Source organism: Thermodesulfovibrio thiophilus DSM 17215 (genome assembly GCF_000423865.1).
Taxonomy (GTDB): domain Bacteria; phylum Nitrospirota; class Thermodesulfovibrionia; order Thermodesulfovibrionales; family Thermodesulfovibrionaceae; genus Thermodesulfovibrio; species Thermodesulfovibrio thiophilus.
Genome location: NZ_AUIU01000011.1, coordinates 230,687 through 288,357, shown reverse-complemented (window position 1 = coordinate 288,357; position 57,671 = coordinate 230,687). Strand labels below are relative to the sequence as shown.

At 34.3% G+C, this 57,671-nt stretch carries 57 protein-coding genes (2 of these 57 running past the window's edge); 15 read left to right on the top strand and 42 right to left on the bottom strand.

Annotated features, from left to right (window positions below; all coding sequences use genetic code 11):
- The 15 genes from G581_RS0102635 to lptC form a co-directional block, all read right to left on the bottom strand.
- Positions 1 to 363, bottom strand: the 5' portion of a protein-coding gene (locus G581_RS0102635) for a KaiC domain-containing protein (RefSeq protein WP_038064830.1). It extends 501 nt beyond the left edge of the window; the window shows 363 of its 864 coding nt (coding positions 1-363); it begins with the start codon at positions 361 to 363; the stop codon falls past the left edge of the window.
- Between the two features lie 53 nt (positions 364 to 416).
- Entirely contained in the window at positions 417 to 794 is a 378-nt protein-coding gene (locus G581_RS10365; protein ID WP_038064828.1) for a bacterio-opsin activator, read from the bottom strand.
- A gap of 316 nt (positions 795 to 1,110) precedes the next feature.
- Positions 1,111 to 1,533, bottom strand: coding sequence for a F0F1 ATP synthase subunit epsilon (locus G581_RS0102625; protein WP_028844484.1), 423 nt, complete (start codon positions 1,531 to 1,533; stop codon positions 1,111 to 1,113).
- Between the two features lie 18 nt (positions 1,534 to 1,551).
- On the bottom strand, positions 1,552 to 2,973 hold the full coding sequence (gene atpD / locus G581_RS0102620) for a F0F1 ATP synthase subunit beta (protein ID WP_028844483.1): 1,422 nt from the start codon (positions 2,971 to 2,973) through the stop codon (positions 1,552 to 1,554).
- 30 nt (positions 2,974 to 3,003) lie between these two features.
- Positions 3,004 to 3,888: an ATP synthase F1 subunit gamma gene (gene atpG / locus G581_RS0102615; RefSeq protein ID WP_028844482.1), complete on the bottom strand. Its 885-nt coding sequence runs from the start codon at positions 3,886 to 3,888 to the stop codon at positions 3,004 to 3,006.
- A 28-nt stretch (positions 3,889 to 3,916) separates the two neighbouring features.
- Positions 3,917 to 5,425: a F0F1 ATP synthase subunit alpha gene (gene atpA / locus G581_RS0102610; RefSeq protein ID WP_028844481.1), complete on the bottom strand. Its 1,509-nt coding sequence runs from the start codon at positions 5,423 to 5,425 to the stop codon at positions 3,917 to 3,919.
- Between the two features lie 6 nt (positions 5,426 to 5,431).
- The gene (gene atpH / locus G581_RS11520; RefSeq protein WP_051178740.1) at positions 5,432 to 5,977 is read right to left on the bottom strand and encodes an ATP synthase F1 subunit delta; all 546 of its coding nucleotides are present in this window, start codon (positions 5,975 to 5,977) and stop codon (positions 5,432 to 5,434) included.
- Complete coding sequence (atpF, locus tag G581_RS0102600; RefSeq protein WP_028844480.1) at positions 5,974 to 6,540, bottom strand: F0F1 ATP synthase subunit B; 567 nt, start codon at positions 6,538 to 6,540, stop codon at positions 5,974 to 5,976. The genes atpH and atpF (G581_RS0102600) overlap by 4 nt, the downstream gene beginning before the upstream one ends.
- 11 nt (positions 6,541 to 6,551) lie before the next feature.
- A complete protein-coding gene (gene atpF / locus G581_RS0102595; protein ID WP_038064688.1) occupies positions 6,552 to 6,971 on the bottom strand; it encodes a F0F1 ATP synthase subunit B in 420 nt (139 codons plus the stop codon).
- A gap of 126 nt (positions 6,972 to 7,097) precedes the next feature.
- Complete coding sequence (rapZ, locus tag G581_RS0102590; protein ID WP_051178738.1) at positions 7,098 to 7,949, bottom strand: RNase adapter RapZ; 852 nt, start codon at positions 7,947 to 7,949, stop codon at positions 7,098 to 7,100.
- 14 nt (positions 7,950 to 7,963) lie between these two features.
- Positions 7,964 to 8,485, bottom strand: a complete 522-nt coding sequence (gene hpf / locus G581_RS0102585) for a ribosome hibernation-promoting factor, HPF/YfiA family (RefSeq protein WP_028844477.1) — start codon at positions 8,483 to 8,485, stop codon at positions 7,964 to 7,966.
- Positions 8,486 to 8,496: 11 nt separating this feature from the next.
- Complete coding sequence (gene rpoN, locus G581_RS0102580; RefSeq protein WP_028844476.1) at positions 8,497 to 9,912, bottom strand: RNA polymerase factor sigma-54; 1,416 nt, start codon at positions 9,910 to 9,912, stop codon at positions 8,497 to 8,499.
- Positions 9,912 to 10,649 carry an LPS export ABC transporter ATP-binding protein gene (gene lptB / locus G581_RS0102575; RefSeq protein ID WP_028844475.1) on the bottom strand — a complete coding sequence of 246 codons (738 nt, stop codon included), beginning with the start codon at positions 10,647 to 10,649 and terminating at the stop codon, positions 9,912 to 9,914. The genes rpoN and lptB overlap by 1 nt, the downstream gene beginning before the upstream one ends.
- On the bottom strand, positions 10,646 to 11,131 hold the full coding sequence (locus G581_RS0102570; RefSeq protein WP_028844474.1) for an LptA/OstA family protein: 486 nt from the start codon (positions 11,129 to 11,131) through the stop codon (positions 10,646 to 10,648). The genes lptB and G581_RS0102570 overlap by 4 nt, the downstream gene beginning before the upstream one ends.
- The gene (gene lptC / locus G581_RS0102565) at positions 11,109 to 11,630 is read right to left on the bottom strand and encodes an LPS export ABC transporter periplasmic protein LptC (RefSeq protein ID WP_028844473.1); all 522 of its coding nucleotides are present in this window, start codon (positions 11,628 to 11,630) and stop codon (positions 11,109 to 11,111) included. The genes G581_RS0102570 and lptC overlap by 23 nt, the downstream gene beginning before the upstream one ends.
- A gap of 172 nt (positions 11,631 to 11,802) precedes the next feature.
- Here lptC and hisA point away from each other — a divergent pair, with 172 nt between their 5' ends.
- The 10 genes from hisA (at position 11,803) to G581_RS11515 (ending at position 26,538) form a co-directional block, all read left to right on the top strand.
- On the top strand, positions 11,803 to 12,531 hold the full coding sequence (gene hisA / locus G581_RS0102560) for a 1-(5-phosphoribosyl)-5-[(5-phosphoribosylamino)methylideneamino]imidazole-4-carboxamide isomerase (RefSeq protein WP_028844472.1): 729 nt from the start codon (positions 11,803 to 11,805) through the stop codon (positions 12,529 to 12,531).
- A gap of 110 nt (positions 12,532 to 12,641) precedes the next feature.
- Complete coding sequence (locus G581_RS0102555) at positions 12,642 to 13,424, top strand: dihydropteroate synthase (RefSeq protein WP_028844471.1); 783 nt, start codon at positions 12,642 to 12,644, stop codon at positions 13,422 to 13,424.
- A gap of 8 nt (positions 13,425 to 13,432) precedes the next feature.
- Complete coding sequence (locus G581_RS0102550; RefSeq protein WP_028844470.1) at positions 13,433 to 14,383, top strand: acetyl-CoA decarbonylase/synthase complex subunit delta; 951 nt, start codon at positions 13,433 to 13,435, stop codon at positions 14,381 to 14,383.
- Positions 14,384 to 15,745, top strand: a complete 1,362-nt coding sequence (gene acsC, locus G581_RS0102545; RefSeq protein ID WP_028844469.1) for an acetyl-CoA decarbonylase/synthase complex subunit gamma — start codon at positions 14,384 to 14,386, stop codon at positions 15,743 to 15,745.
- Complete coding sequence (gene acsB / locus G581_RS0102540) at positions 15,742 to 17,865, top strand: acetyl-CoA decarbonylase/synthase complex subunit alpha/beta (protein WP_038064683.1); 2,124 nt, start codon at positions 15,742 to 15,744, stop codon at positions 17,863 to 17,865. Before acsC ends, acsB begins: the two co-directional genes overlap by 4 nt.
- 69 nt (positions 17,866 to 17,934) lie before the next feature.
- A complete protein-coding gene (locus G581_RS0102535) occupies positions 17,935 to 19,005 on the top strand; it encodes a hypothetical protein (RefSeq protein ID WP_028844467.1) in 1,071 nt (356 codons plus the stop codon).
- Complete coding sequence (locus tag G581_RS0102530; RefSeq protein ID WP_028844466.1) at positions 19,002 to 21,662, top strand: c-type cytochrome; 2,661 nt, start codon at positions 19,002 to 19,004, stop codon at positions 21,660 to 21,662. Before G581_RS0102535 ends, G581_RS0102530 begins: the two co-directional genes overlap by 4 nt.
- Before the next feature lie 72 nt (positions 21,663 to 21,734).
- The gene (locus G581_RS0102525; RefSeq protein ID WP_051178736.1) at positions 21,735 to 22,523 is read left to right on the top strand and encodes an oxygen-binding di-iron domain-containing protein; all 789 of its coding nucleotides are present in this window, start codon (positions 21,735 to 21,737) and stop codon (positions 22,521 to 22,523) included.
- 10 nt (positions 22,524 to 22,533) lie between these two features.
- Entirely contained in the window at positions 22,534 to 23,409 is an 876-nt protein-coding gene (locus tag G581_RS0102520) for a methyl-accepting chemotaxis protein (RefSeq protein WP_028844464.1), read from the top strand.
- Positions 23,410 to 23,412: 3 nt separating this feature from the next.
- A complete protein-coding gene (locus tag G581_RS11515) occupies positions 23,413 to 26,538 on the top strand; it encodes an EAL domain-containing protein (RefSeq protein ID WP_051178733.1) in 3,126 nt (1,041 codons plus the stop codon).
- Between the two features lie 21 nt (positions 26,539 to 26,559).
- Here the strand turns inward: G581_RS11515 and hisF are convergent, their stop codons facing one another.
- From hisF to G581_RS0102490, 5 genes are all read right to left on the bottom strand, one after another.
- A complete protein-coding gene (gene hisF, locus G581_RS0102510; RefSeq protein ID WP_028844463.1) occupies positions 26,560 to 27,396 on the bottom strand; it encodes an imidazole glycerol phosphate synthase subunit HisF in 837 nt (278 codons plus the stop codon).
- Between the two features lie 196 nt (positions 27,397 to 27,592).
- The gene (locus G581_RS10350) at positions 27,593 to 28,765 is read right to left on the bottom strand and encodes a sensor histidine kinase (RefSeq protein ID WP_051178732.1); all 1,173 of its coding nucleotides are present in this window, start codon (positions 28,763 to 28,765) and stop codon (positions 27,593 to 27,595) included.
- The gene (locus G581_RS0102500) at positions 28,766 to 29,461 is read right to left on the bottom strand and encodes a response regulator (protein ID WP_028844462.1); all 696 of its coding nucleotides are present in this window, start codon (positions 29,459 to 29,461) and stop codon (positions 28,766 to 28,768) included.
- Positions 29,454 to 30,533 (bottom strand): 3-dehydroquinate synthase, encoded by a 1,080-nt coding sequence (gene aroB / locus G581_RS0102495; RefSeq protein ID WP_028844461.1) that lies wholly within the window; start codon positions 30,531 to 30,533, stop codon positions 29,454 to 29,456. The genes G581_RS0102500 and aroB overlap by 8 nt, the downstream gene beginning before the upstream one ends.
- A complete protein-coding gene (locus tag G581_RS0102490; RefSeq protein WP_239639015.1) occupies positions 30,505 to 31,050 on the bottom strand; it encodes a shikimate kinase in 546 nt (181 codons plus the stop codon). Before G581_RS0102490 ends, aroB begins: the two co-directional genes overlap by 29 nt.
- Positions 31,051 to 31,128: 78 nt before the next feature.
- Here G581_RS0102490 and G581_RS10345 point away from each other — a divergent pair, with 78 nt between their 5' ends.
- Positions 31,129 to 31,629, top strand: coding sequence for a thermonuclease family protein (locus G581_RS10345; RefSeq protein WP_051178730.1), 501 nt, complete (start codon positions 31,129 to 31,131; stop codon positions 31,627 to 31,629).
- 56 nt (positions 31,630 to 31,685) lie between these two features.
- On the opposite strand, the gene glpX is transcribed toward G581_RS10345, so the two are convergent.
- The 22 genes from glpX to G581_RS0102375 form a co-directional block, all read right to left on the bottom strand.
- Positions 31,686 to 32,651 (bottom strand): class II fructose-bisphosphatase, encoded by a 966-nt coding sequence (glpX, locus tag G581_RS0102480; protein WP_156875167.1) that lies wholly within the window; start codon positions 32,649 to 32,651, stop codon positions 31,686 to 31,688.
- A 101-nt stretch (positions 32,652 to 32,752) separates the two neighbouring features.
- Positions 32,753 to 33,427 carry a RadC family protein gene (radC, locus tag G581_RS0102475; protein WP_028844458.1) on the bottom strand — a complete coding sequence of 225 codons (675 nt, stop codon included), beginning with the start codon at positions 33,425 to 33,427 and terminating at the stop codon, positions 32,753 to 32,755.
- Positions 33,424 to 35,349: a methionine--tRNA ligase gene (gene metG, locus G581_RS0102470; protein ID WP_083962557.1), complete on the bottom strand. Its 1,926-nt coding sequence runs from the start codon at positions 35,347 to 35,349 to the stop codon at positions 33,424 to 33,426. Before metG ends, radC begins: the two co-directional genes overlap by 4 nt.
- A complete protein-coding gene (locus G581_RS0102465; protein WP_028844456.1) occupies positions 35,306 to 36,079 on the bottom strand; it encodes a PSP1 domain-containing protein in 774 nt (257 codons plus the stop codon). The genes metG and G581_RS0102465 overlap by 44 nt, the downstream gene beginning before the upstream one ends.
- 29 nt (positions 36,080 to 36,108) lie before the next feature.
- The gene (locus G581_RS0102460) at positions 36,109 to 37,092 is read right to left on the bottom strand and encodes a DNA polymerase III subunit (protein ID WP_028844455.1); all 984 of its coding nucleotides are present in this window, start codon (positions 37,090 to 37,092) and stop codon (positions 36,109 to 36,111) included.
- 1 nt (position 37,093) lies between these two features.
- On the bottom strand, positions 37,094 to 37,717 hold the full coding sequence (tmk, locus tag G581_RS0102455; protein ID WP_028844454.1) for a dTMP kinase: 624 nt from the start codon (positions 37,715 to 37,717) through the stop codon (positions 37,094 to 37,096).
- Positions 37,710 to 38,708 (bottom strand): uroporphyrinogen decarboxylase/cobalamine-independent methonine synthase family protein, encoded by a 999-nt coding sequence (locus tag G581_RS0102450; protein WP_028844453.1) that lies wholly within the window; start codon positions 38,706 to 38,708, stop codon positions 37,710 to 37,712. The genes tmk and G581_RS0102450 overlap by 8 nt, the downstream gene beginning before the upstream one ends.
- 2 nt (positions 38,709 to 38,710) lie before the next feature.
- On the bottom strand, positions 38,711 to 38,926 hold the full coding sequence (locus tag G581_RS0102445; protein ID WP_028844452.1) for a hypothetical protein: 216 nt from the start codon (positions 38,924 to 38,926) through the stop codon (positions 38,711 to 38,713).
- 12 nt (positions 38,927 to 38,938) lie between these two features.
- Entirely contained in the window at positions 38,939 to 39,034 is a 96-nt protein-coding gene (locus G581_RS12415; protein WP_156875166.1) for an AURKAIP1/COX24 domain-containing protein, read from the bottom strand.
- Positions 39,035 to 39,039: 5 nt separating this feature from the next.
- Positions 39,040 to 43,212 carry an acyl-CoA dehydratase activase gene (locus G581_RS0102435; protein ID WP_028844451.1) on the bottom strand — a complete coding sequence of 1,391 codons (4,173 nt, stop codon included), beginning with the start codon at positions 43,210 to 43,212 and terminating at the stop codon, positions 39,040 to 39,042.
- The gene (locus tag G581_RS0102430) at positions 43,202 to 44,647 is read right to left on the bottom strand and encodes a menaquinone biosynthesis decarboxylase (protein ID WP_028844450.1); all 1,446 of its coding nucleotides are present in this window, start codon (positions 44,645 to 44,647) and stop codon (positions 43,202 to 43,204) included. Before G581_RS0102430 ends, G581_RS0102435 begins: the two co-directional genes overlap by 11 nt.
- 132 nt (positions 44,648 to 44,779) lie before the next feature.
- Positions 44,780 to 46,066 (bottom strand): DUF512 domain-containing protein, encoded by a 1,287-nt coding sequence (locus tag G581_RS10340; protein ID WP_038064677.1) that lies wholly within the window; start codon positions 46,064 to 46,066, stop codon positions 44,780 to 44,782.
- The gene (locus G581_RS10335; protein ID WP_051178726.1) at positions 46,047 to 46,589 is read right to left on the bottom strand and encodes a CDP-alcohol phosphatidyltransferase family protein; all 543 of its coding nucleotides are present in this window, start codon (positions 46,587 to 46,589) and stop codon (positions 46,047 to 46,049) included. The genes G581_RS10340 and G581_RS10335 overlap by 20 nt, the downstream gene beginning before the upstream one ends.
- A 17-nt stretch (positions 46,590 to 46,606) precedes the next feature.
- A complete protein-coding gene (locus G581_RS0102415) occupies positions 46,607 to 47,629 on the bottom strand; it encodes a tetratricopeptide repeat protein (protein WP_028844449.1) in 1,023 nt (340 codons plus the stop codon).
- Positions 47,619 to 48,278 carry a ribulose-phosphate 3-epimerase gene (rpe, locus tag G581_RS0102410; RefSeq protein ID WP_028844448.1) on the bottom strand — a complete coding sequence of 220 codons (660 nt, stop codon included), beginning with the start codon at positions 48,276 to 48,278 and terminating at the stop codon, positions 47,619 to 47,621. The genes G581_RS0102415 and rpe overlap by 11 nt, the downstream gene beginning before the upstream one ends.
- A gap of 1 nt (position 48,279) precedes the next feature.
- On the bottom strand, positions 48,280 to 48,771 hold the full coding sequence (locus G581_RS0102405; protein WP_028844447.1) for a PASTA domain-containing protein: 492 nt from the start codon (positions 48,769 to 48,771) through the stop codon (positions 48,280 to 48,282).
- Positions 48,772 to 48,842: 71 nt separating this feature from the next.
- Positions 48,843 to 50,171, bottom strand: coding sequence for a 16S rRNA (cytosine(967)-C(5))-methyltransferase RsmB (rsmB, locus tag G581_RS0102400; protein WP_028844446.1), 1,329 nt, complete (start codon positions 50,169 to 50,171; stop codon positions 48,843 to 48,845).
- Positions 50,138 to 50,683, bottom strand: coding sequence for a DUF116 domain-containing protein (locus G581_RS10330; protein WP_051178724.1), 546 nt, complete (start codon positions 50,681 to 50,683; stop codon positions 50,138 to 50,140). Before G581_RS10330 ends, rsmB begins: the two co-directional genes overlap by 34 nt.
- Entirely contained in the window at positions 50,658 to 51,593 is a 936-nt protein-coding gene (gene fmt, locus G581_RS0102390; protein ID WP_028844445.1) for a methionyl-tRNA formyltransferase, read from the bottom strand. Before fmt ends, G581_RS10330 begins: the two co-directional genes overlap by 26 nt.
- A gap of 10 nt (positions 51,594 to 51,603) precedes the next feature.
- Positions 51,604 to 52,104, bottom strand: coding sequence for a peptide deformylase (def, locus tag G581_RS0102385; protein ID WP_028844444.1), 501 nt, complete (start codon positions 52,102 to 52,104; stop codon positions 51,604 to 51,606).
- Between the two features lie 13 nt (positions 52,105 to 52,117).
- Positions 52,118 to 53,068: an MlaD family protein gene (locus tag G581_RS0102380; RefSeq protein WP_028844443.1), complete on the bottom strand. Its 951-nt coding sequence runs from the start codon at positions 53,066 to 53,068 to the stop codon at positions 52,118 to 52,120.
- Position 53,069: 1 nt separating this feature from the next.
- Positions 53,070 to 53,540, bottom strand: a complete 471-nt coding sequence (locus G581_RS0102375) for a flavodoxin family protein (RefSeq protein WP_028844442.1) — start codon at positions 53,538 to 53,540, stop codon at positions 53,070 to 53,072.
- A gap of 83 nt (positions 53,541 to 53,623) precedes the next feature.
- Here G581_RS0102375 and G581_RS0102370 point away from each other — a divergent pair, with 83 nt between their 5' ends.
- From G581_RS0102370 to dnaB, 4 genes are all read left to right on the top strand, one after another.
- Positions 53,624 to 55,144, top strand: a complete 1,521-nt coding sequence (locus G581_RS0102370; RefSeq protein WP_028844441.1) for a bifunctional ADP-dependent NAD(P)H-hydrate dehydratase/NAD(P)H-hydrate epimerase — start codon at positions 53,624 to 53,626, stop codon at positions 55,142 to 55,144.
- Entirely contained in the window at positions 55,141 to 55,932 is a 792-nt protein-coding gene (locus tag G581_RS0102365) for a TrmH family RNA methyltransferase (RefSeq protein WP_028844440.1), read from the top strand. The genes G581_RS0102370 and G581_RS0102365 overlap by 4 nt, the downstream gene beginning before the upstream one ends.
- 118 nt (positions 55,933 to 56,050) lie before the next feature.
- Positions 56,051 to 56,494 (top strand): 50S ribosomal protein L9, encoded by a 444-nt coding sequence (gene rplI / locus G581_RS0102360; protein WP_028844439.1) that lies wholly within the window; start codon positions 56,051 to 56,053, stop codon positions 56,492 to 56,494.
- Positions 56,494 to 57,671: the 5' portion of a replicative DNA helicase gene (gene dnaB / locus G581_RS0102355; RefSeq protein WP_028844438.1), read on the top strand. 205 nt of this gene lie beyond the right edge of the window; only the first 1,178 of its 1,383 coding nucleotides appear in the window; it begins with the start codon at positions 56,494 to 56,496; its stop codon lies off the right edge, out of view. Before rplI ends, dnaB begins: the two co-directional genes overlap by 1 nt.

The following is a 57,671-nucleotide window of genomic DNA, read 5'->3' as shown; positions in this document are numbered from 1 at the left end:
ATCTGAAAATTTAATTCCCATTGCACTTGCTCTCTCATTAAGAGATGTTGCAACAAAAGCTGATGGTGTTTCTACAGTTATAAATGCTATATTGCTACCAAGTTCTGCCTGTTTGATTGTAAATTGTTCAACTAACAGAGTCTTACCTGTATCAGAAGATCCTGTAATGTTTATCACACTTAAAGAGGGTATTCCACCAAGTGGTTTTTTGATAATTTTTTTATCTTTTATTTCCGTAATAAAGAAAAGGTCATCAAGTCCTTCAACTCCAGTTGGAAGTCCTTTTAATTCAGGAGATTTTTTTAATGCTTCTCTGCTTTTTATTATGCTCTCTTCAATGACCTGTGGTTTCTCAAAGTCCATTCTTTCCACTGTCCACCTCCGAAGCCAGCTCTCGATCATTCTCAATTAAACTATTAACTGTCTTCTTTGCTTAGATTATAAGCAAGTTTAACGATAGCTCCTGCGATATGTCCTCTCAACTCTTTTCCTTCTTCTTCCATAAAATCTTTTATTTTTTTTATCTTTTCTTTTACTAATTCAGGATTGGATTGCAGTATATTTCTGACAGACTGTTTTGAAAGTCCAACTTCTTGAGCTATTTCATCATCTGTTTTATTATATTCTTCTTTCAATACCACTGCATAAGCTGCCCTTGCAAGTGCAGGTAACCATGTCAGAGATCTGTAGTCACATAATTGCTTTAGACCACCCAGCAATTCAATTGCATTTAAAAATAATTTCTGGACTCTTGCTTCAATATTGACCTCAATTACTTCACTTTCTTTTACCATGATAACACCTCCGCATCTTTTTTAGATTATATTTTGATATGATTTTCTTGAAGCTAGGTTAGATTTGTATCTCTATAATAGTAAATTAACAAAACATTTCGGTTAATATCAAGAATCTTTTTATTTTAAATTTTTAAATAAAAACGGGATTACTACTAATTGTGATTATTTCAATTATACTTTGACTTAAAAAGTCAAAAAATTTTAAGACTATGACTAAATATAGCCATAAAATAAACAAACTGGAAAAATAAAAAGGAATATAATTCTTATCATTGTAAAAAAGTGGGGAGCAATAAATCTCCCCACTTTTTTATTATTTTGGAATCAGCTTAGTTGCCAATTGAACCCTTATTGTTGCTCTTTCAAGTGCTGCCTGAGCTCTTGCAAGGTCAATATCTGCTTCGCCAGCTTGAGCCTTACGAATTTTTTCCTCGGCACGTGCCAGTGCTGCTTTTGCTCTTTCCACATCAATTTCTTCTACTCTCTCCGCACTGCCGACCAGTACAAGAACCCTGTCATTTAGTACTTCACAATATCCTCGATTAACAAAAAGATAATAAGTCTGTCCTTCCTTTTTGTATGAAAGTGAACCAATTCTTATGGCAGTTAAGAAAGGACAATGTCCAGGCAAAACTCCAAAGTCACCTTCGGCTCCTGTGGTATAGACTTCATCAACATCTTCGTTTATTAATTCCCCATAAGGAGTTATAACTTCCAACTTCAATTTGTTTTCCATTCCATACACTCCTTTTAATTAAACCTGTCTTGTATATCCCATCTTCTTCGCTTTCTCTTCAACTTCTTCAATTGGACCAACCATATAAAATGCCTGTTCAGGCAAATCATCATAATGTCCATCAAGAATGGCCTTGAAGCCTTTTATTGTTTCATCAAGTTTTACATATTTCCCTGGTGTTCCAGTGAATGTTTCTGCAACAGCAAATGGTTGACTGAGAAATCTTTGTAGCTTCCTCGCTCTTGCAACTGTTAATTTATCATCTTCTGACAGTTCTTCAATTCCAAGAATTGCTATAATATCCTGCAATTCTTTATATCTCTGTAGCACTGCTTGAACACCTCTTGCAACCTGATAATGCTCCTCTCCAATAATTCTCGGGTCAAGAATTCGGCTTGTAGAATCAAGAGGGTCAACAGCAGGATAAATTCCAAGCTCTGCAATCTGTCTTGACAAAACAACTGTGCCATCAAGATGCGCAAAAACTGCGGCAACTGCAGGGTCTGTCAGGTCATCAGCAGGAACATATATTGCCTGCATTGATGTAATAGAACCTTTTGCTGTAGTTGTAATTCTTTCCTGTAATGCACCCATCTCAGTAGAAAGAGTTGGCTGATAACCAACTGCAGATGGCATTCTTCCAAGAAGAGCTGAAACTTCAGAACCTGCAAGAGTGTATCTAAAAATATTATCTATAAATATCAGAACATCCTGACCCTGATCCCTGAAATATTCGGCCACTGTTAGGGCTGTTAAAGCAATTCTAGCTCTAACACCAGGAGGTTCATTCATCTGCCCATAAACAAGGGCAACCTGCGGTAAAACTCCAGAATGTTTCATTTCAAGATAGAGATCGTTTCCTTCACGAGTTCTCTCTCCAACACCTGCAAAAACTGAAACACCACCATGTTTCATTGCTATGTTATGAATCATTTCCATAATAATAACTGTCTTACCAACTCCGGCACCACCAAACATTCCCATTTTACCACCTCTAACAAAAGGAACGAGAAGATCAAAAACTTTAACGCCGGTTTCAAACTGCTGTGTGGTTGGTGACTGTTCAGTGAATTCAGGAGCTGAAATATGAATTGGATAATTATCTTCTGCCTGAATTGGACCCATTTCATCAACAGCCTCACCAATAACATTCATAATTCTTCCAAGAACAGGCTTGCCAACTGGAACAGTAATTGGTGCACCGGTATCAACAACTTTCATCCCTCTAACAAGTCCATCTGTTGAACCCATGGCGATTGTTCTAATTCTGTTATCACCAAGATGCATTGCAACTTCAAGAGTAAGATGAATATCTGGCATACCTTTAGATGGATCACCAGGTTCATCTATCTTTAGAGCATTTAGAACTTCTGGGACCTGACCTTCAAACTCGCAATCAACAACAGTTCCTATAACTTGTACTACTTTACCTACATTCATACTTTTAAACCTCCTTTTATTCTCTTAATTTTATTCACCTTGTTTTAAAGCTTCAACACCACCTACTATGTCCATAAGTTCTGTTGTAATAGATGCCTGTCTTACTTTGTTAGCAAGAAGAGTTGTCTTTCTTATCAACTCATCACAGTTCTTCGTTGCGTTATCCATTGCTGTCATTCTTGCAGCTTCTTCTGCTGCCTGAGATTCCAAAAGAGCACGATAAATCTGAATTTCTATATAAATGGGTAGAAGCATTGCAAATAATTCTGGCGCAGCAGGCTCATATGTAAATGGGAAAAACCCCTGCTGTTCAGATGATTCAGAAGAGATTTTACCAACAGGTAAAATTCTATTAATTACAACTCGTTGAGAGATTACAGATTTAAACTCATTATATATAACCAAAACCTCATCAATCATCTCATCAATATATGAATTAATCATCTCCTGAGCTATCATCTGTGCGTGAGTATATTGAAGTTTTCCCGAAATCCCCGTCCATATATTTTTAAGAGGAACTTCTCTTCTTTTAAAATAATCCCTCGCTTTTCTACCAACAACTGAAATTGTAACATTAAATCCTTCTTTTTTCAGTCGATCTATTTCTTTTGTTGTATATCTCAATATATTTGTATTAAAAGCTCCGCAGAGTCCTTTATCAGACGTAATAACCATAACTTCCACATTTTTTATAGGCCTTCTTAAAAGCAATGGCGGAAGATCACCTCTTGTCTCAACTGCTCCAGAAAGATCTGCTAAAATCTGCTGCATCTTCGTAGAATATGGTCTGTATCTGAGCATGCTATCCTGTACTTTACGAAGCTTGGCTGCTGCCACCATCTTCATGGCAGAGGTAATCTTTTTTGTTCCCTGTATTGCTTTTATTTGTTTTCTGATATCTCTTAATGTTGGCATTTAACAGCTCCCTAACTTCAGATTTTATTTAAGCCTGAAAAGTCTTTTTAAACTCTAAGATAGTATCGGTAATTCTCTGTCTAAGAGTATCATCGAGCTCTTTCTTTTCTCTAATTTCCTTCCTGAGGTCTTCCTTCTGGCTTCTTATAAAACTTAAGAATCCCTGCTCAAAAGATTTAATTGCTGAAACAGGTAAATCATCAAGATGACCCTGTGTTCCTGCAAAAATCAACATAATCTGATCTTCAACAGGCATTGGTACGTATTGATCCTGTTTGAGAAGCTCCACCATTCTCTGACCTCTTTCAAGAAGTCCCCTTGTTGTTTTATCAAGGTCTGCTGCAAACTGAGCAAATGAGGCAAGTTCTCTATACTGAGCAAGATCTAAACGTAACATTCCAGCAACCTGCTTCATCGCTTTAATCTGAGCAGCACCGCCAACACGTGAAACAGAAAGACCTACGTTAATTGCAGGACGAACACCAGCATAAAAAAGTTCTGGCTCAAGATATATCTGACCGTCAGTGATGGAAATAACATTTGTTGGAACATATCCAGAAACGTCACCTGCCTGGGTCTCAATTACAGGGAGCGCTGTAAGTGAACCACCACCTTCTGCATCCGAAAGCTTGGCTGCTCTCTCAAGTAATCTTGAATGAAGATAGAATACGTCTCCAGGATATGCCTCTCTTCCTGGAGGTCTTCTAAGAATCAATGAAACCTGTCTATAAGCATATGCCTGTTTTGTAAGGTCATCATAACAAACCAATGCATGCATTCCCTTGTCTCTAAAATACTCACCTATTGCACAGCCAACATATGGAGCCAGATACTGCATGGATGCTGGTTCGGATGCGGTTGCTGCCACAATTATTGTATGCTCCATAGCACCGTATCTCTTCAATGTTTCAACGACCTGCACTACACTCTGTCGCCTCTGTCCACAGGCAACATATATACATATACAATTCTGACCTTTCTGATTGATAATGGTATCAAGCAAAATAGCTGTTTTCCCAGTCTGTCTGTCACCAATAACAAGCTCTCTCTGTCCCCTACCTATAGGAATCATCGCATCTATTGCCTTAAGACCTGTCTGAAGTGGCTCTTTAACTGGTTGACGTTTAATAATACCAGGAGCAATAACATCAACCTTTCTGAAGTTCTTTGCATTAATTGGACCTTTACCATCAATTGGAATACCGATTGCGTTAACTACTCTTCCGATAAGTTCCTCACCAACAGGGGTTTCCATAACTCTCCCTGTCCTTTTTACAAGATCACCTTCTTTAACAAGTTTATCTTCACCGAAAAGGATAGCACCTACGTTATCCTCTTCAAGATTCAGAGCCATTCCATAAACACCATTTGGAAGTTCAAGCATCTCGGAAGCCATGCAGTTATCCAGTCCATAAATTCTTGCAACTCCATCACCAATGGAGGTAACAATTCCAACTTCGCTGACATCAGCTTTTTTCTCAAAATCAGCAATCTGCTTTTTAAGGTACTCGCTAATTTCTTCCATCTTAAGTTCCATAGTTTCTCACCCCTTTATAAGCTTATCTCTTAAAAGACCCAACTGGCCTTTTATGCTCAAATCATACATTGTACTTCCCACCTTGATTCTCACTCCACCGATTAATGAAGGATCTATCTCATACTGAAGTTCGACTTCTCTGTCAGTAACGGCTTTAAGGGATTCAATTATTTTTTGCTTATAGCTTTCAGGAAGTTCAACAGCAGAAATAACAATGCCCTTTACTTTCTTTTTCAGCTCCATATAAAGCGTATTAATATATCTGATGATTTCATTCAGTCCTATTAAAACCCCTGTTTTACTGAGAAAAGTTAGAAATTTTTTCACTTCCTCTGAAAGAGATAATTTTTCACATAAATAACCAATCACATTTGATCTCTCTTCGTCATTAAATGAAGGAGATGCAAGCATGTTTCTAAAATTTTTATCCTTTTTCATTAAAGTTGCTACTAAATTTAACTTGTCAACAATCTCAGGAACCTGATCGAGAGATACCAAGTTTAAAAATTGTTTTGCATATTTTTTTGCCTTTGCACCTCTGACCTTTCTCAATTTTTCCGCTCCTCAATTATTTTTATTGATTCCTGAAGAAGCTTTTCTTGCTCTTCAGGTGTGATTTTCTCTTTTAGTTTTTGTTCACTCAATTGGATTGCAAGCTCCGCAGCTTCGAGCCTTAAAGCATCCTTAGCCATTTTCACCTCAAATTCTATATTCGTCTTTGCCTGCTCAAGAATTTTTTCTTTTAATTTTTCACTGTCTTGAATAATCTGCGCTTTCTCCTGCTCACCAATTTTTTTAGCAGTATCAAGAATATCCTGAACTTCTTTATCTTTTAATTTAAGTTTCTCTTCTACTTCCTGAAGTGCTTTTTGAGCAAGTTCTTTAGCCTGTTGAGATTCACTGATGCTCTTTTCTATTAATTCTTTCCGCTGGGCAAAGTAATTTTTCATTGGTTTACCTAAAAATTTAACCAGAATAAATACCAGCACAGCAAAGTTAATAATCTGATAAATCCAGCTTTTTAAACTACCTCCAGCATGTTCTGACTCAGCAGCAATTGCTGAAGATGCAATCATTACTATCATTATGGATATTAAAACAATCAATTTTCTCATATTGCCTCCATTTAAACCTTTACCAGTTTATTGACAATCTCTTCAGAAAGTCTCACAATCTCCTGCCTGAGCATAGTTCTTACCTTTTCTGTTTCAGCTTTAATCTCTGCTCTTGCTTTTTCAATCAGTTGAACAGCCTCCTTCTCAGCATTAGAAACAACGTCTCTCTGATAAGCAAGCCCCTCTTCCCTCAGAGCATCAATAATCTGCTTTGCCTGAGCTTTTGCCTGAGCTAAATCTGCATTCATCTGAGCAATTGCTTTTTCTTTTTTCTCATTCATCAGTTGAGCTTCTTCAAGAGCACTTTTAACTTTTTGCTCTCTCTGTCTGAAAAGTTCCATCATGGGTTTAAATAGGATAGCATTAAGAATAAACATTAGAATAAAGAATTGAACCATTAACACAAAAAACCAATTGTTGAATTCTAACATACCCCACCTTCTTTCTGTTAGATTTTTTTGACCTTGAAAAACAACTGCAAAAAAGCATACCATACAGAGTTTATTTTGTCAAGAAATTTTAAGATTTTAAATTTTTATGGTCTTCTTAAAATTTACTTATAAATCTCTGTGAATCACCACAGAATTTACAAAAAGGCTTCTCAAATATCTTGCTATCTCTTCTGCTATAACCACTGACCTGTGCTTTCCTCCTGTGCATCCAATTGCTATTGTTATATAAGGTCTACCTTCTTTTTTATACCCTGAAAGTGCATAATTCAAAAAATTTTTTATATATTTTAAAAATTCTACTGTTTCATTCTGCTTTAATACAAAGTTTTTTACTTCCTCATCTGTTCCATTCAAATCTGTTAAAAAAGGAACAAAATAAGGATTTGGCAGGAATCTTGCGTCAAACACCAGGTCTGCATTTGCAGGAATTCCTTTTTTATAACCAAAGGACATAACAGTTACTGAAGGAGATATCTCTTCTGCTCCATATAGTGAGCGGATTAAAAACTTCAATGCATGAGGATTAAAGTTGGATGTATCAATAATCCGGTCTGAACAACTTCGAATAGGATAAAGTAAAACTCTTTCCTGCTTGATTGCCTTAAGCAAATCGTTATACAACCCTGAAAGAGGGTGTGGCCTTCTTGTTTCTTTATACCGTAAAAGAATCGTTTCATCGTCAGCTTCCATGAATAGAACTTCGGTTTTATAAAGATTTTTTATCTTTTTAAGAACTTCAGTCGCTTTTTCAAGAAATTGCTGAGCCCTGATATCAATTCCAATTGCAATATTTCTAAAACTGCTGAATTCATTCAACATTCCCAGGAATTCAAGAATAACAGGAGGTGGCAAATTATCAACGCAGAAAAAACCTATATCCTCAAGCGTTCTAATAGTAACAGTTTTCCCCCCTCCGGAAAGCCCTGTTACTATTATTATAAATTTTTCAAGGGGCAAAGCAATATTCCAACCTATCTGGCAGGTTCAATTAATCCGTAGTTGCCGTCTTTTCTTCTGTATACCACGTTAACATCTCCTGTGAAGGAATTGATAAACATAAAAAAATCTTTATCTAAAAGTTCCATCTGATCAACTGCTTCTTCAGGAGACATCGGTCTTAAATCAAATTTTTTATATTTGACAATTCCTTTGGGAGACTCGGGTTTCCCTTGAGATGTGGATGGATATTTTATAGTTTCTTTTTTATTTTTGTCCTGAATCTTTTCTTTATACTTTAAAATCTGTTTTTCAAGTTTTTCTACAACCTGGTCAACTGCTGAGTATAAATCTTCAGTTTTCCCTTCAGCCTGAATTAAATGTCCATCTACTTTTAAAAGAACATCTATTTTATGTGTAAACTTCTCGGTACTTATTGTTACCACCGCTTCTGACTGGTCATTTAAAAATTTGTCAAATTTGCTTATTCTCTTTTCAATATACTGCCTCAATGCTTCTGTAACATCGATATTCTTGCCTCTAATGGTTATTTTCATCATTTTCCTCCCTAATATTTTTTTAGTTTTCTTAAAGGCTTTGGTGGTATCTTAAGTTCTTCTCTATATTTTGCAACAGTTCTACGGGCAATATCTATCCCCCGTTTCTGAAGTATCTCTGCAATTTCTTTATCAGAAAGAGGATTTTCTGCTTTTTCTTCGTTGATAATGTTTTGAATCAATTCTTTTACAAGGGTAGTAGAGACATTCCCTTGATTTGAAGATAAAGCATTACTGAAGAAAAATTTAAAATTAAATATACCGTGCTCACATGCAAGATACTTGTTTGAGGTTACTCTGCTTATAGTGCTTTCATGAAGTCCAAGCTCACCTGCAACATCTCTTAAATTAAGAGGCCTCAAATAACTTACTCCTTTATCAAAAAAATCTTTTTGAAATTTGAGTAAACTCTCTGTTACTCTGTAAATTGTCTTATTTCTCTGCTCTAAACTTTTTAAAAACTCAACTGCATTTTTAAACTTTTCTTTTAGATATTTTCTTTCCTGAGTCTGAAGTTGTTTTTCTGTAAAAAGCTGTCTGTAAAGTTTATTCAATCGTAATTTTGGAATTCCTTCATCGTTCAATATGATCTGATATTGACCTTCAACTTTGTTTACATAAACATCCGGGACTGGAACATTTACCATTGTTTTAGAAAAGTTTCTACCGGGTCTAGGTTCAAGCTTTTCTATAATTTTAACAGCCTTTATAACTTCATCAATTGAAATAGCTAATTTTCTGGCAATATGCTCATACTTTTTCTTTTTTATATCATCAAGATATTCTTCAATCACAGATTTAATGATTGTATTTTCCAATTCAAGTGCTCTTATCTGTAAAATTAAACATTCTTTAAGATTTCTGGCACCTACTCCGGCTGGATCAAATCCCTGAACAACTTCAATAGCTTTTTTTACAGATTCAATATCTGTTTCAGACATTTTTGCTATTTCTTCTTCTGTTGCCTTAAGATACCCGTCCTCATCAATATTTCCTATAACCATCTCTGCAACCACTCTTATTTTATCCGGAGCTTTACTCAATCTTAACTGCCACAACAAATGTTGCCATAAATCATCTGTTGTTGAATAAAAAAGTTCAAACGATGGTTTTTCTTCTATGCCAAGATTAAAATATCCAAGGTCTCTTCCATCATCTGCTCTTTCAGTGAAATAGTCATCTATCATTATTTTTTCTAATTTATCAACAGCCAATGGTTCATCGGATTCCTCTACTGTCTGCTCTTTTTCCTGAATATTTTCAAGATCCTCATCGAGTTCCAGCATTGGATTTTCCATTAATTCAAGCTGAATATACTGACTTAACTCAAGCTGTGGCAACTGAAGAAGTTTTAGCTGAAGTTGAAGCTGAGGTGTAAGTGCAAGTTTTTGAGTTAGTCTTAAATCTGCTCGCTGTTCAAGTGCCATTATAATCTGAACTCCTCTCCAAGATATGCTTCTCTTACAACAGGGTCGTTAACAAGCGTATCAGGAGAGCCTTCAGCAAGGAGTTTGCCGCTGTGTATTATAAACGCTCTGTCAGTTATAGCAAGAGTCTCTCGAACATTATGGTCAGTTATTATTACGCCTATTCCCCTGTTTTTAAGCTGTTTTATGGTCTTGGTTAATTCAACCACAGCCAGAGGGTCTATGCCGGCAAAAGGTTCATCAAAAAGCATAAAAATAGGTCTCAATGCAATTGCCCTTGCAATTTCAGCCCTTCTTCGTTCTCCGCCTGAAAGTTTATAACCTTCTCTATCGGCAAACTCGGTAAGATTAAACTCCTCAAGAAGTTGATTAACCTCATCATCAATCCTCTGCATTGCTTCTTTATTACCATCATATTTAATCTCAAGAACAGCCTTCAAGTTATTCCTGACTGTTAATTTTCTGAATATAGAAGGTTCCTGAGGAAGATATCCTATACCAAGCCTCGCTCTCTCATAAATGGGCATTGATGTGATATTTTTGTCATCAAGAAAAATATTCCCACTATCAGGATTTATTATTCCAATCATCATATAGAAAGTGGTTGTCTTACCAGCACCATTTGGGCCTAATAGTCCAACAACCTCACCACTATGCACACTGAAGCTAACGCCTTTAACAGCTTCCTTTTTACCAAAACTCTTTTTTAATTCTTCTACTTTTAAAGTGTTACTCATTTTTCGGTTTTTTTCTCTTTTAAATAAGCCTTACTTTTTTCCACCAGTGATCTGTCATCTTTCATAAAATACGTAATTGTTTCTCCTGTAACAAGATTTTTCCCTTCTGTTGCTCTCGGTTCTCCTGTAAAGATTACTCTTTCTTCTGGTTCAGGATAATAAGTTGCCTTACGGGAAGTTATAACTCTATCACCTTTTATAAGCTTTACATCTCCAATTGCTTCAATCATTTTGATACTTCCATCTTTCTGTTCATCCTCATAATAAACAATCATTTTCTTTGCATATAAAGTAACCTCGCCTCTTTTAGCAACAACATTATCTTCAAAAGTTGCTGTTTTTGCCTTACTGTCATTAATAAGAGTCTTCGAAGTTATTATAATGGGCTCTGATGTTTCTTTTTTCTCCTCAGCAAAAATTGGATTGATAATCAGAACAAAAAAAGCTAAAAATATCAGGCTACTTCTTATTAGCGTATACAATTGCCACCACCCCTTTATTTAGTTCTACTAAATCAGCATTAGCTTTTCCAGAATTACCATTGACAGAAAATTTTTTAGTTTCAATCTTAAGTGGTTTCTCTGAATAAAGAGTTCCTTCTTTTGGACTCCAGTATGCTTCTGTACCATAAACTGTGTAATTCTTTGAAAATCCTTCAATGCCTCCGCTCAGGGTAAGATTACCGGTTTCAGGATAGTAAAAGCCTCGCTGAGCTTTTACTGTAAACTCTTTATCAGGAAAAAACATTGTAAGATTTTTCAAATCCATAAATTTCCCATCATCACTCATAAAGGCTTCATCAGATGCAAGCTTTAGCTTTAACTGACCATCTTTCTTCTGAATAAATTCAGCGTTTTTAAAAACTGAACCTTCCATTGAGATTTTTACCTTTATTGGGGACTCCTTATCCATATAATCAATGACTAAAAGTAAGATACCTACACTTATCAAGCCTGCCAAAATTAATACAATTTTTTTCATCTCTGTTTAAATATACCATAAAAAATCCTTAAGGTGCGATTTGATAAAAACTGTTTAAAAAATTTGAAGATGTTATAATTTCCTCATCTTATTATAATTTAATGCAAAGATGATCTTTAACACATTAACAGGCTTATCCATTCAGTACCGGAAGGTTATGTTATACTACAAAATGCATATAATTCCAGCAATTGACCTAAAAGATGGCAAATGTGTAAGACTTCGTCAGGGCAAATTTCATGATATTACTGTTTATTACAATAATCCTGAGGAAGCTGCGTTAAAGTGGCAGAACGAAGGAGCAAAAGTACTTCATGTTGTTGATCTTGATGGAGCAAAATCAGGCAAGATTCAGAACCTTCCAGCCATAAAAAAAATCAGGGAAACATTTCATGGAACCATTGAGGTTGGTGGAGGTATTAGAAAATTAGAAGATATCGAGCTTCTGTCTATGGCAGGAGTTGACAGGGTTATTCTCGGAACAGTGACGGTTGAAAATCCTGATTTTACAAAATATGTATGCAAAAGATTCCCGGACAAAATTATAGCTGGAATAGATGCAAAAAATGGATTTGTGGCTGTTAAAGGATGGCTTGAAGTTACAGATATTAAAGCAACAGAGTTTGCTATAAAGATGCAAGACTATGGTATTTGGGGAATAATTTATACTGATATATCGAGGGATGGGATGCTATCAGGTCCGAATATTGAAGCTACAAAAGCTGTTGTTGAAGCTGTAAAAGTTCCCGTTATTGCTTCGGGAGGAGTGTCGTCAATTGACGATATAATTAGACTCTCAGAAATTGAAAGTCTCTGGGGAGTGATAATTGGTAAAGCTCTCTATCATGGAACAGTGAACCTAAAAGAAGCAATTAACTTGATTGAATCGAAGAAAAAATAAAAACTCAAGCTAGATTTATGTTTTGATATTGAAATCAAAAAATATCGAAGATCAAGATAGAATTATGAATTTATGTTAAAATTTTCTATGAAACTTCATGGAGGACATAGATGCTTATTATTGGCGAAAGACTGAGTATTATCTCAAAAAAAGTTCGTGAAGCATTAATAAAAAAGGATAAAGAGCCAATAAAACAGATAGCAATTGAGCAATGGAACTTCGGTGCACAAATGATTGAGGCAAATATAGGACCTGCTGAAGATAGAGGGGAAGAGCTAATGGAATGGATAGTAACAACAATCCAGGAGTCAGTTCCTCTTCCAGTATCACTTGATACAACCAATCCAGCAGCAATGGAAGCAGGGCTTAAAATTCATAATAATCAATGGGGCAAGCCTTTGATCAATTCTACTTCTCTTGATCCTGAGAGGTTTATTATGTTTGAACTCGCAGCAAAATACAGCGTTCCGATAATTGCTCTTACAGTTGGGAAAGGAGGACTTCCAAGAGATGCTGAAGAAAGAGTTGAAATAGCTGTTCAGCTAATGGAAAAATCTGTAGAGTATGGAATTTCACTTGAAGATATATATCTCGATCCACTGGTATTACAGATATCTGGCTCTCAGAATCAGGCAAAAGAAGTTTTAAAAGCAGTGAGACTTTTTCATGAACTCAATGACCCTCCAATGAAAACAATCGTCGGGCTCAGCAATCTTTCAAATGGATGCCCAAAACATTTAAGACCCGTATTGAATAAATACTTTTTCGCTCTGTTGATGTATGAAGGACTATCAGCAGCAATTGTAAATCCCGCAGAAGTAATCGAAGTGGTTAAAACAATAAATGTTATTACAGGCAAAACTCTTTATGCCCATTCTTATCTTGAAATATAAGGTGTAACATGAGCCTTCAAATAGTGAAAGAAACATATAATGGGAAAATCCCAGAAATTGTATTTGGAAGGGATAAAAAAGCATCTTTTGGAGGAGCATCAGCATTACCCTTTCATTTCTTTGAAGGTGAATTTCCACATAAGCCCTTGATTGCGTTTGAAATTCAGGATGTCACACCAGAGGATTATCCAGAGGAAATTGCAAAGGTTTACTCTTCAGTATGGGATGACAGTATTAGATGGGCAAAATTCTGTGAATCTATCGGTGCAGAAGCAATAGCCCTAAGACTTGCAAGCACTCATCCAGACAGTAAGGATAGTTCTTCTGAACAAGCAGCTGATAAGGTTAAAAAACTACTTGATGAAATAAATCTTCCTCTTATAATTCTTGGAAGTAACCATACTGAAAAAGATGCCGAGGTTCTTCCTGTTGTTGCAGATGCTGCAAGAGGTTATAACTGCATCATCGGAAAAGCACAGGAAAGTAATTACAAGACAATTGCTGCAGCTTCAGTGGCAGGTGGGCATTATCTTATTGCAATGTCTGAGCTCGATGTAAACCTTGCAAAGCAGTTAGATATCCTTATTACCCAGACAGGTTTTCCAAAAGATAAAATAATTATAGATCCAATGTGTTCAGCATTAGGCTATGGTTTTGAATATACATACTCAGTTATGGAGAGGATAAGAATTGCGGGACTGATTCAGGGAGATACTATGTTATGTCAGCCAATGGTTGCAGATGTGGGTTTTTATGTATGGAAAACAAAGGAAACGCAGGCATCTGAAGTAGAAATTCCTGATTGGGGCAGTCTTCATGAAAGGGCTTTAATGTGGGAAGCAGTAACAGCATGTTCATTTCTGATTTCTGGAGCAGACCTGTTAATAATGAGACATCCAGAGGCAGTAAAAATTACACAGACATTTATTGAAGAACTTTTTTCAATAAAGGGGAAATAGATGGCACTTACAGGAATAGAAATTTTCAAGCTTCTCCCCAAGATAAACTGTAAAAAATGCGGATTTCCAACATGTCTTGCTTTTGCAATGAAGGTCGCACAGGGACAGGCAAATATTGAACAATGCCCTGAAGCATCTGATGAAGTAAAAGCAAAGCTTAAAGAAGCATCATCTCCGGCAATTCGCGGAATAATTTTTGGTTTAAAAAATAAACCGATAAAAATCGGAGAAGAACAGTGTTTGTTCAGACATGAAAAAAAGTTTTTTAATCCTCCAGTGTTAACTCGCAGAATAAAGGACATCGATGAAAATATAGAGGAGCTCGTTGAGGACGTTTTGAATTCTCAAATTGAAAGAGTTGGAGAATTTCTTAAAATCGATGCAATATTTCTTGAAAATAAATCCTCAGATGTTGAGAAATTCACAACAGCATTACAAAAAATAATCAACAAAGCAGAAATACCTGTTATTCTTGGAACATTCAATCCTGATGCTGCAAAGTCAGCTCTTAATCTCTTAAAAAATAATGAAATATTAACAAAAAACCGTCCCATTCTCTTTGCTGCAAATGAAGAGAACATTGCTCAGATGACTCAGATAGCAAAACAGTACAATATTCCACTGGTAATCACAGCCAAAGGAATAGAAAAGGTTATCTCTTTAATTGATAAGGCATCCGCTCAGGGGATTGAAGATTTATTAATTGATACTCAACCCAAGACAGCAGGTGAACTTATGAGAGATAACACATTAATAAGACGGGCAGCTTTGAAAAAAAAGGTTAAATCAGCCGGATATCCAATAATAACATTTGCCATGCGTGATTCAGAATTTTATGAAACTGTAACTGCATCACTGGCAATTCTTAAATACTCATCAATTATTGTTTTAAACAGCACTCCAAAATGGAAAAATCTGATTCTTTTCACATTAAAACAAAACATTTATTCCGATCCTCAGGTTCCGATGCAGGTAAAACAGGATATATACAGAGTTGGTGAAGCAGACGATATGAGTCCTATCATTATTACAACTAATTTTGCACTTACTTATTTCCTCGTTAAAGGGGAAATAGAAAACAGCAAGATTCCAACATGGCTTGGCATAATGGATTGTGACGGATTAAGTGTTCTTACAGCATGGGCAGCTGGAAAGTTTTCAGCTGGCAAAATTGCTCAATTTATAAAAGAAAGTGGTATGGAGGAAAAACTCAAACATAAAGAGCTCATAATTCCAGGATATGTTGCCATGCTCAAGGGTGCTATTGAAGATAAATTACCTCAATGGAAAGTTGTTATAGGACCAAAAGAAGCAAGTGCACTTCCTGCATTTTTGAGAAACTATATGAGGAACAGAAGATGATAGATAAATTGATATCAATAGCTCAAGGTGCTATAAATCATCTTTTTGATAAAACATTCTCGTTATTATCTAAAATAATATCCGAGCATGGAACATCGTCCTTTGAGCTTCCTGATACTGCCTATGGAATTCCTTTAATCTATGCTCTTGAAGGAATAAAGATAACAACAGTTGAAGAAATTAAAGATTTCATGAATAAGATTCAGCAGTTGGATTCCCAGACTCTATCATATCTTTATTTAGCTGAAATATATCTAACTCTTCAATATATCAGAGGAGAAGAACCTGAGAAACACGATAAAGGTCAATACTATGGTTTTCTCGGAGACACAGTTCAAAGAACACTTGGAGTGCAACTTGTTGATGGAAGGATTCCCGCAGTAGCAGTGCTAATAGGAAAGGCTAACTATGACAATATCTCAAAAATTGTAAAAGAGCTTCAAGAAAAGAAGATTCTCACCTTTTTAATAGGCAGTATTGCAGAGGATTTTGTAACAAATTCAGATAAAACAGGCTTTGAAGTTTATGTTGTTCCTGTTGGAACAAAGATAGAGCAAACTGTATATGTTATTGACTGGGCAGTCAGGTCATCCCTGATTTTCGGAGGCCAGATTCCAGGTCAAAAAGATGCAATTTTAGAATATGTAAGAAATAGAGTTAATGCTTTTGCCTGTGTGTTTGGAAAGATTAATGAATCAGCAGTTGCCACTGCCTTAAGTGCAATATACTTTGGTATTCCTGTTATCTCTGACCAGGATTTACCAGAACTTAAAATTTCTGAAATAGCTGATTACCCTCTGCTCACATCAGAAAAGAACTATGAAAAAACTGTCAAAAAAGCTCTGGAAACACGAGGTTTGAAAATAGTTGTTGAAAAACCACCCATTCCTGTATCTTATGGACCCGCATTTGAGGGTGAACGCATAAGGAAAGAGGACACATTTATTGAGTTTGGAGGACAGAGGACTCCTTCATTCGAATGGGTAAGAATGAAAAACATCTCAGAAATAGAAGACGGGAAAACTGAAATAATTGGGACTGAGTGGAAAAGTCGTTATGAAAAAGGCGGTCAGATGCCTCTTGGAATAGTTGTGAATGTTGCAGGCAAAAAAATGCATAAAGACTTTGAGCCTGTAATTGAAAGACAGATTCATTCATTTATTAATGAAGCTGAAGGACTATGGCACATTGGGCAAAGAGACATCAACTGGATAAGAATCAGCAAAATGGCAAAAGAAGCTGGAATAAGCCTTGAGCATCTTGGGGTTATTCTTGCAAGCATGGTTAAGGCAAGATTTAAAAGCATCGTTGATAAAGTAGAAGTTTATCTATATGTGGATGAAAAAGATGTTTTAACGCTAATGGACGAAGCAAGAAAGGAATATAAAGAAAGGGATCAAAGACTTGCAAAACTTACAGATGAAGATATTGATACGTTTTACTCCTGTCTTTTATGTCAGAGTTTTGCACCAAAACATGTATGTGTCATAACTCCTGAACGCCCTGGTCTCTGCGGAGCATTTACATGGCTTGATGCTCGTGCAGCTTATGAGATTGAGCCAACTGGAGGAAATCAGCCTGTTGAAAAGGGGGAGCTCATTGACCCAATTTATGGAAGATACAGTGGAGTTGATTCTTATGTTAAAAAACATTCAGGTGGAGAAATTGAGACAATAAATCTTTACTCAATTATGGAAAATCCAATGACATCCTGTGGATGTTTTGAATGTATTATAGCTGTTACACCTGAAGCAAATGGAGTGATGATTGTAAATCGTGGATACAATGGAATGACGCCAATTGGTATGAAGTTTTCAACCATTGCTGGAATGATTGGAGGAGGAGTTCAGGTTCCAGGTTTTATGGGAGTCGGAGTTAATTACATTACATCAAGAAAGTTCCTTAAAGGAGATGGTGGGATAAAAAGAATTGTCTGGATGCCAAAGGAACTTAAAGAAAGAATAAGAGAAAGCTTCCAAAAACGAGCTCAGGAAGAAGAAGTTCCTGACCTTTTTGAAAAAATTGCAGATGAAACAGTTTGCGAAGATGTTGAATGTCTTGTAGATTTTCTTGCAAGAGTTAACCATCCAGCACTGCAATTGGATTCTATAATAAAATAGTAATCTTACTTTTAAATCTCTTAATTTCTCAGTTGAAATTCAAAACCTTGTTTGATATAATTCAATAACATGAATATAAATCCTCTGATACCCTACCCTGAAACACTTCCAGTACCTGCCTGGATTTTAATTGTTTTAGAACAGTTTTTTTTCTTCATTCATATCTTACTGATCAATTCAATTTTGGGGATAAGTGTCGTTCTTTTTTATAAATGGATTAAAACCGAGAAAGAGACTGATTTTATTGATTTAAATAAACCCCTTGCACAAAAAATTCCCATTCTTTTTGCTATTGCGATAAACATGGCAATACCAGCACTCTTATTTATTCAGGTTGTTTTTGGAAATCTTTTCTATACAAGTTCAATACTAATAGGAACATTCTGGATTTCGATCATACCTCTGCTGATTCTTGCCTATTATGCTGCGTATTTTCACTACAGAAAGTTTGAAACTTCAAAGTTTGCCAAAATAGCTCTATTGCTAGTTGTTCTGACTATTTTTTACATCTCTTTTATTTTTGTTAACAACATATCTCTCATGGAATTGCCTCAAAAATGGAACAGATATTTTACAAACAGGTCAGGAACAATTATAATCCTCGATGAATTAACTATCTTTGCAAGATATTTTCATTTTCTTGTTGCATCCTTTGCTATTGGTGGGCTTTTTTATGCTATTTATTACAAATTCAGAAGAAATCTTGATAACGCAGTGAAAACATCAAAAATCAAAGAAGGTTTGAAAATTTTCAGTTATTCGACATTGCTACAAATTATGATTGGCATAGTTTTTCTTTTAAGCCTCCAAAAAAGTATTATGCTAAAGTTCATGGGAGATGATCCAATTGCAACTACAGTATTTGTTTCTGGTATAACCTTTGCCATAATTAGCTTTATTTACGGACTCAGAGAAAATGTAACTGCTACCGCAGTTTTTACACTGGCTACCATTGCTTCAATGGTAATTAATCGATATAATCTAAGAATTTTTCAACTTGGAGATAATTTTAACCTTTCCTGGTTAATGATGACGCCACAGTGGGATGTGTTTATTATTTTTGTGATCGTCCTTATTATCGGTTTAACTGTCATAGCCTGTCTGCTTAAAACAGCTTTTTCAAAGAGTGTGACAAAATGAACTATCCGGTCTGGGAGCTTTATTATCTTAACTCTGGAACATTAATTGCTATAATCGCCGTTCTTCATGTTTTTATATCTCATTTTGCAGTGGGTGGCGGGATATTTTTATGGCTTACTGATTTAAAAAGTGTGAAAGAAAAGAATCCCGAACTCAGGGACTATGTCAGAAAACATATCTGGTTTTTCCTTTTACTTACAATGGTTTTCGGAGGAGTATCTGGAGTTGGTATTTGGTTTATAATTGCCCTGTCAAACCCTTGGGCAACATCAATTCTCATACATAACTTTGTGTTTGCATGGGCTATTGAGTGGGTATTTTTCATGGTTGAAATTATATCTCTTTTACTCTATCACTATAAATTTGAAATGCTTTCAGAGAGATTCAGGCTCAGAGTAGCTTTTATCTATGCAGTATCAGCATGGTTAAGTCTTTTTGTAATTAATGGAATAATTACATTTATGCTTACACCAGGAGATTGGTTAAAAACTTTCAGCTTCTGGGATGGGTTTTTTAATCCCACAAATTTACCAGCTCTGCTCTTCAGAACAGGAATCTGCGTAATGTTTGCAGGACTTTTTGGTTTTGTTACAGCTGTATTTTTGCCTGAAAGTGGCTTCAAAACACAACTTCTTAAATATTGTGCAAAATGGCTTTATATTCCATTACCATTTCTTATTCTTTCAGGTTTCTGGTATTTTTATGCTATTCCTGAGAATGCAAGAATAACAAACTTCTGGTTAAACAGACAGACAGGTAATACAGTTACTGTATTTATCATATCTACAGTTTTGCTATATTTACTTGCCATATTGTTTATTTTCAAAACCTCAAGAAAACTTCAGCAAATTACCGTATTTATTCTACTGATGATCGGACTTGCATGGATTGGTGGATTTGAGTATATGCGGGAATATGCAAGAAAACCCTACGTTATTTATGAATATATGTATTCTTCATCAATAATGGTGTCTGACGAGGAAAGACTCAATAAAGAAGGATTATTAAAATATGCGAAATGGTCAAAAATCAAGGAAATGACAGAAGAAAATAAACTTGAGACTGGCAGAGAGATTTTTAATCTTCAATGTCTTAGCTGCCATACAGTGGGAGGAGTTAAAAATGACATCATTGAGAAAACCAGAGGATTTACGTATTTTGGAGTTCTTACACAACTTTATGGGCAGGGAAAAGTCCTTGATTATATGCCAAAATTCATTGGCACTGAAAAGGAGATAGAAGCTTTGGCAACTTTTATTGTTAAGGGATTGCATCATAAAGATGCAACTTTGCCTTTGATGAGCTACAAAATTAAAGAGGAAAAAATAGAGATTCCTTCATTTAATGCATCAAAGGACGAATACATTCTTCTTGTGTGGAACGATCTTGGAATGCATTGCCTTAGTGATTCTGACAGATGGTTCATATTCTTACCTCCTGCAAATAATCTCGAGGCATTATTGATTAAGCGCGGTGCAAAACCAGAGATAATAACTACAGGAGTTCAAATTAGATATCAGATTGAAAAGGGTTTTGAAAATCCATCAAAACATGTGAAATTCTGGAATTATGCTGAGTTTTATTTCGGCAAAAATTTTCCAGAAAATGTGGGAATAACAGAAAAAGGACTTCATGGTTTATTTGACCTTGATGAACAAAATGGGGTTTTCATTGCCAAGGCTTTGCCTGTTGTACCATACAATGATGATGGAACATATAATCCATATCCTGTTTTTGATATACAGGCAATAGACAAAAATAGAGGGATAATATTGCAAAAAACAAAAGTTGTTGCTCCGGTTTCAACTGAATTAAGATGCATGATATGTCATGAAGGTGGATGGCGGTGGAATGGAATCTCAGGCATATCAGATGAAACAGCAATAAATATTCTTAAAACACATGACAGGCATAATAAAACAAAACTTTATCAATCAGCATTAAGAGGTAAGCCGATCCTCTGTCAGAGTTGTCATGAAGATGTAGCTGTTGGTTCAAAAGGAGTTAAAGGACACAATAGCTTTTCAGTTTCCATACATGCTTGGCACGCAAACTACATTCCATACAGAGACGCAAGAGCTTGCAATCTATGTCATCCCAATGATCCTCAGGGAAATACAAGATGCAATCGTGATATTCATTCCAGACTTGGCATTCAATGCACTCAATGCCATGGAAGTCTTCATGAACATGCCACAGCTCTTCTGCTGGGCCAGAAAAACTCAAGATCAGCTAACATTTTAATAAAAAACCTTAATCCAGAAACTCCACTTTATGAGATAAATGCTCGCAAACCATGGATAAATGAGCCAGACTGTCTTGGATGTCATACAGGATTTCAAAAACCTTTAAACTCATCAAATGGATTTAATAAGTGGACAGCTAACATTAATATGCTTTTTAAAACAAAAAAAGAAAACATGAATAGAATTCCCTGTATTGCCTGCCACAGCTCCACCCATGCAATATATCCTGCATTCAACCCATATGGAACAAACAGAGACAACATTCAGGCAATGCAGTATCAGGGAATGCCTTTGCCAATTGGAGGAGAGGTTAAATGCGAAGTATGCCATAAAATTAAAATGAATACGTCCATGCATCACGCAAATATGATCAGAACTTTCAGAAACAAGGCACTTTTAAATAACTATTAACTAATAAAAAATTACAAAGAATAGCTTTTTCTGGTAAAATTTTAGATATAAATCATTATTGGAGGAATTATTATGGCAGTACTAAACAAAGAGGTTGATATTGTAAGAGGAGATGTTATTTATGATGATGGTATGCATAAATTTATCTGGCTTGGCTGGGAAGAACATGAAGAAGAAGGACTTGTTCAGGTCAATCAGTATTTGATTGAGAACAAAGGAATCGGAGTAATACTGGACCCAGGTGGTATTCATGTTTTTCCCAGAGTAGTTGCCAACGTTTCTAGATATCTTGATCTTGAAAAAATTCAACATCTTTTTTTCTCTCATCAGGATCCTGATGTATCATCGGGTGTAGCCTTGTGGCTCAGTGTCACGCCAGCAAAAGTTTATATTTCAGAGTGGTGGGTCAGATTCCTTCCGCATTATGGAATATTTGATGTCAGTAGAGTAGTTAAATTACAGGATAAAGGTGGTAGAATTCAGTTACCTTCTGGAGATTTTCTTGAAATAATACCAGCACATTTTCTGCATTCAATTGCAAACTTTAATGTATATGATTCTCGCTCTAAAACACTCTTTACTGGAGACATAGGAGCAGCAATCTTCTCAAAAGGACAAAGATATACCTATGTTGAAGATTTTGACAACCATTTAAAACTCATGGAGGGCTTTCACAAACGATATCTTGCTTCAAACACTGTGATAAAAAAATATCTTAACAGAATAAGCAGACTTGATATCCAGATAATTGCTCCACAGCATGGAGCAATTATCTATAAAAAAGAGCATATAGAGAGATTTTTCAGCTGGCTTGGTAATTTAAGATGTGGTGTTGACATCTCTGATGAGTTGTACGGATAGGAGGGAAAATATGTTTTTTAAAAAAAATAAAAAACCTATATTAACAAAAAAAAATGTAGATACAAATCTTTCCCTTATTAAAATATTGTCTTCAGGTCTTATTAAATCAAATATTGTAGGTTCCACAATTTCAAATACTATGGGATTAATAGACTCCAATTTTTCACGAATAAAAGACGATGTCTCTTCGATAGCCACTGCTATGGAAGAGATTGATACAACGATAAGGGACATGTCACAAAGTGTGGCTTCAATAAATGAAGAAGTTCAGGAAATGGTTAAACACAATGAAACAATGGATAAAGAGCTTGAAAAGAGAGTAAAAGACATTGAAGCACATAATGAAAAAATAATAGAGGTTGTTACAAATATAAAAGATCTAGGACACGCTACTGAAAACATAGGTAATATCGTAACATCTATCTCTGATGTCGCAGATCAAACAAATCTTCTTGCTCTAAATGCATCAATTGAAGCAGCAAGGGTTGGAGAAGCAGGAAGAGGTTTTGCAGTTGTTGCAGATGAAATTAGAAAACTCTCTCAGAAAACAGAAACATTAACTAAGGATATAAGCAAAATACTTGGGGATCTGAGCACCAGGGTTACATATGCTGTTGGAGAAGTAGAAAAAATAAAAGAACTATTCTCTAACATTGAAAACGATATGAAAAATATAAGAAAAGCATTCGAAGGAACAAAAACCATGTCTGATACAGTTGGTGATGCTGTTAATACTCTTTCAACAGCCATTGAAGAACAGAGCCAGGTTTTGACAGATGTTTCAAAGAGAGTTACAAATACAGCATCCATGCTTACTGAAACATACAAAGTTTTTTCAACGGTTGTAAAAGTAAATGACGAAATCTCAAAGATAACTAAATTTTAACCTATGTCCGAAAATATTTTATCTTTTGCTTTATGTCCTAATGATTTTGAAAAAGATATCAGTAAGTTGCAAAAAGCAATATATTCAATTGCTTGCTGTCTTAAAAAAGAAATAAAATTGATAACATTTAAAAATTTTTCAGAAGAAGAAAGTGCTCTTGAACAAGAAGAATATCATTTTTTCTATACTGATCCGGATTCTACTTTAAAACTTTTAGATAAAGGTTATTTTATCTTAGGAAAATTTAAAAATGAACAAAGTGCTCTCTGCAGTATAACATCAAAACAATATTTTTCTGAAAAAGATGTAATTAATGTAGCATTAATCAACAAAAAATATTTTTTATTTCCTCTTTTATTTCATAAAAAAGAATTTGAGAAGTTTCATCTGATTTTTGCTGATACTCATAGGGAAGTCTTACATCTTGTAGAAAAAGGTTCTGCAGATATAGGATTTATATATTCAGAAAAATTGGATGAGTTAAAAAATTATACAAACATAAATTTTTCAGAAGATTTCTGTTTTCCAATTCCTCATTATATTCTTGCCCATCCATCTATGAAAAAGTTTAAAGATATAATATTGTCAATTGAAGATATTGAAAAATCAACAGATGAAGAGATTGAAAATCTGAGAAATCTATATAAACAACTAGAACAGATGCTCCAAAACTGGGCATATCACGATATAGTCAATGCATTTATCAATTCTCCCAATATGGGAATCATAATATATCAGGAAAAAGTTATATATGCAAATAACTACGCGATAAATCTGCTTGGTTATACCGAAGAAGAGCTTTATAAAATGAGCAGTCTTGATTTTGTTTATCATGAAGACAGAAAAAAAGTTTTTGAAAACTATAAAAAAAGACTCAGAGGAAAAAAATTCTCTCAGATTTACGAAATTCGTTATATAAAAAAACAAGGGTCTGTTATTTATGTACAATGTTTAACAAATACAATATTTTTTAAAGGAATATATTCAGGGCTTATAGTTTTTTATGATATTACCTCAAAAAAACATGCAGAAAATCTTCGTGAGATTCTTAAACAATCAAATAAAATTATTATTGAATCTTTTACAGAGGAAGATATTTATCATAATATATGTAAAGCCCTTGTTGAAAACCTGGGATTTAAACTCGCATGGGTAAGTCTTATAGATGAGAATAAAATAATTCCTAAATTTCACTATGGAGATCTTTCCGTTTTTTTTAAAGCAATAGACATCCAATATGACAAAAAAGACATTGAAACTCTAAAAACAGGTCAGATAGTTATTAATCCTGATATAAGAACTTATTCAAGAGATAGTTTTTATATAACTGAATTGATTAAAAAAGGTTTAATTTCATCATGTACAATACCGCTTTCAAAAAGCGGGAAAATTGTTGCGCTGCTTAATATATACTCTGAGTTTCCTTATTTTTTCTCCGAATCCATAGTTGATTCACTTAAAGAAATTCAGAAAGATTTATCTTTTGCACTGGAAAAAGTTGAAAAAATAAGGCAGGACATCATTATCTCTGAGGCCATTAAAAATTCTGATATCTGGCTACTTATTACAGATGAAAATGGAAATATTGTTTATGTAAACGAATCCGTTGAAAAAATAAGTGGATATAAAAAAGCGGAGTTAATTGGTAAAAACCCCAGAATATTTAAATCAGGACTCAATCCTCCAGAGTTTTATACAGAAATGTGGAATAATATTCTCTCAGGTAAAATTTTTAATGCAATAACACCTAACAGGAAAAAGAATGGAGAAATTTTCCATGTTGACCTTAAAATTATTCCTATAAGACTTCCTGGTAATATTTTAAGATTTGTTGCTGTGGCAAGTGATATTACCGAAAAAATAGTGCTTTCTGAAAGAATTAAAACACTTCAAAATTATGATGCTCTTACAGGACTTCTAAATCTTAATGGTTTTGCTACAACTGTTTCATTAAAATTGAAAGAAGCCTCTAGTCTGATTTTATTTATATTAATTGATATATATAATATGACTTATATTAATAAAATTCATGGAATTTCTGCAGGAGATGAACTTTTGAGAAGTTTTGCACAAAGACTAATAAATATTTTTGGACAGACAAATATAATTTCAAGAATCGGATCTGATAGTTTTGGAATCTGTTTAACAATTGATACTGATGAAATATATAACGTTTATTCTAAACTATATGAGTTAAACAACACGATTGTTCAAATAGGCACAAAATCAATTTCTTTCAATATAAATGCTTCTATATCTTTATTCCCAAAAGATGGAAGATCATTCACAACTCTTTATGAAAGGGCAGATATAACACTATCACAGGCAAAAAAAGAAGGTGCAGGAACTATTAAATTTTTTGACCCTGAAATAGAAAAAGAAACAGATAAATTATGGAATGTTATTACCATTGTAAAAAAAGCTGTTGATGAAAACCTGTTTGTTTTCCATTATCAGCCTTATCTTTACACTAACAGTCTGCAAATTGCTGGATTTGAAGCACTAATGAGAATTATTGACAGAGATGGAACAATTTATTATCCAGATTTTTTCATTGACTACATAGAAAACAGTCAATACTTAATGATGTTAGAAAATCGGACAATTAAAGAAGCTATTGAAAAGATAAAAGAATGGAAGACAAACATTTCAATTAATATTTCTGGTAAAACTTTTAACAATGCAAATTTTATAAAAAAAATCTTAGATATTCCTGTTGAAGTTAGAAATAAGCTTACACTTGAGATCACAGAAAGAATATTTATTGAAGATCCATATTTTGCAATAGAATTAATCTCAAGTATTAAAAAATTAACTAATCCTCCAAAAATTGCAATGGATGATTTTGGAACAGGATATTCATCTCTTGCATATCTTAAAGATTTGCCCATTGATATAATTAAAATAGATATAGCATTCATCAGAGATATGATAAAAGACAGGAAAAGTCTTGCCATTGTCCAGACAATTATAGATCTGGCAAAAAGACTTGATAAAATTACTCTGGCAGAGGGAGTTGAAAATAAAGATCAGTATGAAATCTTGAAATCTATTGGATGTGATATGGTGCAGGGATTTCTTTTTTATAAACCAATGCCCAAAGAAAAAGTGAAAAACATATCTCAATAAAAATATTAAAAAGTTTTGATTTCAAATCCTTACAGGAATTCCTTTCTGATGCAGAAATTCTTTAGCCTCTCTTACTGAGTACTCCCTGAAATGAAATATTGATGCTGCCAGAGTAGCATCAGCTTTACCATATGCAAAAGCCTCGTAAAGATGATCAAGTGTGCCTGCTCCACCTGAAGCTATCACAGGAATGTTAACTGCTTCTGATATTGCCTTTGTAAGCTGTATGTCGTAACCTTCTTTTGTGCCATCTCTATCCATACTTGTAAGAAGAATCTCTCCTGCACCAAAAACTTCCATTTTTTTTGCCCATGCTATTGCATCTATTGGACGCATAAGTCTTCCTCCATGAGTGGACAGCACAAACTCTGACTGGTGAGTGTATAAAACATCTTTTAAATCAACATCATCAAACCATGTTTCTTGAGGATATGCCTTTGGATTGAAAGTCTTATCAGTTCTTTTTGCATCAACTGCAACAACAATACACTGAGAACCAAATCGACTCGATGCTTTCTGAATAAAGTAAGGGTCTTTTACTGCAGAAGTGTTTATGGATACCTTGTCAGCTCCAGCATTAAGAAGATTTCTTATGTCATCAATGCTTTTTATCCCTCCACCTACTGTTAACGGCATAAATACAACAGAAGCAGTTTTCTCCACCACATCTATTATTATCTTTCTTTTTTCATGAGAGGCTGTTACATCAAGAAATACAAGCTCATCAGCTTCTTCCTGATCGTAAAAAATTGCATTTTCTACAGGATCTCCAGCATCCCTTAGGTTAAGAAAGTTTACTCCCTTTACAACTCTTCCATCTTTTACATCAAGGCATGGTATTATCCTTTTTGCAAGCATCTGTTACTCCAAAAATTTTTATTAATGCAATTAAATTTTTGCAAAATCAAGATTAAAGATATAATATGTTAGCATATTCATCCTCAATATTGTGATTTTCTCCCAGCAATCAAATACACAGTAGGGTAGTTAACGACATATAAAAATTGATTGGCAGTGGATAACTTTATTTCCAGAAAAAAACAATCTAATACCTTTAAAATTGAATAATATCCTGCTCAGGGATAACAATCTGTATTGTTGTTCCTTCTCCAACCTCGCTTTTCATGTCAAGCTGCCATCCATGAGCTAAAACAAGATGCTTCACTATAGCCAGCCCAAGACCTGTTCCGCCAAGCTGTCTTGATCGAGCCTGGTCAACTCTGTAAAACCTCTCTCCTATCCTTTGAAGATGTTCTTTTGAAATTCCAATTCCTGTATCTTCAACAGAAATAATGCCTTTACTGTTTTTCGTAAAAAATACTACTTTTACAAATCCCTTTTCGGTGAACTTTATTCCATTATCTACAAGATTTATCATTATCTGCATCAATCTATGCTTGTCAGCTTGAATTATTGTTCTTGGTGGAATATCTTTTTGAAGGTGAATATCTTTTTTATCAGCCTTATCTCCTAAGATTTGGAATACAGAATTTACAATCTCATCAAGTAAAATCTCCTTCTTTTCAATTTTTATATCTCCAAACTCAATCCTGGAAAGCGTTAAAAGGTCTTCCACAAGAGCAGTTAATCTGTCCGCCTGATTTTTTATGATTTCAATAAATTTTTTAGAATTCTCTCTGTCATCAATTGCTCCATCAAGAAGTGTCTCCGCATAGCCTTTTATAGCAGTAACAGGAGTTTTAAGTTCATGAGAAACATTGGCAACAAAATCTCTTCTCACATTTTCCAGTTGTTTAAGACGGGTTATATCATGAAGCAGAATTATTAAAAACAAAATCTTATCTTCTGAATTAACCACAGGCATTGCTTTAGCAAGAAGATAAATATCTTTTCCTCCTTTTTTAACTGTAATTTCTGCTGTCAAATCTTCTTTTTTACTCATTGATAAACTTATAAGATTAATCAAGTCTATGTTTCTAACAATTTCAATTACCTGTTTACCTTCAGGAGATTCATCTATTTTTAAAATATCCTTAACGCTTTGATTAGCAAGCATTATATATCCCTTAGGATCAATAATAAGAAGCCCTTCTGTTATGGATTTTAGAATTGTCTCAAAACTCTGGGATGATTTTACTGTTGAAAAGTCATATAATTGCTCTTCTTGTTTTAAATTTTCTAATTTTGAAGAAAGCGTTCGAATTTTACCAGTCAGTATGAAAATGATAAGAATTAAGAGAACTATAACAAAAATGAAAAGTTCCATTTAATATTGAGCCTCTATAAAATAACCAACTCCTCGAAGTGTTTTTATATACTCTGGATTATCCGGATCATTTTCTATTTTTAATCTTAATCTTCTTATATGAACATCTACAGTTCTGGAATCTACATATATATCCTGTCCCCAAACAGCATCAAGCAGATGGTCTCTATTAAAAATCTTGTTAGGTCTCTCAGCAAGATACAAAAGAAGTTTGAATTCAGTTGCAGAAAGTCTTTTGAGTTGATCATTTACTGTTACTAAATATTTTTCTTTGTCAATTATTAAATTTTTTATTTTTATAATCTGCTTATTAGATGTCTCAGATTTAGTTCGTCTCATAACAGCTTTAACTCTTGCGATAAGTTCCCTGGGGCTGAATGGCTTTGTAATATAGTCATCCGCTCCCATCTCAAGTCCTGAAATCTTATCAGCCTCCTCTCCCTTTGCTGTCACAATTATAATGCCAGTACTTATAAATTTTGAATCATTTTTTATAAGCTTACAAATCTCCATTCCATGAATTTTGGGCAACATAAGATCAAGAATCACAAGATCATAAAAACTCTCTTTAAGCTTCTTTAAAGCTTCTTCACCATCAAGAGCTATTACAACATCATAATTTTCTTTTTTTAGACTATAGGCAATAAGCTGGGCAATCTCGTTTTCGTCTTCAACAACCAAAATTTTTTTATTCATAAAACAATTTTTTAATGTCTTCAATATTAACTTCAAAATTTATCTTCATTTTTCCAATATCTTCTGGAATAACCATTCGAATTTTTCCTTCAATGTTCTTTTTGTCAATCAAAATTGTTTTTATCATTGCTGATATATCAACAATAGAAGGCATATCAACAGGTAATCCAAAATTTTTTATTGTATCTTTTATGCTCTGATAATTTTCCTTGCTTAAAAAACCAAGCAGATTTGAAAGCCTTGCCTCATAAATCATTCCTATTGATATTGCTTCTCCATGCAGATAAGACCCATAACCTGTAAGAGTCTCTATAGCATGCCCGACTGTGTGTCCATAGTTAAGAATTGCCCTGAGCGAGCTTTCTCGTTCATCCTTTGATACAACCTCTGCCTTTATTTCACAAGACCTTTTAATTATTGCTATAAGTATATTTTCATCTTTTTTCAATATTTTTTCTTTATTCGTCTTAATAAATTCAAAAAAATCTCTATCCCATATAATTCCATATTTTATAATCTCAGCAACTCCTGATATAAACTCTCTTTCAGGAAGACTGTGAAGTGTATCCACATCAATCCAGACCAGAGATGGTTGCCAGAATGTTCCTATCAAATTTTTACCAAGAGGATGATTAACTCCTGTTTTACCTCCTACAGAACTGTCAACCTGAGCGAGCAGTGTAGTAGGAATTTGAATATAAGAAATACCTCTCATATAAACAGAAGCAACAAAAGCTGTGATATCTCCAATCACTCCTCCTCCAAGTGCAATAAGACAGGAACGTCTATCAAACCCGAGTTCAAGAAGTTGAGTAAGAATATGATAAGCCCAGAAGTAGTCCTTATATGTTTCTCCATCTGGAATCAAAATTAAATAAGGATCAAAGCCTTCATTTTTCAGAGATGAAACGAGTTTATTCCCGTAAAGTTCTGCAACAGTTGGATTGCTTATTATCCCTATCTTACTACCTGTAGAAAATCTGAGCAATCTTTCACCAATAAGATGTAGATTGTCTCTATTAATCAGAATCTCGTAACTACGTTCACGTAGCTCTACTCTGAGCTTTTCCATCAATTAACCTCTCGTATTCTTTAATTATTTTATCTGCCACCTCTTCTGGAGTTAATCCATCTGTATTAATAGAAAAATCAGCTTTCTCATAAAAAGGCATTCGCTTTTTTATAAGTGCTCTTATCCTTTGTTCTGGATTTTCAACCTGAAGAAGAGGTCTGTTCTTGCACTGTCTCACTCTCTTAAAGATAACATTTTCTGGAGCAGTCAGGCAAAAAACTACTCCGCTTGCCTTAAGCTGTGCCATATTTTCTTCTCTTAAAACTGCACCACCTCCTGTGGCAATTACCTGCCTTTTTTTCTTAGTTATTAGTTTGATGATCTCTGTTTCAAAATCTCTGAATCTAGGCTCTCCAAATCTTGTAAAAATTTCAGATATTTTCATTCCTAAAATTTTTTCTATTAATTCATCAATATCCACAAAGATAAAATTAAGCTTTTTTGCCAGAATCTGACCTACGGATGTTTTACCTGTGCCCATAAAGCCTATAAGGATAATGTTTTTTATCTTAGCCATGTTAAAATTATTATACTTATAATGAAACGTCAAAATAAACGGTTCAAAATCAACTTCATTATTTCACTGCTCTCAATCATGTCACTTCTGTTTTGTTCAGTAACATGTGCACAAAAAGAAAAAGATTATTACAAGGTTATCGAAATACACGATGGAGATACTGTAACCGTTGTTACAAATTCTTTTTTGGGAATTTTTGCTAAAACTGAACGAATCCGTCTTATTGGAATTGATGCGCCTGAACTCGGACAGAAACCATGGGGAAGAAAAGCAAAAGATCATCTAAAAAAATTGATTGAAGAAAGCGATTGGCAGGTAAAAGTTGAGCTCGATATTCAACACAGGGATAAATATGGAAGGACTCTTGCTTATCTATGGGACAAAAAGGGAAGGATGATTAATTACATGATGGTAAGAGATGGTTTTGCTTTAATCTATACAATACCACCAAATGTCAAATACGTTGAATGGTTTATAGAAGCACAAAAACTCGCAAGACAGGAAAAGAAAGGAATATGGAGAAAAGATGGACTTGAAGAAAAACCTTCAGAATGGAGGAAAAAAAATCCCCGCCATTAATAACGTTTTGCCATCAAAAATTTTATTATAAAAATATATTTTGCTGTATGCTCCTTTTATAGTGTTATTTTTATAATCTTATCAAGAATATGAATTGTATCAACAAATCTTACAATCCTCTGATAAGATTCGATAACAAGTGAATGAGTTCTGGCACCTCCACCAAAAAACCTTACACCATTGAGTAAGTCTCCCTTTGTCACTCCTGTTGCAACAAAAATTATATCATCACTTGGAACAAGGTCATCTAGAGTATAAACTTTATCCTCACTTATATCCATACCATATTTTATAGCTCTTTTTTTCTCTTCTTCATTTCTCCATCTAATTCTTGCCTGCATTTCTCCACCAAGACATTTAACCGCTGCTGCTGCAAGAACACCTTCCGGAGCTCCGCCAATTCCCATAAGAGCATGTATACCGGTTCCTTCCACTGTTGCTGCAATTGAGGGTGTAATATCTCCATCTGATATTAATTTTATTCTTGCACCTGCTGTGCGGATTTCTTTTATTAAATTTTCATGCCGTGGTCTGTCAAGGACTACCACTACAAGATCATCTATATCTCGTCCAAGTGCTTTAGCAAGAGCTTCGAGATTTTCTTTTACAGGTCTACGGATATCTACCATACCTTTTGCCTGAGGTCTTACAACGAGCTTTTCCATGTAAGTGTCAGGGCAGTAAAGAAGCCCATTTTTTTCTGTCACTGCCATAACAGTAAGAGCATTAGGTATGCCTGTTGCACATAAATTCGTTCCCTCAAGAGGGTCAACTGCTATATCAACCTCAGGACCTGTTCCATTCCCAACTTCTTCACCAATATAAAGCATAGGAGCTTCATCTCTTTCACCCTCTCCTATGACTATCCGTCCTCTAATTGGCACATCATTCAATGCATTGCGCATTGCTGTTACAGCAGCCTGATCAGCTTCTTTTCTGTTTCCTTTGCCCATAAGTCTTGCTGATGCAATTGCAGCAAGTTCACATACCCTTAAAATGGGTGGAGTTAAGGAACTGTTCATTTTAATCTCCTCCTATAATTTTTTTACGATTATAAAACATATAAAATAATTTTTTACTTTTTGAAAATCTAAAATCCCCAAAAAGCATGAACACCTAAAAACTATATTATTTTTTGTTCTTTCATACTAAAATATCTTCCATTTCCTATGATTACATGGTCTAAAAGAGCAATTTCAAGTATGTCAGATGCTTTTTTCAGTTTTTTTGTTATTTCTATATCCTGTTCACTTGGAGAAGGATCTCCACTAGGATGATTATGAACAACCACAAGAGCATAGGCAGACTCTTTTACAGCATCTTTAAAAATTTCTCTTGGATGAACCACTGCCTGTGTCAGAATACCTTCAGCAATTTTTATTTCTCTTATCAGTTTAAGTTTTGTATTTAATAAAAGCGTTATAAACACTTCTTTTTTTAATCCATGAAGTTTAGGGAAAAAGTAATCATAAACTATCCGAGCTGAGTTGAAGGTCTTTTCCTCTACTGTTTGAGATAGCACTCTCCGTCCAAGTTCAAAAGATGCTTTAATCTGAGCAATCTTTGCTTTACCAACTCCTTTAAAAGATTGAAGCTCTTTCATTGATGCCTCTTCAATGCCTTTTAAACCACCAAATTTATTAAGAAGTTCTACTGCTGTGTCAATAACAGTTTTACCATTTGAGCCTGTTCTTAATATTATAGCCAGCAACTGAGCATCAGAGAGATTTTGAGTACCCTCTTTGAGAAGTCTCTCTCGCGGTCTTTCAGTTTCTGGCCATTCTTTCAAAGACTTCATTTAATAGGAGCTCCTGGATCAACCTCTCTATCAAGAGTAAGGATGGAGATTGTTCCATCTATCCCTGTTGCTGCAAGAAGCATTCCCTGAGACTCTACTCCCATGAGTTTTGCTGGTTTTAGATTACTTAAAACAACTATAAACCTGCCAACAAGCTCCTCAGGAGTATATAACTTCCCGATTCCTGCAACAATCTGTCTTTCTTCACCTATATCAACAATAAGTTTAATTAGTTTTTCTGAACCTTTCACTCTTTCTGCTGAGAGTACTTTCCCAACTTTTAGCTTTATTTTCATAAAATCTTCAATGCCAATAAGCTCTTCCACTTTGTCCTCCATAGCTTTAATTTTAACATCAATGCCTTGATTTTCTTTTGTTTCTATTCTTGGAAAAATCTGTTCAACTTTTTTTGTTTTTATATCTTTACATTGAAAATACCACTTAAGCATCTTATTGTCAAATTTATATAAGTTTAATCCTAACGCATTCCAGATTTTATGTGATGTATCAGGCATGAATGGATATAAATAAACTGTTATAACTCTTAAGGAGTTCCAGATATTAAAAAGTACATTCTGAAGCTTGTCTGGTGTAGTTTTAGCTAGTTTCCATGGTTCTGTCTGTGCAATATAGTTGTTAGTAAGAGCAATCATTTCCCAGATTTTTTCAAGCAAAATATTGAACCTAAACTCATCCCATAATTTTTCATCGTTGATCTCCTCTATTAGTTGACTAGCTTTCATTGTAAAATCTTCTTCCATCCATTGAGGTTGAAGCTTACCGTCAAGGTATTTTTCATTCATCACGAGAAAACGATTAACCAGATTACCTAAATCATTTGCAAGATCATTATTTATTCTTCGTATTAAGGCTTCTTCAGAAAAATCTCCATCAACTCCAAAAGAAACCTCGCGAAAGAGAAAATATCTAAAAGCATCTACTCCATATTTTTTTATTATTTCAAATGGATTCACCACATTACCAAGAGATTTTGACATCTTTGCTCCCTGAACAGTCCACCATCCATGAGCAAAGATATTTCGAGGAAGAGACAAATTTAAAGCCATAAGCATCGTTGACCAGTAAACCGCATGAGTTATCAAAATGTCCTTGCCAATTAAATGATGGTCAGGAGGCCACCATTGAATATTAGATGGAGCAAGATATTTTAAAGCTGAATAGTAGTTAACAAGCGCATCAAACCATACATAGGTTGTATAGTTTCTATCAAATGGGAGAGGAATTCCCCATGAAAGCCTTTGAGCAGGACGGGAGATACAGAGATCACCAAGAGGTTTATTTTTAAGGAATGATAAAACTTCATTCTTTCTTGTTTCAGGTAATATGTAATCTGGGTTTTTTTCAATATGTTCGATTAATTTATCCTGATATCCTGACATTAAGAAAAAATAGTTTTCTTCTTCAATGCGCTCAACATCCCTGCCGCAGTCAGGACATTTGCCTTCTATTAAATCCTTGTCAGTCCAGAATCTTTCACATGGCGTGCAATACATTCCTGAATATGTTCTCTTTTCAATCTTGCCTTTATCATAAAGTTTTTGCAGGATTTCCTGAACTGTTTTTTTATGGTGTTCATCAGTGGTTCTGATAAAAGCGTCATTTTTTATATTCAATGCTCGCCATAATTCTCTGAAGTTTTCAACCATAATATCTGCATGCTCTTTTGGAGACCTTCCGAACTGTTTAGCAGCCCTTTCTACCTTTTGTCCGTGCTCATCTGTTCCTGTTAGAAAAAATACATATTCTCCTTTTAGTCTCTTATAGCGTGCAAGTATGTCTGCGGCAATTGTTGTATAGGCATGTCCTATATGTGGAATATCATTAACATAGTAAATTGGCGTTGTAATATAAAATCCTTTATTTTTTTGATTCATCTTTCTCCTTTCCTTCAGAAGATTCATCCCCGACTTCATCATCGGTTTCTTTAATAATAAAAGATAATTTCTTTACTTCAGGCTCTTTCTCTTCTTGCGTAATAATTTCTTCATCCTGAACGATATCATCTACCTCACCAGAATATTCATGTCTGAGACAGCATTTCAATCTTCCACAAACACCGGAGAGTTTAGAGACATTTAGCACAATTTCCTGATCTTTAGCCATTTTTAAAGATATAGGTTTGAAAAAACTTAAGAATTTTTTACAGCATATTTCCAATCCACATATACCAATTCCACCCAGAAATTTTGCCTCATCACGAACCCCTATCTGTCGCATCTCTATTCTTGTTTTAAATCTGGAAGCAAGGTCTTTAACAAGCTCTCTGAAATCAATTCTGCCCTCTGATGTAAAATAAAAAATAATTCTTTTTCTATCAAGAGCAGCCTCAACCACCAGAAGCTTCATTGGCAACTGTCTTTCTCTAATTCTTTCAAGGCAGAAGTCCCAAGCTTCTTTTTCTAAAGAAAGATTTTTCTCAAATGCTTCAAAATCTTCCTGAGTTGCCTTCCTGATCACTGGTTTAGATGAGTTTTCATCAGAAGTTGCAGTTTTTAACACATGCCCCAAAGTTACACAAAAATCACCTTCTACAACAACAGGATCCCCTTTTTTTAGCTCTTCTCCAAGGTTGTTCAAATAACAATAAACTTTACCAAATGGACGAATCCTTACATATGCTATGTTATTCACCTTTGATAATCTCCCTTACTGATTTAATTTCATAGCTTCTGCTTATTTAAAGAAGAACTCGCAATTAAACTATGAATTCGACTAACCAGATAATTCCACAGTATTGATTTATTTAAATTTAAATCTATATTTTTTCTGATACTCTGTAACTCCTCATATAATTCAAGAATTTCTTCTGCTGTAATGTTCTTCTTTAGTTTAAAATCTAAATGTAAAATAGGGCAACAATCTGAATCAATCTGCTTTAATGGTTCAACATTCTTTAAAATTTTAACCAGCGAATCTCTAAGAAAAATGCATAAAAAATCAATCCACCACTTTATCTCTTCATTATCTTTCCATACAGACTTCTTATTTCTTTCTTCTACATTTTTTAATGTAGCAGCAAACCATTGTATATCTTTTAATATGTCCTTTGATATTAAAAGTCCGGGTCTTCCCATTACAATTCTGATTAGATTCTCCTTATCAGGATTATCAGGTATAAACTTTTTTATGGTATCAATTGAAAGAGGTTTAAAATAAACTTTAAAACATCTTGAAACCAATGGTTCTGGTAAAGTGTGCATGTTCTCACATATAAGAATAATTATAGTATTTAATGGCGGTTCTTCAACAGTTTTTAAAAATGCATTTGCCGCAGCCTGATTCATTTTGTTAGCCTGTTTCATGATGACAACTTTATATTTACCCTCAAGTGGCTGAAAAGACACAAATTCTTCGATTTCTCTTATATTGTTTACAGTAATTATATCTTTCTCAGGAGCTAAAACCTTAACATCTGGATGTAATCCAGACTCTATTTTCGTACAGGATAGGCATATACCACAGGAGTCATAGTCATTTTCAGGATTTAAGCAGTTAAGAGATTTAGCATAAGCAATAGCAGTTGAAGTTTTGCCAATATATGGATCGCCTATAAAAATGAAAGCATTAGGAATTTTTTTTGTTATTAATGTTCCTTTAAGTAGTTTTATCGCTTTGTCCTGCGATTCAATTCTATGGAAACTCATATTACAAGTGAAATCTTAATTTAATTGTTTTATATATTTCCTCTGCTAATTCTATTTGAGATTTAGTAGCATCCAGAATAAAAAATCTTTCAGGCTCAATTTCTGCAAGTTTTAAATAACCTTCTCTTACCCTGTCATGAAAAGCTAAGTCTTCCAGCTCAAATCTGTCTGTCTTATTAATTTGCTGATTCCTTTTAAGTCCTATAATTACAGGTAAATCTAATAGAATTGTCAAATCAGGCTTGAATTCATTAAAAAGGATTCTATTTAGTTCTTTAATTATATCAATTGAGACACCTCTTGCATAACCCTGATAAGCAACAGTTGAATCCGTAAATCTATCACAAATTACAATAAAACCTGTTTCAAGATAAGGTTTTATTTTTTCATTAACATGTTGAACTCTGTCTGCAAAATAAAGAATAAGTTCACATAAAGGATTTATATTAATTTCTGGTTCAAGAAGAATGTTTCTAATTTTCTGACCAACGTCTGTATCTCCTGGCTCATAGGTTGTTAAAACTTTCAATCCTTGTTTTTTAAGTCTTTCTCCAAGTAGTTTTATCTGTGTAGTTTTACCTGAACCTTCTATACCTTCAAAGGTTATAAATATACCTTTATCCATTTATCAGTTCATTTTTTAAAATTTTAAGAAGCCTGCAAACTCTTTCAGAGCTTGAAATGTCAAGAGAACCCATTCCACAGGATGGAGTAATGAGTGAGTTTTTAAGAATTATAGGAATTCCTCTTGAAATTTCCTCAATTTTTGTTAATGCCTGTTTTATTATCTCTTCATCACTCAAAGAATTTAAATCATCTGTTGTAGGAATAAAGCCCCACGCAACAAAACCCCCCATTTTAAGAAAATCAGAAAGCTGTTCTTTATAAATCTTCAAAAAATCAAAAAAGAAAAAAGCATCAAAGCTTAAAATATCTATCCCAAGTGATAATATTTCTTTCCAGTCAGTTCTTCCACAACAATGTAGTCCAACTGTAACTCCAAGAGATTTAATAAATGAAACAAGTTCTCCAATCAATCTCATTGATTCAGACTGCTCAACAGAAATATAAGCAGAAGTCCCAACAGCCTGAAGTATTGGTTCATCAATGAAAATAATTATTTTTTCAGCAAATTTTCTTAAAAATTCAATCTGCCATTTAGTTTTGGATTTTAAATGCATTAATGAAACTTCACGAAGAGTCTCGTCAAAATAAATAAGTTTGCCCTCTTCGTCTTTGAGAGTAAGTGTAAATGTCATGGGACCTGTAATCTGTCCTTTAAAAAACTTCAATTTTTTACCATTTAACAGTTTTTCCATGCTGTAAAGCCCAGCAGCATACTCAACACTAACAGGCGAGACAACTCCATCATAGTATGTGCTTAACCATTCATTAATCTGTTCTTCATCTTTTTTCAAAAAAACTCTTCCTGGTTCATTAACTATCCCTGGTAAGCCCTCAGAAAACTGAGCAATCATTTGCTCATTCTGAGAATACTTCGGCATCTGAGGCCAGAAAGGAATATCAAAATGTTTAAAAATGAATTCACAGGCAGCGAAAGGCTCAGTATGAGGCATGCTACCTATTCCTGTGGTGCTGAATGGTTCAAAGGACATGATTACTCCCTTGAGCTGAGTTTTTTTAAGATATCAGGAAAGTCTTTTGTAAAATCAGGGAAAACTCTTTTTAAATATAATTTAATTGCTTTAATTTCAAGATTGAGTTCACCAATTTTATCTACCTTTTTGTTCATCTCATCAAACTTTTCCGAAATTATTTTAATTTCAGATTCTATCAGAGCAATCTTTTCTTTTAAACTTATCAAATCTTTCATCGGTTTTCCCTCTTATTTGTTTCTTCTTTGAGCTCTCATTTTTTTGCGTAGTTTGCTGTATTTGTGTTTTTTTATCTTTTTCTTTCTCCATTTAAGAACATTTCCCACTCGTGTCACCTCCTTTGAGATTTTATGGTTTCTATAAAAGCTTCTATCCAGAGTTCATTTACTGTAGAATTTGCTCCGTCATAGGCAAGCGAGATCACAGGTATATTGTAGTCCCTCTGAATAAATCTTAAAAATGCAGTAACAATAGCACCAGGCATGCATCCAAAAGGCATGGTATTTATAATACCCCTGGCACCTCTTTTTATTAAATCCATAGTTTTTCCAACACTCAAAATAGTTTCTCCTTCAAAAGTATCAGGAACATATGGTGAAGCAAGCTTAAATAATTCCTCTGTAGAGGGTTCTTTTAAAAAATTAATTACTTCTCTGAATTCTGAAAAGAAAGTTTTCTCCACCCTCCACTGGAAAAATCTATTAACAAGAATTTTTATAATAGCAGATTTATCCTTTTTTATCAAGGCTTTTCTTAGTGCGATTCTGTTTATATAGTGTATCCACTCCTCAATTGGAGGAAGATACACCTCCGCACCAAGTGCTTCAAGCCTTTTTATCAGGTTTTCATTTGAAAAAGCATGAGATCTGACAAATATTTCACCAACAATTCCAATAAGTGGTTTTCTATCTCTGTATTTTGGTATATTTTCAAAATCTCTTCGCATATTTTTCAATAAAATCCCCATAGTTCCATTTCTACTTTTTAAAGCTTCATAAATTTTTACAAGATAATGTTCATATAGTGCCTCTGTTTCACCTGTATTTTTTTCATACGGTCTTATCTGAAGCAATAATTTACCTAGCAAATCAAAAGCAACCAGTCCCTGCCACGCTTTAAGAGAAAAATCTCCGCCTGCAATATTTAAGTCTTTATAAAACTGTGTATCCTGCTGAGGCGAATAAACAGGAACATTTTCAAAGCCCAATTTTTTCAGGATCATTCTATGAGATATATTATACTGACCAAATCTGCATGGACCTGACCCAGAAGGCATAAAAAATGCTGCCTTTTCAGGAATAAAATCTGATGAATATACAACTTTCAACATGTCTCCAAGTGTTACAACATAGGGGAAACATTCCCCTCCAGATATATGCTTTTTCCCCAGTTCAATGGATCTTTTATCCGAATGTGGCATTACCTCTGCATCAATTCCGCAGTAATTGAATGCAGCTTTTAAAGCAAAAGCATGGTCAGTCATTCTTGGAATGTATACTGTTCTGTTAGATAGCGCTGAAGTAACAGAACTTTTCAGAATTAAAGGAAGAAATGCTTTTCTGTTTTTGTCCTCTCTTTTCTGTCTGCTTCCAATACTATCAATGAATGCTTCAAGTCTCGTAATAATTCCTGCATCTGCACTGTGTTCATCAATCTCAAGAATAAGAGAAGGATAGTTCGACATTTCTTCTTTGAAATAATTTATTATGAATGAATCCGGTCCGCAGGAGAAATTTGTAATGAAAACAGGATAAATTTGACCTAATTTATATATCAGTCTTGAAGCTTTTATTATTCTCTGTCCTGAACGCCAGTATAAGTTATTCCAGTCTTCTTTTATTTTTATATTATCAAGTGGAAGCATATCCATTGGAATAGGCAAAACATTCAATTTTGTGAGTTTGCCCGAAATATCAAGGCTTACTGCCTGATCAAATGAGTTATATGATCTACCAAGCAGGACAACTGTTGCTGACTGACCTAATTTTTTATTCTTTACAGTCTCAAGAAGCTTTAGCCCTTCTTTCTGTAGCTGAGCAACAAATTCCTGTTGTTTTTCTCTGGCAATAGCTATTTTACTCTCGATATCTTTTAGTTTAACAATCCCTTTAAAAACTCTGGAAAGCTCCTCTTTTAAATATTTCATTCCTCTTGAAAAATCGATTCTTGGTTCAACAATTTGGACATTTTTAAACAATTCTCTGCTTACATAAGGAATTGTCTGAACAATAGGACACGCAAGACCTCTTTTATACTCATCATAAAGATTAAGATTTATAAAGCTCGGTATGCATATTAAATCAACATTTTGCTCAATTAAATGAGCTATATGCCCATAAGCTACTTTAAGAGGAAAGCATGCTTCAGAGAGAACTTTTTCAACTCCCTTACTGATTATTTCCTTATTGGTTTTACCCGACACTACTACATTAAACCCAAGTTCCCACAGAAGAGTACTCCAGAAAGGAAGCTGGTCATGGAAAAAAAATATATATGGAATTCCAATTATTGGCGCTTTTCTGTCTCTATATTTTTCCTCATACTCCATATGAGCGTTCCAGAGAAGCTTTTCTCTCACCCTTACCGGATCTGAAAGAGTTGCTTTTATATCCTTTTTTTCATATTTCTCACATCTACCACCATAAAAAAGATGATTTTCCTCTCCATCAACTTTCACTCTATTTATCTCACAGTAATTTGCACAACCCCTGCATTCAAAAGATGATATACTGTACGCTCTCTTTTTTATTTCAAACCCTTTGAATTTCGTTATTTTTCCGTCCTTCATCACATCTCTGGCAATCAAAGCTGCTCCGATGGCCCCCATAACCTCATGATTTGGAGGAACTATGAATTCAAAATTATGTCCGATTCTTGAAATTAAAAAATTTTTAAATGCTGTAATAACAGCCTTATTGAAAGCAACCCCTCCCTGAAAGAATATCTTTTTCCCAATAGATTTTCCCGCAACAACCCTGTTTATATAGTTTTCAACTATGCTGTAACAGAGTCCTGCAACAATATCTTCCTTTTTAGCACCTTTGTGAAGATTTATTACAAGAGAGTTCTCCATAAATACTGTACATCTTTCACCAAGCCTGCATGGTTTAAGAGACCTGAAAGCAAGTGTCTGAAATTCATCAAGAGTTATTCCGAGTTTATCAGCCTGCTCTTCAATAAAAGAACCAGTTCCTGCTGCACATGCTTTATTCATCTCAAAATCGATTATTTCGCCATCCTTAAGACGTATATATTTCGAATCCTGTCCTCCAATTTCAAAAATCGTATCAACACTCTGATCATAATTGATCGCTCCGTAGGCATGGGCAGTAATTTCGTTTTTAACAATATCAGCTCCGACAAAATCAGCAATCATATATCTTCCTGAACCTGTAACTCCTACTCCTTTTATCTGAATCTCTAAAATTTCTTTATTTATCTCATCAAGCCCTCTCTTAACTGCATCAATAGGTTTCCCCAATGTTGGAAGATATTTTTTTATTATAAGATTGCCTTCTTCATCGATTAGAACAATATTTGTGCTAACAGAACCAACATCTATCCCCAGATAGGCATTAACTGGACAGATGCCATTGGAATGAGACAAAGTCATAAATGAAATTTTATCATCAAAAATCTCATCTTCATTTTTTAAGGGTGGTAAACCATACTCAATTTCTGCCTTTATATTAGCAAGTTTTTCAATCATCTCCTCACTTAGATAAACATTTTCAGTTTTTGACTTCAATGCTGCACCAATAGCTCCAGTAACTTCAAAATTATCAGGGATTAAAATTTCATCAACTCCAAGAACATTCTTAAATGCTTTTATCATTCCTTTATTTGCTGCAACTCCACCCTGAAAGGCAATAACTGGTTCAATAATTCTTCCTTTAAACATTGTTGCTTTAAAATTTCTTGCAAGAGCAAAGCATAGTCCTGCAATAATATCTTCTATTGGCGTAGCAATCTGCTGAAGATGAATCATATCTGACTTTGCAAAAACACTGCATCTGCCGGCAATTTTTGAAGGTTTATCTGACTTTATTGCAAACTCGCTGAAATCCTCAATTGTAAGTCCTAAACGTTCAGCCTGTTGTTCGAGAAAAGATCCTGTTCCAGCAGCACACATGCTGTTTAAAGAAAAATCTTTTATCCTTCCACTTTTATCAAGAAATATAAGCTTTGAATCCTCTCCTCCTATTTCTATAATTGTTCTTACCTGAGGATAAAAGAAGGAAGTTGCTGTTGCCTGCGAGACTATTTCATTCACATAAGGAGCGTCAATGGTTTTTGCAATAAATCTTCCACTAACTCCTGTAAAGCATATTGTTAACTGTCTGTATTTCGATATAACATTATTTAAAATCTCAGAAGCAATCTCTGCTGGCTTTCCAAAATGTTTCAGATAGAGTTTTTCAAGAAGCCTGTCATCTCTACCAAGAATTGCTATTTTTGCTGTCTCACTACCTACATCTATGCCAAGCGAAAACTCAGAATCCATACTCATGCCATCTCTTTGTAACAAGTTCTTTTATGTTTTCATCCTGTTTAATCTCCTCAGGCCAGTCCCTCATCATCCCTTCTTCACGGGTTTTCCTTGTAGCGTCAATGCCCATTTTCCCGCCAAATCTCGGCATGCTTGAAGAATGATCAAGTTCATCAACTGGACCTTCAGCTATAATTACATCTCTGCGCCAATCAACATTATTTAAAACCTTCCATGCAGTGGTGGATAGATCCTGAACATCAACATCTTCATCAACAACAATAATAAGCTTTGAAAACATCATCTGTCCCATTCCCCAGAGTCCATGAATTATTTTTTTCCCATGTCCTGGATACTGCTTTCTTATTGAAATAATCGCAGCATTATGAAAAACACCTTCCATAGGAAGATTCATATCAATTATTTCTGGAAACTGCATCCTGAGAAGTGGTAAAAAAATTCTCTCGGTTGCTTTTCCCATATAGCAATCCTCCATAGGAGGTTTGCCAACAACTGTTGCTGGATACACAGGATTTTTTCTGTGAGTTATACAAACAACATGAAAAACCGGGAATTTATCAACAGGAGAATAAAAACCTGTATGATCACCAAAAGGACCTTCATCTCTTAATTCCTGAGGATCAATATATCCTTCCAGGACTATTTCAGCATTTGCAGGCACTTCTATATCAGATGTAATACATTTAACCATTTCAACAGAGTTTTTTCTTAAAAAGCCCGCAAAAATCATCTCATCAACTCCATAAGGAAGAGGGGCAGTAGCAGAATAAATAACTGCAGGGTCTGAACCAATTGCCACTGAAACAGGCATTATTTTACCAAGTTCCTTATATTTCCTGTAATGCATTGCACTGTCTTTATGAATATGCCAGTGCATTCCAGTAGTTTTTTCGTCATATACATGCATCCTGTACATTCCGCAGTTTTGCTTTCCAGTTTCAGGGTCACGGGTAAAAACCATTGGAAGTGTTATAAATCTTCCTCCATCAAAAGGCCATGTCTTTAAAATCGGAAGCTTGCTTAAATCTGGTTTGTTGTCTATAACTTCCTGACATGGTGCATCTTTAACTTTTTTGGGCAGATATTTAGATATCTCAATAAGTTCAAAAAATGTCTTTATTTTTTCCTTAAAACTCTTTGGTGGTGACTGATTAAACAGCTTCTCAATTCTTTTCCCCACATCATCAAGACGTTCAACTTCAAGAGCAAGACACATTCTGTCAAATGAACCGAAAATATTTGTAACAACTGGAATTGATGAACCTTTAACCTTTTCAAAATAAAGTGCCTTCCCTCCATTTAGAGATTTGCTCATCCTATCAGTAATCTCAGAAATCTCTAAAATAGGGTCAACATCAACTTTAATTTTATGAAGTAATCTCTTTTTCTCAAGAAGTTGCAAGAAATCTCTTAAATCACTGTATGGCATATAAGTTATTATCTATACTCACACTGGATTATGTCAATTCATTTTCTTTCTTAATCACTTCTAATAGAAACACCTAAAAAAAACTAAAAATCAGAATGTTTCAGTATGTGAGAAAAATGAGTTTTGTAAAGTTTACTTATTATATTCAATTGCTTTTATTATATCTTCTGGTTCTGAACCTATTTTTATTGTTTTAATCTGTAAAACCTTTTCAACATCCTGCATTTTTAAACTGTCAATAAACATATTCTCTGAATCCTTCATTGTAACATCAGGGATAAGAAGCACATCACCTGTTTCCACATAGGAAACCAATCCTTTAATTATATCTTCACCGGTTAAAAGTCCAGTTACTGTTACTGTCTCACCAAATAAGTTATTTTTTAAAGGGTAAACATCAAAAGCAATATTTTTTTTCTTGAGCTTTTCAATAAATTGAGATAAATAAGAATAAAACGAAATGCCTGTAAAGCTAACAAATCTTTTTTTAAACTTCATTGAAGGAATCTGCAATGTCATGGCTTTATCCATAAATAGAGGAACCATTCCAACCCCGTTTTCAATCTGAGGGAAGTCATCGTAAATATGTAATGCAGGAAAGTTTTGTGCTGCCTTAATATAAAACTCATCAGCAAGATAAACAAAACTAACTCCATGTTTTCTGTGAAATCTTTTTTGAAATGTCTCAACAATTTTTATAACTTCTTCTGCTTTTTCTTTAGTTACAGGTAGTAGTCCATTTTTATGATATTTTGTAAGTCCTACAGGAACAATGGCTATTGAAGATATGTACGGGTAAAGCTTATAAAGGTCTGTGATAGTCCGTTCAAGCACGCTTCCATCATTTATTCCTGGACACAATACCACCTGAGTGTGCATTCTGATTTTTATCTTTGCCAGTTTTTTAAGCTCTACCATAACAGGCAAAGCATCAAAATTTCCGATAAGACTGTTTCGTATCTCAGGGTCTGTGGCATGTACAGAAATATATAGTGGACTGAGTCTTAATTTTTTTATTCTCTCGTAATCATTTTTTGTAAGATTTGTAAGGGTTATATAGTTGCCGTAAAGAAAACTTGCTCTATAGTCCTCATCTTTAATATATAAAGATTTTCTCAATCCTTTTGGAAGCTGATCAACAAAGCAAAACAAACATCTATTCCTGCATCTTTTTATTCTAAACTGTTCTACCTGAATTCCCAGTGGCTCTTCATTTTTCTGGACAATAAAACTCATTTTATTACCATTTCTTTCTATTATAATTTTAAGAAATTCTTCATCGCCGAAGAACATTAAATCCAAAGCATCTTTAATTGGATTTCTGTTTATTGATAATATTTTATCGCCAGATTGAATTCCTGCTCTATGTGCAGGGCTTTGAGGAACTATATATTCAATCTTAGGACATGACTTTATCATCTCTGAATCTTATAAAAATATATTGAACTAATGAAGCAATGGATAGAAAACTTACCAAGAAATACCAAAACTCTGATAATGTTGGAATATCAAAGTTTGTTGAAAGAAGAATATAACCGAATATAATAACCTGTGCAGCACTACTTGTTTTACCAAGAATTGTGGGTTTTAGCATCTTCTTTTTCCTTAAATACGACTCAAGCCATCCAATTGCCACACAAACATCCCTTATAAAAACTACAGAAATAAACCATCCAGGCGCAAGTTTATTAATATAAAAAGTTATCATGATACTTATAAGAAGAAGCTTGTCTGCCAGTGGATCAAGGAAAATTCCCAGTTTTGAAGCCTGATGAAAATTTCTTGCTATAAATCCATCAAAGCTATCTGTTAATCCTGCAATGATTACAATTTTAAGTGCAAGAGAATAATCCTTTGAGTTCATAGCTATAACAAAAAATGGAACAAGGAATATGCGCACAAAAGTCAAAATATTTGGAATGGTTATTATTTTGTCATTCATTATCATAAATCAATAATTTATGGAATATTGTAAGGAATAGAATATTTACCATTCAGGAAACCCTGTGCATATTTTTTTTCAAGAGCAAAATCGTATTCCATCGCTTTTTTTAATGCCTCTGAAAAATATTTTATAGCAATTTTCTTTTTTCTTTTAAGATAAATAATAATGCCTCTGAGGAGTTTACAATAAATCAAACCTCTTGAATCTTCACATTTTTTAAAATTTTTTTCAGCTTTTTCTATGTAGTGGAGAGCTATTGTATATTGTTTCTTTAAAATATTCAGCATTGCCATGCTCCATAAAGTATAGGATGAACTTACAATATCACCAATTTTAGCATAAAGGTTTAATGCTTCTTTAAAATTTTTTTCAGCTTTATTAAAATCATTCAACATTCTGAAAGCATTTCCAATACCACAAAAAGAGTAAGCTATTCCGAATCTGTCTCCAAGTTCGTTGAATATTTGATTAGCCATTTTATAATATTTCATTGAATCTTCGTAACTGCCATAAACTCTTGAACTTCCACCAATTCCACAGTAAGCATATGCCAGAGCCTTTTTATCTTTAAGCTTTTTAAACTCTGTCTGAGCTATATAAAAATACTCTAATGACTTCTTTATTCTTCCACCAAATCTCCATATAGTTCCTTCTGCCCAGTAGCTAAAAGCAATGCCTTTTTTGTCTTTATTATTTTTATAAATTCTTCTTGCATGTCTTATCAGTTGCAAAGCATCTCTCCAGCTACCAGTTGCCTTTTTTGCAAGACAAAGTCCTGTTAAAGCATCTGCCTTAGCAAGCTGATTCTGTAAAATATCTGAAAGCTCTATTGCTTCATTGTAATAAAGTTCAGCATTTTTGAAGTTACCAATTATTCTGCTCAGGTCTCCAAGAACTATCAAAGAATCAAGAGTAATCTCAATAAGGTTATTCTTAATTGCCCTCTTATATACTCTTGTCCATAACCTGAGAGATTCCTTAAAATAACCGTCTAATCGTAATCTTTCAGCTTTTTGTATTACCTGTTCAATTTTCATCTAATTGTTCTCTCAATTTTTTCATGAATATTTTATAATCTTTTTGATCAAAAAATGCCGAACCCATAACCAGAATATCTGCTCCTGCATTGACAATTTCTTTTGCATTTTCAAGCTTAACTCCTCCATCAACTTCTATAACTGCGGATGAACCACATGAGAGAATCATTTTTTTTGCCCTGCTAAGCTTATCAATTGAAAAAGGAATAAACTTCTGCCCTCCAAACCCTGGATTAACAGACATAATCAAAATCAAGTCAACATCTTTAATGATTTCTTCAACTGAACAGAGAGGAGTCGCAGGATTTAAAGATACGCCTGATTTAACACCATATTCTTTTATCTGCCATACTGTTCTGTGCAGATGTTGGGAAGCTTCAACATGGACAGTAACAATGTCTGCTCCTGCTTTGACAAAAGCATCGATATATTTTTCAGGATTTGCAATCATTAAATGAACATCAAGTGATAAATCAGTTACTTTTTTCACTGCTTCTACTATTAGAGGTCCTATTGTTATATTTGGAACAAAACTTCCATCCATAACATCAATATGAATCAGGTCTGCACCTGCTTGTTCGGCAAGTTTTACCTCTTCAGCAAGTCTTCCAAAATCAGCAGAAAGTATTGATGGCGCTATAAGTGTCAACTTATTCCTCCTTTTTCCCAAGACTTATAATCAATTTTATAGACTTCCCACCTTCCTGTGGTTCAGGTCTTTGAGCAATAACTATATTTTCAGGATATTTTTCTGAATGAATCTTGATAACCTTCTCTATTGGAATAGATTTTTCATTTAAAACTTTTTCAGCCTCTTCATAAGACAGTTCTCTTACATCAGGCAAAACTGTAAACCTTAAGCCTTTGCTTACAACTACTCCAATTTCTCTTCCCTTTTTTATACTGGTTCCAGCAGGTGGAGTCTGTCTTGAAACTGTCCCAGTAGGAGCCTCAGAATATTCCTCTCCATCAATTCTTATGTAAAGTCCTTTTTCTTTAAGTATCTGATTTGCCTGAACAATATCTTTCCCACTTAAATCAGGAACTTCTACTGTACCTCCAGAAACTAGAAGAGTTAGAAACATATAACCAGCAATAAAACCAGCGATTATTACTCCAACTGTATATAAAAATTTTTTCATTTAAATTCTAACGGGATACTCTCCCCTTTAACCTCCCAACAAGATGAAATATAAAAATAAAAACAAAATTTTTATAGAGTTTGAACTACTCTGTTTTTCAACAGTTTTGCAATAAAAAAAGCATCTGTACCATCCTTATGCGGATAAGTCCGTAATATTTTTATCCTACTAAATTCATTATGTTTCTGTAAAAAATTATTTATAATTATTTCCCCCTCTTCTGGTTCTGTTGAACATACTGAATATACAAGAATTCCATTTTGTGCTAAAAAAGATGAAACTTTTTCAAGCAAGTTTTCCTGATTCTTGGAGAGTCTTTCAATCTCCTGCTCACTTACTCTATATCTGACATCAGGATTTCTTCTGATAACTCCAGTTGATGAGCATGGAGCATCAAGCAGAATTCTGTCAAAATTGGTATTATCCAGGTTATTTACTCCCAAACTATAAATATCTGCAAGTTTTGGTTCGATTTTCACATCCGGGAAAAATTTTTTAACTCGTTCTATGTTTTCAGTTAGCATTTTAAATCTTTCTTGATTATGTTCAGTGCAGACAATTCTACCTTCTTTCATTAATGCCGCAATAAGCAGTGTTTTCCCTCCAGGAGCCGAACACGCATCAAGCACATTCAGTCCTTCACCTGGATCAACAAAAAAACACACAAGCTGAGAAGCCTCATCCTGAATAATCCAGAAAAAAGAAGCCTCCTTAAGGTTTTTTATTATTTCATGCCTCTGTCCTTCTACTATCAGGCCTGAAGGAACAGTTTTTGTAAACTCTGTTTTAAATCCCTTTTTATTTAAATAGTCTGTTATTTCCTGTCTTTCTTCTGGTTTTACAGCAATTGTGAAAGGAGCTTTTTCATTATTCGCTTTAAGAAATGCCTCTACATCTTCTGGGGAAAATCTATTTAACCATCGTCTGACAAGCCATTGTGGATGAGAGTGTTTAACTGAAAGATAATGAGCTTTATCGTTAAAGTTATCTGACTTAAGAAGGTTATCAAATGTTTTATTCGAATATTTTCTTAAAAAATTTCTCAGTATAGCATTTACCACTCCTGGCTTTCCATTGAACAGTTTCTCAGCATTTACTGCTTCACTGGTTGCTGCATATTCTGGTATATGCATAAAAATTAGTTGATATAATGCACATCTTAAATTATTAACTGTATAAGAAGATAATCCTCCCTTTTTCTGAAAAAACTCTTCAAGTAAATAATCAATAAAATATAAATTCCTAAGGACACCATAGACAAGTTCTATCAAAAAAGCTCTATCAGATTTGTTAAATTCTGAAAAAACACTATCTGTGAGCACTGATTTTAAGGATTTCTTTTTATCCAGAACAGCAGTCAAAATCTCTAATGCTTTCTGTCTTGGTGATTTATAAACCATATAAGTGCTTCCTCAACTTTCTGGAGACTCACTGTTGTATCAATACATGGACCAAATGGTCTTTCATTTAAAATACCAAGAACTGGAATTGGATATGTATCAACAATTCCACTTGATAGATCTCTCTCACATGCAACCGCTACAATGGCATCAGGTTTTACCTCTTTAACAACCTTTCTTGCAATTGTTCCTCCTGTGGCAATAGCGATTGAAACTCCATATTTTTCAGTAAGTTCTATTAAATCTTTTATCTTACATTGACCACATCTACGACACTTAAACACGTCAAATGTAAGTCTTACATCACATTTTGAATTCTGAATGCAATGGGGAAGTAAAACCAATATCTTATTTACATTAATATTGTCACGCATAACAATAAGATTATTAAGTGTAACTATATAAGCCTGAAAATCAGTCTTTTTTGTTTTCAAGAATGTTCCTAAAAACATTAAAAGAGGATAGGCAAATTTAAGTATTACTACCCTAAAAAAATGAGTCCACGCCTTCATTTATTTTTCTTCCAGATATGAATTCCTTTGCTGTCATTATTTTTTTACCCTCAGGCTGAATAAGTAGAATTTTAAGAAATCCCCTGCCTGTGGCAACTATCAGTTCATTTTTTGCTTTAACTATCATGCCAGGTTCAGATTCTCCTTCCATAACCTGAGCTTTAATGATTTTTACTCTTTCATTTTTGAAAAAACTGTATGCACATGGCCATGGATATGTACCTCGTATAAGATTGAAAATCTCAATTGCAGAAACACTCCAGTTAATTTTGCCATCTTCTTTTTTTAATTGAGGAGCATAGCTTGATTCTCCGCTCTGCGGAATAGGTGTGATAACCCCTTTACGCATTTTATCAAGCGTCTCTACAATTAAATCCGCACCAATTCTTGAAAGTTTTTCAGAAAAACTCTGGGCATTGTCTTCATCTTCAATCAAAACTTCTTTTTGTAGAAGTATCGGGCCTGTATCAAGTCCTTCATCAATGAGCATTGTTGTAACACCTGTGATTTTTTCACCTTTTATCAATGCCCATTGAATTGGTGCTGCTCCTCTGTATTTTGGCAAAAGAGAAGCATGTAAATTTATGCAACCATACTCTGGAATTTTAAGAATCTCTCCTGGAATTATCTTACCATATGCAACAACCACTATAAACTCTGGATTGAGCTCTTTTAACATTTTGATAAAATTTTCATCTCTTACTCTATCCGGTTGAATCAGTGGCAATCTGTGTTCTAAAGCAATTTTTTTTACTTCTGCAGGTTGTATGACCTTACCTCTTCCTTTTGGTTTATCAGGCTGGGTCACAACAAGTAATATTTTTTCTTTATCTGAAATCAATGCATTAAGAGTTGGAACTGCAAATGCTGGAGTACCAAAGAAGATTATTCCTTCTCTTTTAGATGGCATATTGAAAAGCCTACTTCTTTGCTTTAAGATATTTTCTTCTGAAAAGTTCTCTTTTAAGAGGGCTTATTCTGTCAACAAGAAGAATTCCTTCAAGATGGTCTAGCTCATGCTGCAATGCCCTTGCTAAAAGCCCCGTGGCTTGAACCTCTATTTCCTTACCCTTTCTGTCTAATCCTTTGACAAGAATTTTTTCTTTCCTTTTTAGCCTTGTTATAAATCCAGGAAGACTGAGACATCCTTCTTCAGAAAGAATTTCTCCTTCTGAATCTGATATTTCTGGATTAATTAAAACAATTAGAGATTGATTCGCCTCTCTGGGGCTTGTATCAACAACGATAAGCCTCTTTGAAACACCCACCTGTGGTGCAGCCAGCCCAACTCCATTGGCTTTATACATTGTTTCAACCATATCATCAATAAGTCGGTGTAAATCCTCATTGATATCAGTAATAGCTTCAGCTTTCTTCTTTAAAATTTCTTCAGGATATTTTCTTATTTCAAGGACTGCCATAAAAAATTATAACCTAAAATATACTGAATTTGAAAAATTTCTTTGGATTCTTTTTGATTTCTTCAATCAGTTCTTTTAGTTCTCTTATACTCTGTTTTAAATCCTCAGCTGTATTTTTATCTTTGAGAAGAAGTCCCAATGTCCCTTCAGATTCCTCAATTTCCTGAAGAAGATTGTCAAGCTTTTTAGAAGATTCAAGTAGGCTGTCATACAGAGTAGGATCATTTATCATTTTACCTAGAGTGCCTTCTGAAGAAGCTATTTTGTTTGAAGATTTTTCTATATTCTTTAAAGTATTTGAAAGCTTTTGATAAAATTCTTTATCACGTGCAAGCATGCCTAAACTACCATTTCTTATATCTTCCAGGATGTTTTTAAGCTCTAAAATAGTTGCATTCAAATTATCATATAAATAAGGATCATTCAGTAATTTTGAAATAGTACCTTCAGATTGATCCACCTTAGCGACCAGTGAATCAATTCTGATAATTAGAGTTTCCATTTGCTTCATCATAGAAGCAGTAACTCCTATGATTTCTCTTACGTCCTGACGCGGATATCCATATATACCTTTTGCGGAATCAAAAGCCTGTTGAGACTCACCAGGGAATATTTCAATATATTTATCTCCGAGTAAGCCAATTGTCTGTACAGTTGCTCTGGCATCTGACTTTAAATAGCTTAAGACATTTCTATTAATGGAAACTGTTACTATAGTTCCGTATTCTTTGCTTAATTTTATATCCTGAACTGTTCCAACATCAACTCCTGCAATTCTTACAGGAGCTCCTTTTCTTAATCCCTGAACATCAGTTATATAAACATTAAAAGAATCTCTCTTTGTAAAAAACGATTGAATACCACCTGAAAAAATTATTACACAAAAAATAATAATTAAGGTCGATGTTATAACAATACCGACCTTTAACGATGCCCATTTCAGTTGTTTTTTTCTATCAAACATACTATATTTTGTTTAAAATTTCTGAATATTTATTAACCATTTCATTTATTTCTCTTTCTATCCTCTCATCTGGTTTACCAATTGCAACAGGTCCATAATGTCCGAGTCTTGTAAATCCCAGACAAAGACAACCATGAACTAAAAATGACTTCAGAATATCAAGGCAGACTGTCTCTCCTCCTCCACCAATCATTCCAGTGGAACTAAAGGCTGCAACAAGTTTTCCATCAATTTTTCTGTAGTATTTGACGCTTTCATCAATAAACTTCTTTATCTCTGCCACCATTGTTCCAAAATAGTTAGGGGAACCAATTATATAACCATCATAATCAGGAAGACTGTCAATATCAACCTCATTCACATTTTTCAAATCAACAACAATTCCTTTTTGAACGAGTCCTTCAGCAATCATTTTTGCCATTTTTTCTGTATTACCTGTTCTTGAGTAATAGATAACAAGAACTTTTTTCATGCTAAACCTCCAGCAGTTTTTTATTTTCAATTTTAGCACAGAGTGAAAATTTTTTAAAAAAAACTTTGTGCTATAATTATTTTATGAAAATCGTCACATCCCAGGAAATAACAACAATAGACAGATTAACTATTGAAGAATATAAAATTCCATCTCTGGTTCTAATGGAAAGAGCAGCTTTATCAGTTGTAAAGCATATAGTTAAAATGTCGGCAAAAAATTTAATAATTCTTGCAGGACCTGGAAATAATGGAGGAGATGGAATAGCCGCAGGAAGAATTCTCAAAAATAAAGTTAAAAAACTAACTATTTTTCAACCTTTTTGTGAAGATAAACTTTCTCAGGATTGCAAAACACAGCTTGAAATAGCTCAAAAATTTAATATTCCAATCATCAGAGATTATCCACAGGAAAAAGAAATAGTCCATGCAGATGTAATTATTGATGCTTTTTTTGGAACAGGGCTTAAAAGACCAATTGACGGTAAGCTTGCTCAATTTATTGAAAAACTCAATACTTTTAAAAAAATAATCGTGGCTGTTGATATCTCATCTGGAATCTGTTCAGATACAGGACAGTTGCTTGGAGTTGCGGTTAAATCAGATATAACCGTAACATTCGGTCTTCCAAAAAAAGGACACATGCTTTATCCTGGTAAAGACTACACAGGCAAACTATTTATTGAAGATATTGGATTTCCTGATGAGCTTATAAAATCAGACTCAATAAAAACTACAATAATCGAAAAAAATTTTGCATGTTCACTTGTTCCACCAAGACCTGCATATTCTCACAAAGGAAGATACGGGCATGTTCTTGTAATTGCCGGATCAACAGGAAAAACAGGCGCAGCATTGATGACAGCAAAAAGTGCCTTAAGAGCAGGTTCAGGACTTGTAACTATATCCATTCCTGAACTACTTAAAGATGTATTCCAGAGTAAGATTTTGGAGGAGATGATACTTCCAGTGCCATGCACTGACCGGACATTATCAAGAAAAGCTTTGCCGCAAATTATAGATTTTTTGAATGAAAGAGCAACTTCTGTAGCTTTTGGACCAGGTGTTGGAGTTAATGAAGATATAGAGATAATTTTAAAAGAGCTCATATTAAACTGTAAATGCCCTATGGTCATTGATGCTGACGGCATAACAGTGCTTGCAGGAATTAAAGACACACTTAAAGAATCAAAAACAGATATTATCCTTACCCCACATCCAGGAGAATTAAGCCGGCTAATAAATATATCAGTCAAAGATATCGAAAAACAAAGAACTGATATTGCTCAGAAAATTGCCAGAGACCTCAATGTTGTATTAGTTCTTAAAGGAGTTCCAACAGTAGTGGCAAATCCTAAAGAAGAAGTTTATTTAAACCCAACAGGAAACCCTGGGATGGCAACAGGAGGTTCAGGTGATGTTCTTACAGGCATAATTGCTTCACTTACAGGACAGGGGCTCTCTACATTAGATGCGTCTTTGCTTGGAGTCTACATTCATGGTCTGGCTGGAGACATAGCAGCCAGAGTTAAAGGTTTTCATGGAATGATAGCAGGAGATATAATTGAAAGCCTACCCGAAGCATTTATTGAACTTTCGAAATGAAATGGATTCAAAGTCTAGATAATCCTTTAATCAAAGAAATAAAAAAAATCAAGACCCAGCAAGAAGGTAAAATTTTTTTTGAAGGAGTTAATCTTATTAAATCCGCTCTGGATTCAAATCATGTTCAGATTGAAAGAGTCTTTGTTACAGAGCAATTTATAGAAAAAAACAACAACTTATTTCAACTACTTCAGAGTAAAAAATTCCCTATGCTTAAGATAACAGAAGTAATAGCAAAGAATATCTCTGATACAGTCACTCCACAAGGGATTTTTGCTGTGGCAAACTTTAAAATGCAAACAATAGATAGCTTAGATATTAAAAATCCAACGCTTATTGTAATTGCTGATAGAATCCAGGACCCCGGTAATCTTGGAACAATTATACGTGCAGGTGAAGCTCTTGGAGCAGATGCTGTACTGCTTACATCAGGAACATGTAATCCATATTCAACCAAAGTTCTGAGAGCCTCTACAGGAAGTATATTTTTTATTCCTGTCATTAAAGCTAAAATAAAAAACATTGAAACCTTCATCTTAAATAACAAACTTAATCTTGTAATAGCAGACCCTCATGCAAAAATTTTTTCATTTGAGATGGATTTTACAAAACCTCTTGCTTTGATATTTGGCAATGAAGCTCAAGGAGTAAGTCAACAATTAAGAGCAATGAAACATGCAAGCTGTAAAATACCTCAGAAGGGAAAAACTGAAAGTCTTAACGTGGCAATGAGTGCCACAGTATTTCTTTATGAAATTTTCCGTCAACGTTTCTTAAAATCGGTTTGAGTTCAAGAATAAAAGAGAGTTCTAATGTACAAATCAACAGGTTTTAGACAGGATTACCATTGCAATCCACTTATGGTATGATATATTAAATGAAAAAAATTTTTTCTGAGGAGGTAGAATGAAACTAATTCTCAAAGAAGATATCCAGGGTTTGGGAAAGGCAGGACAGATCATCAATGTTAAAGATGGATACGCAAGGAACTATCTTTTACCAAGAGGACTTGCTTTGTTGGCAGATGAAAGGAACTTAAAACTGCTTGAATATCAGAAGAAAAAATTCGAGGAAGAAGCAAAGAAAAAACGTCAGGATGCAGAATCCATCGCAGAAAGACTCGGTCAACTTGAACTTACCATTAAAGCAAATGCAGGCGAAGATCAGAAACTGTTTGGTTCAATTACATCAAAGGATATAGCTGAAGCTTTAGAAAAAGAAGGTTTTGCAATTGATAAAAAACATATTAACATCTCTGAGCCAATCAAAAGAACAGGTGAATATGAAGTTGAAGTGAAACTGCATTCAAATGTGGTGGCAAGACTAAAAGTTAACGTAGTTCCTGCATAATGGCTTATTTACGAGACATAGATACTTCTATAGACAAAGTTCCACCTCAAAGCCTGGAAGCTGAACAGGCTGTACTTGGAGCAATTATTCTTGATGGAGAATCAATAGCAAAAGCAATTGAACTCATTACACCTCAAGATTTTTATAAGGAATCACATAGAAAAATTTATCAGGCAATGTTATCGCTTTTTGATAAAAATGAGCCAATTGACCTTATTACACTGACAGAACATTTAAAGGATAATGGCGAACTTGATGAAGTTGGAGGATTAAGTTACTTAAGTAATCTTGCCACAGCAGTTCCCACAGCTGCAAATATAAAATATCATGCTAAGTTAATCAGAGAGAAAGCATTACTAAGATCACTTCTTAGTTCCTGCACAAAAATAATTACAAAGGTTTATGAAGAACCTGAAGATCCAGAGGAAATGATTGATTATGCAGAAAGATTGATTTTTGACATCTCAGAACAGAGAACAAATACAAGTTTTTATCAAATGAAAGATGTTGTTAAACATGCTTTCAAAATAATAGAAAGCATGTATGAAAAAAAGGCTGTAATAACTGGCATTTCTTCAGGATTTAAGGATCTTGATGAACTGACTTCAGGATTCCAGCCTGGAGATTTAATAATTATAGGTGGAAGACCTGGAATGGGCAAAACCGCTTTTTCTTTAAATATTGCTCAACATGTTGGCGTAGAACTCGGAGAGCCGGTTGCCTTTTTCAGCCTTGAAATGTCAAGAGAACAAATTGCTATGCGACTTTTAAGCAGTATTGCCATGGTTAATTCTGCAGCTTTGAGAAAGGGATTCATCGGTAAAAGGGATTGGGAACGCATCACAGATGCTGCAGTAAAATTAAGCGAAGCTCCAATTTATATTGATGATTCCTCTCAAATGAGTGTTCTTGAAATAAGAGCCAAGGCTAGAAGACTTAAAATGGAAAAAGGCAAGCTCAGTTTGATTATTATTGACTATCTCCAGCTTATGCGTGGCAGAACCAATTATGACATAAGAGAACAGGAAATCGCTGAAATATCACGCTCACTTAAAGCTATGGCTAAGGAATTAAAAGTTCCTGTTATTGCATTAAGCCAGTTAAATCGTTCTGTAGAAAAAACATCTGATAGAAAACCTACTCTTGCAAACCTGAGAGAATCAGGAGCTATTGAACA

What these genes read in the sequence shown, in the direction of transcription:
- G581_RS10365 (WP_038064828.1), bottom strand. Translation starts at nt 794, where the DNA reads ATGGTAAAAGAAAGTGAAGTAATTGAGGTCAATATTGAAGCAAGAGTC.
- G581_RS0102625 (WP_028844484.1), bottom strand. Translation starts at nt 1,533, where the DNA reads ATGGAAAACAAATTGAAGTTGGAAGTTATAACTCCTTATGGGGAATTA.
- atpD (WP_028844483.1), bottom strand. Translation starts at nt 2,973, where the DNA reads ATGAATGTAGGTAAAGTAGTACAAGTTATAGGAACTGTTGTTGATTGC.
- atpG (WP_028844482.1), bottom strand. Translation starts at nt 3,888, where the DNA reads ATGCCAACATTAAGAGATATCAGAAAACAAATAAAAGCAATACAGGGA.
- atpA (WP_028844481.1), bottom strand. Translation starts at nt 5,425, where the DNA reads ATGGAACTTAAGATGGAAGAAATTAGCGAGTACCTTAAAAAGCAGATT.
- atpF (WP_028844480.1), bottom strand. Translation starts at nt 6,540, where the DNA reads ATGAGAAAATTGATTGTTTTAATATCCATAATGATAGTAATGATTGCA.
- atpF (WP_038064688.1), bottom strand. Translation starts at nt 6,971, where the DNA reads ATGTTAGAATTCAACAATTGGTTTTTTGTGTTAATGGTTCAATTCTTT.
- hpf (WP_028844477.1), bottom strand. Translation starts at nt 8,485, where the DNA reads ATGAAAATAACCATTAGAGGCAAGAATATCGATGTTACAGAAGCATTG.
- rpoN (WP_028844476.1), bottom strand. Translation starts at nt 9,912, where the DNA reads ATGGCACTTGAACAGCGAGCAGATTTAAGACTAACTCAAAAACTTGCA.
- lptB (WP_028844475.1), bottom strand. Translation starts at nt 10,649, where the DNA reads ATGAGTAACACTTTAAAAGTAGAAGAATTAAAAAAGAGTTTTGGTAAA.
- lptC (WP_028844473.1), bottom strand. Translation starts at nt 11,630, where the DNA reads ATGAAAAAAATTGTATTAATTTTGGCAGGCTTGATAAGTGTAGGTATC.
- hisA (WP_028844472.1), top strand. Translation starts at nt 11,803, where the DNA reads ATGCATATAATTCCAGCAATTGACCTAAAAGATGGCAAATGTGTAAGA.
- G581_RS0102555 (WP_028844471.1), top strand. Translation starts at nt 12,642, where the DNA reads ATGCTTATTATTGGCGAAAGACTGAGTATTATCTCAAAAAAAGTTCGT.
- G581_RS0102550 (WP_028844470.1), top strand. Translation starts at nt 13,433, where the DNA reads ATGAGCCTTCAAATAGTGAAAGAAACATATAATGGGAAAATCCCAGAA.
- acsC (WP_028844469.1), top strand. Translation starts at nt 14,384, where the DNA reads ATGGCACTTACAGGAATAGAAATTTTCAAGCTTCTCCCCAAGATAAAC.
- acsB (WP_038064683.1), top strand. Translation starts at nt 15,742, where the DNA reads ATGATAGATAAATTGATATCAATAGCTCAAGGTGCTATAAATCATCTT.
- G581_RS0102535 (WP_028844467.1), top strand. Translation starts at nt 17,935, where the DNA reads ATGAATATAAATCCTCTGATACCCTACCCTGAAACACTTCCAGTACCT.
- G581_RS0102530 (WP_028844466.1), top strand. Translation starts at nt 19,002, where the DNA reads ATGAACTATCCGGTCTGGGAGCTTTATTATCTTAACTCTGGAACATTA.
- G581_RS0102525 (WP_051178736.1), top strand. Translation starts at nt 21,735, where the DNA reads ATGGCAGTACTAAACAAAGAGGTTGATATTGTAAGAGGAGATGTTATT.
- G581_RS0102520 (WP_028844464.1), top strand. Translation starts at nt 22,534, where the DNA reads ATGTTTTTTAAAAAAAATAAAAAACCTATATTAACAAAAAAAAATGTA.
- G581_RS11515 (WP_051178733.1), top strand. Translation starts at nt 23,413, where the DNA reads ATGTCCGAAAATATTTTATCTTTTGCTTTATGTCCTAATGATTTTGAA.
- hisF (WP_028844463.1), bottom strand. Translation starts at nt 27,396, where the DNA reads ATGCTTGCAAAAAGGATAATACCATGCCTTGATGTAAAAGATGGAAGA.
- G581_RS10350 (WP_051178732.1), bottom strand. Translation starts at nt 28,765, where the DNA reads ATGGAACTTTTCATTTTTGTTATAGTTCTCTTAATTCTTATCATTTTC.
- G581_RS0102500 (WP_028844462.1), bottom strand. Translation starts at nt 29,461, where the DNA reads ATGAATAAAAAAATTTTGGTTGTTGAAGACGAAAACGAGATTGCCCAG.
- aroB (WP_028844461.1), bottom strand. Translation starts at nt 30,533, where the DNA reads ATGGAAAAGCTCAGAGTAGAGCTACGTGAACGTAGTTACGAGATTCTG.
- G581_RS0102490 (WP_239639015.1), bottom strand. Translation starts at nt 31,050, where the DNA reads ATGGCTAAGATAAAAAACATTATCCTTATAGGCTTTATGGGCACAGGT.
- G581_RS10345 (WP_051178730.1), top strand. Translation starts at nt 31,129, where the DNA reads ATGTCACTTCTGTTTTGTTCAGTAACATGTGCACAAAAAGAAAAAGAT.
- glpX (WP_156875167.1), bottom strand. Translation starts at nt 32,651, where the DNA reads ATGAACAGTTCCTTAACTCCACCCATTTTAAGGGTATGTGAACTTGCT.
- radC (WP_028844458.1), bottom strand. Translation starts at nt 33,427, where the DNA reads ATGAAGTCTTTGAAAGAATGGCCAGAAACTGAAAGACCGCGAGAGAGA.
- metG (WP_083962557.1), bottom strand. Translation starts at nt 35,349, where the DNA reads ATGAATCTTCTGAAGGAAAGGAGAAAGATGAATCAAAAAAATAAAGGA.
- G581_RS0102460 (WP_028844455.1), bottom strand. Translation starts at nt 37,092, where the DNA reads ATGAGTTTCCATAGAATTGAATCGCAGGACAAAGCGATAAAACTACTT.
- tmk (WP_028844454.1), bottom strand. Translation starts at nt 37,717, where the DNA reads ATGGATAAAGGTATATTTATAACCTTTGAAGGTATAGAAGGTTCAGGT.
- G581_RS0102450 (WP_028844453.1), bottom strand. Translation starts at nt 38,708, where the DNA reads ATGTCCTTTGAACCATTCAGCACCACAGGAATAGGTAGCATGCCTCAT.
- G581_RS0102445 (WP_028844452.1), bottom strand. Translation starts at nt 38,926, where the DNA reads ATGAAAGATTTGATAAGTTTAAAAGAAAAGATTGCTCTGATAGAATCT.
- G581_RS0102435 (WP_028844451.1), bottom strand. Translation starts at nt 43,212, where the DNA reads ATGGATTCTGAGTTTTCGCTTGGCATAGATGTAGGTAGTGAGACAGCA.
- G581_RS0102430 (WP_028844450.1), bottom strand. Translation starts at nt 44,647, where the DNA reads ATGCCATACAGTGATTTAAGAGATTTCTTGCAACTTCTTGAGAAAAAG.
- G581_RS10340 (WP_038064677.1), bottom strand. Translation starts at nt 46,066, where the DNA reads ATGATAAAGTCATGTCCTAAGATTGAATATATAGTTCCTCAAAGCCCT.
- G581_RS10335 (WP_051178726.1), bottom strand. Translation starts at nt 46,589, where the DNA reads ATGAATGACAAAATAATAACCATTCCAAATATTTTGACTTTTGTGCGC.
- G581_RS0102415 (WP_028844449.1), bottom strand. Translation starts at nt 47,629, where the DNA reads ATGAAAATTGAACAGGTAATACAAAAAGCTGAAAGATTACGATTAGAC.
- G581_RS0102405 (WP_028844447.1), bottom strand. Translation starts at nt 48,771, where the DNA reads ATGAAAAAATTTTTATATACAGTTGGAGTAATAATCGCTGGTTTTATT.
- rsmB (WP_028844446.1), bottom strand. Translation starts at nt 50,171, where the DNA reads ATGGTTTATAAATCACCAAGACAGAAAGCATTAGAGATTTTGACTGCT.
- G581_RS10330 (WP_051178724.1), bottom strand. Translation starts at nt 50,683, where the DNA reads ATGAAGGCGTGGACTCATTTTTTTAGGGTAGTAATACTTAAATTTGCC.
- fmt (WP_028844445.1), bottom strand. Translation starts at nt 51,593, where the DNA reads ATGCCATCTAAAAGAGAAGGAATAATCTTCTTTGGTACTCCAGCATTT.
- def (WP_028844444.1), bottom strand. Translation starts at nt 52,104, where the DNA reads ATGGCAGTCCTTGAAATAAGAAAATATCCTGAAGAAATTTTAAAGAAG.
- G581_RS0102380 (WP_028844443.1), bottom strand. Translation starts at nt 53,068, where the DNA reads ATGTTTGATAGAAAAAAACAACTGAAATGGGCATCGTTAAAGGTCGGT.
- G581_RS0102375 (WP_028844442.1), bottom strand. Translation starts at nt 53,540, where the DNA reads ATGAAAAAAGTTCTTGTTATCTATTACTCAAGAACAGGTAATACAGAA.
- G581_RS0102370 (WP_028844441.1), top strand. Translation starts at nt 53,624, where the DNA reads ATGAAAATCGTCACATCCCAGGAAATAACAACAATAGACAGATTAACT.
- G581_RS0102365 (WP_028844440.1), top strand. Translation starts at nt 55,141, where the DNA reads ATGAAATGGATTCAAAGTCTAGATAATCCTTTAATCAAAGAAATAAAA.
- rplI (WP_028844439.1), top strand. Translation starts at nt 56,051, where the DNA reads ATGAAACTAATTCTCAAAGAAGATATCCAGGGTTTGGGAAAGGCAGGA.